Source organism: Colwellia sp. NW0002-52-1, from assembly GCF_057550865.1.
This window is the reverse complement of sequence record NZ_BAAJLU010000014.1, coordinates 1-57,671: the sequence shown is the minus strand read 5'-3', so window position 1 is coordinate 57,671 and position 57,671 is coordinate 1. Positions and strand designations below refer to the sequence as shown.

Below are 57,671 nucleotides of genomic sequence, written 5' to 3'. Positions count from 1 at the left end.
TACAATACTTTTAATGCATTGTGACTCATGTTTTTTCTAGATACAGGATGCTGATCACGAGAAAGGATAATTGGCTGCTCAAATGAAGGTTGAGTAGAGTTGTTTTTTCGTGCTTTTCCAAGTACTTTTTTACACAAGTTGATGACGCTTTTGATAATGGTGGACCCCAGTTATATCATTAAATTTCTCGCGCAATGATATAACAGTGCAAGGTAAAAGAGAATGAAAACAGTGTGAAAAAACGGCTTATAGAATGATTTCTTGTGATTTTGGCACTTGGCTTATCGACCAGTGAGATATTGCCCAGTGTAAAAGCTCATCAACGCTAGCATCAAGCAGTTCATCATTTGGCTGTTGCCCGAGAAACGTTAATGCTGAAAATAATGAAGGTACGGGGTTACTTTTATCAATTTCAGGCGCGTTATTCTGTTTGCTTAATTTAAAGCCTTTTTCGGTTACCGCGAGTGGAAAATGACCATATTGTGGAGGGGGTTTCTGTAATGTTTGGTAAAAACTTAATTGCCGAGCGGTAGGCTCGAGTAGGTCACAACCACGAATTACATGACTAATGTTTTGATAAATATCGTCTACAACAACAGCTAACTGATAAGCAAATAAGCCATCTTTTCTTAGCACGATGAAATCTTCTTTAGCAAGCGCAGCATTACAATTGACTTGGCCTTGAATAAGATCGTTATATTGTGAAACGCCAAAACGGTTGATTACGCGAATGGCACTGTTATTTTGGGGTTGTTCAATATCACGACAATGTCCTAAGTATATGCCACCTATTGCTTTAATTTGTGCACGTGTACAGCGACAATAGTAACTCAGTTCTTGTTGGGCTAGTTCGGCTAATACAGTTTGATAAAGTGCACTCTGCTGGCTTTGATAAAGTACTTCTTCATCCCAGTGCAAACCATAAGCGTCTAATGTTTTAAGGATTTCAGCGCTGGCGCCTGCTTTTTCTCTTGGGGGATCAATATCTTCAATTCTAACTAACCATTGGCCGTTATTATGTTTGGCATCTAAGTAACTTGCTAGGGCAGCAATTAATGAACCAAAGTGTAAAAATCCAGAAGGGGATGGTGCAAAGCGACCTCGATATTGTTGAGCAATACCAGGTCGCAAAGTTTTATTAAATTCCAACAAAGTCGAAGGTATTAACCTGCGAGTTGGCGTTCTTTGATTTCTTGTAACGTTTTACATTCAATACAAAGATCAGCTGTTGGACGAGCTTCTAAACGACGAATGCCGATTTCGATGCCACAAGAGTCACAAAAACCGAAATCATCATCTTCAATTAATTGTAACGTTTTCTCAATTTTTTTAATTAGCTTACGTTCGCGGTCACGGGTGCGTAATTCAAGGCTGAACTCTTCTTCTTGAGCAGCACGGTCAACAGGATCAGGGAAGTTCGCCGCTTCATCCTGCATGTGAGTTACGGTGCGATCTACTTCTTGTCGAAGTTGTACTCGCCAAGCATCTAGAATTTTTTTAAAATGTTCTAGTTGCGCTTCATTCATGTATTCTTCGTTAGGCTTTTCAACGTAAGGGTTAACGCCCGCTAATGCTAAAATACCTAATGTTTTTTGTGTTGGCATGCTAATTCTCCTAATGCTACTAGACCTAAATCGATGGTAAATCGTTACATCGTGTAACGGCATCGCTTGGTTGCAACTGCCAATTTATATAGACCTGAAATATTCCACATATATTGTGTTAGCTAGTATAAAATTCAAGGCTTAATTGAAAATAATCAAGAAAAAATTGAAAAGTATTTATTAATGTTATCTGCTGTCTAAACTTTACCGAAAGTGACAATAATTTTTGAGCATGCTCTTTTAGCAAGTTTATAGCCCCTTCGTCAATCATTATTCTCGGTATTTCGTTGTTGTGGTTAAATAATTACTGGTACTTTATCTGCTAAAAATATATTGAAATTGTGCTGTTCTTTTTTAAATTTTGCTTTGTAGGCAATAATTTCAACACCTTGCTGACTTGCTTCACGAAGTAACTTGGTATAGTTAATGTCAATATGCTCAGCGGGTTTTACGTCATTAATACCTGAATGCAATACAGCAAATAACAGCACTGCGCGGTGCCCTTGTGCTGCAATCGCAATTAATTCTCGTAAATGTTTTTGTCCCCGTAAGGTTACAGCATCAGGGAAGTAGCCTTGATTCGCTGTGAGTAAAGTGACACTTTTCACTTCTATATATGTTTCTCGGCCATTTTGATCGGTTAGATGAAAGTCGATTTTACTATTTTCATCACCGTACTTTACTTCTCGACTTAATGAGGTGAAGTCTTGCAGCTCTGTAATAGTCCCCTTTAAAAGCGCTTGTTCTGTTAGCTGATTAGCGCGAATAGTATTAACACAAATTAAGTGTTTATCTTGAGTTTGTGTTAACTCCCAACTAAATGGGTACTTGCGTTTTCGGTTGTCTGAAGTGCTATACCAAACTAGGTCATTAGGCTCAGCACAGCCAGTCATTGCCCCAGTGTTTGCCACATGAATGGTACACTCACTGTGATCTTCTAATGTAATGTCAGCCAGGAAGCGTTTATAACGCTTAATGAGTTTTGCCTTTTTAAGAGGAATTTCCATTTTTTTAGTGGTAAAAAGTATTTGCTTTAGTTTACGTTATTCAGTATCGAACTGCTAATGCTTGAGCAGGTAAAGCTGGTTATTAATGTCTATAAAGGACTCGTGAGGTTAAGGTTTTTCGACATATATAAATCGTCATACTTTAATCCACCGTTACCATACGGATGTGACTTTGGTCCGGTATTGGTATTCATTAAAAAATAAATAAGTGGCAATTCTCTCGCCATTCTAAATGTAGCATTTGAATAAACTTTTGTTTGATGTGGGAATTCTTCTGAGCCTTGAATGTATACATCATAGGTTTGTCCATTTTCACTTAATAACGCGTTATTTACGACATACCAAATTTGATACCAAACTCCTGGTATTAATGGCTTTGCATCTTGCTGTTTTACAGGGTTAAAAATATTGGCGTAGGCTTTTCCCTTTTTTACCATAAGCGCCCCTGTATTGATTAAACCATTAGATTCAGTTTTATCGGTGACTCTAAGCGTAGGCTCAAAAGCGTTATAGTCGTTAAGTTCAATGTCTTTTGGTTGCATGTTACTTATGCCAAATGCATGATTGTTGGGAAAAGACTCAACATTTATTCGAGTATAAAAAGTGTAAGTTTCTCCGACGGCTACTGGTACGGGCAACTTTTTATAAGTGAGCGCCTTCCGATTGCCTACTATGTTTTCTGCAGCAGGCTTTTTAATTAAATAGTTATTGGTTTTTATTTTTGAACCTTCACTTCGTTGTTCAGTTATTTGTGGGTTGGGTAGCTTAGGTGACGTATCATTTTTAGTGTCTGCTTTCGTCCACCCTTGTAAGGTGTTTTTTTGTTCGAAGTTATCGATTAATAACCAAGTATTATCTTGAGCTTGCGTTTGCGTTGTAATAACCAGGAAACATATTGTTAGAAAATAATTAATTTTATAGTGACTTAAGCTCATTTTTTTGAAAACCTTGTATTATAAAAGCTTAAATATATAAGTTTATTTGAGCTTTGGTGACTGATCTTGCATTTAGCTAAAGCCTAGCAAAAAAGCTTTGTGGGTTAAGCAAGTGCAAGGTTAATTATTTACTTATGTAGTGTAAACTATCAGCATAAAAATTAATGTAAAGGCGATAACATGACAACAGTTAATTCTGCTCCAGTATCAATAACGTTGACCACAACGAATAATGTACAAGGTTGGCAGCAAGATAAAACGCTCCAAATTACCCAAGATAATATTGCTATTTATTTACCAGAAGATGCTGCTTTTCGCTCTCGAAAAATACAAATGGCCGCACGTAAAATTGAAAAATTAGGCATTGAGCATGCAGCTTTACAAGGTGATGCCTGGGATGAAGCAAGCCAATGGGCATTTGCTCTTGGCTTTAGCTGTGTTAATAAATTAGAAAATATCAGCTTTTGTGGCGACCCCGCTTTAATTGAACGTTTGACTAATAAATTAGCAGTATATGCTTGGAGCCGTGATTTAACTAACCAAACACCGGCAGAGCTTTACCCTTTAAAGCTTGCAGAGCTTGCCACAGATTACATTAAAAATATTGCCCCAGCTCATGTTTCATCACGTCTTATTCAAGGTAAAGCCTTAGAAAAAGAACAATGGATGGGTATTTATAATGTTGGTAAAGGTAGTGTTAACGAGCCTTGTTTACTCGAATTAGATTTTAACCCAACGGGTGATGAAAATGCACAAGTAGCAGCATGCTTAGTCGGTAAAGGCATTACGTTTGATAGTGGTGGTTACAGCATTAAAAGTAACGCAGGCATGTTTGACATGAAGTGCGATATGGGTGGTGCTGCGGTTGTTGCAGGCGCCTTAGCCTTAGCAATGAAACAAGGCTTAAATCAACGTGTTAAGTTGTACCTTTGTTGTGCAGAAAACATGATCAGCCGTGATGCTTATAAATTGGGCGACATCATTACTTATAAAAATGGCGTAACCTGTGAGATCGCCAATACCGATGCTGAAGGCAGACTGGTACTTGCAGACGGTTTAATGGCAGCAAGTGCAACAGGCGCGCCGATGATTATTGACGCTGCAACATTAACGGGGGCTGCTGTTAGTGCCACAGGTGGTGATTATACTGCTTTGTTCGCACTAGACCAAAGTGCAGCAAGCAAAGCGCAAGCTTGTGCTAAAGCTACTGGTGAAGCTATTTGGCAATTACCACTAGAGCCATGGCATCAAGATAAATGCCCATCTGTGTTTGCTGATACTGCGAATAGTCGAACCATAAAAGGTGGAGGCCCTGGTGGCGCAAGTAATGCAGCAGGGTTTTTATCTCGTTTTGTTGATAATGATGGCGCTGGTTGGTTACATTTTGATTTAGCAGGTGCTTATAACGGTAATGAGTCTGGCTTATGGGCAGCAGGTGCTACCGGCTTAGGTATTGCTACAATTGCAGATTTGATCTCGAAATAAAAATCAGTAAAAACAAATTAAGCATTAAACATTGAGCATTAAACATTGAGCATTAAACATAGCGGAAGCTAAACCTTTCGCTATTGCCAAATTATCTTCTAAATAACTCTCTTCTAAATAAAGAATTTCTAGATAACTATTTTCGTTTCCTACATATACCAATTAAGTGCTAAGAATGAAGCACTAAATAAGCAGATTAACTTTAATCACTACATGTTTTATGTTTTCTTTGTGCTGATAGCTGATAGCTGATAGCTGATAGCTGATAGCTGATAGCTCTAAACTCTCACTTTTTAGTTGTATTGTAAATATTGCTCTAACCACGACTTTGCACTATCGATATCACTAAAAACATAAAAAGTTATATCACATGCTTGATAAATTCTGCGTAATTGTAATTGCTGAATATCAGCTGTACTGCTATCAATTAACACGCTGGCATTAGCAATTAGCCCTTGTTCTACACGATATTTGTTAACCTTAATTAATGCTTCTTCAGCTTCAGGAGAAAAAACACTATTACCGTAAAAAGCAATTAATAACCCCCAAGGTTGGCCAGAAAACTGATCGCAAGCACTATACATATCATCAATATATTTTTCGGTAACTTGTTCATTAAATGGGCCAAACGCTTCAACTTCTAAAATGTTCGATTGTGATGCTATTGAGTATTTGTCTTCTACTATTGTTTCCATTATTAGCTCCATTAATAACTCCATTTAAAACCGGGTGACAAGTGATAACAGTATTTTATTCTTTTGCCAAGTAAGCATAGTTTTAAAATTTTGCAAATTTAATTTGTATATAAATTGACCGCATTAATTTAAAGCTTCCAAGTTTTTACCGGGAAATATTTAACGCCTGAGTCAGTAGAGTAAGAGTGATATAAGCTAAAGCTTTTGGTGCACATAGCGTGTTTTATTGCTGTATTTTCTATAATGAAGTCGGTATCTATTAATGCGGGCTTAAATTTACGGTATAGGCTCAGATGAGGTTGATAGCGCTTTTGTTCTAAAGTGATATTACTGCTCAGGCTTAACTCAACAAGTGTAGTATTTAAATACATTAACCAATTCGGGCTATGCTCTGGCAAAAGATGTAATACTTGAGCTTTTTTAAAGTATCCAATTTTTGATAACTGTAAAGAATAGGATTGCTCGGGAAGTAACAGTTTTAGGTGTTGTTGAATATCGTTGTGATGTTGATTTATTAGCTCCTGTAAATTGGTTTGTTGATTGTTTGTAAGCAGACCCAGAAAGGCCAATGTCACATGGAAATGATTCGGCTCAATGATCTTAAAAGGTAAGGCTAAATTTTGCGAGCGCCATAAGGCAAGTGTAGCTTTATCAGCACTTGAAACATCTAAGGCAAGAAACATACGTTTGTTCATACTTGCTCTGCTTTTATATTTGCATTCATCAATAATTTGTTACTTAAAAAGTTAATAACGCGCTCGAGACAAAACAAACGCTAATCCGTTGTTATGGTAACATTAGCGCAATAAACGATAAACTGACGAAAATCTTTCATAATTTATGACGTTATCAGCTAAAAAACTGCCGATTGATGATATCAAAAATGATGTTATTACTGCATTAACTCAGCACAACACTATACTGCTGACCGCGCCTCCTGGAGCTGGTAAGTCAACCTGTTTGCCTTTGTGGTTATTAGATTTACCATGTTTGTCAGGTCAGAAAATATACTTGCTGCAACCTCGGCGATTAGCCGCAAAAAATATTGCTTGTTATTTATCTCAGCAATTGGGTGAAAGTGTTGGCAACACCGTAGGTTATCGGCTACGAAATGAAAGTAAAACTTCAAAAAACACTCGTTTAGAAGTGATCACTGAAGGTATTTTAACGCAAATAATTCAAAACGATGCAGAGCTTTTAGGTTGTGGTTTAGTGGTGTTTGACGAGTTTCATGAGCGCTCACTAAACGCCGACTTAGCCTTTGCATTAACACGCGATGTGCAACAAGGGCTGCGTGAAGATTTAAAAATACTTTTAATGTCGGCAACCTTAGCAACGCAAGCGATAAACTTGCAGTTGCCTGATGCTGTAGCGCTAGAAAGTAAAGGCCGTAGCTTCCCTGTTGATATAAGTTATCAAGCGCCCAGTAATACACGCCTTTGGCGTCAACATGCGCTATCGGTGTTAAAGTCTTTGGTGAACTCGCATCAAGGCTCAATTTTAATGTTTCTGCCAGGTACTGGCGATATTCGTTATTTAGCTGAGCAGCTACAGCCTTATATGCCAAATACTATGGCCTTGTGTCCGCTGTATGGTGAATTGTCATTAGCCGAGCAACAAAAAGCCATTGCGCCTGCCGCCGAAAATCTGCATAAGCTAGTGTTGGCCACAAATATTGCCGAAACCAGTTTAACCATAGAAGGGGTCGACCTGGTTATTGATTCTGGCTTGGAAAATGTTGCTATTTATGACGTACAAACACTGAATAACAAACTTAACCAACGCCGTATTGCCAAGTCTTCAGCTATTCAACGTGCCGGTCGCGCTGGGCGGTTAGCGCCTGGGCACTGTATTCGTTTATACAGTAAAGATGACTTTGAGCGCAGAAGTGAACAAAGTCATAGTGAAATTCTGCAAGCAGATTTACTGCCTATGCTGATGGAAGTGGCAAGGTGGGGAGCGACAGCTTGTGATCAGCTACCCATGATAGAAATGCCCAACAAAACAAAAGAGCAATTAGCGTGGCAAGAATTAACCGAGTTAGCCTTAGTTTCTCAGCAACACCAATTAACGGCACAAGGTAAACAAGTTGCTGTTTTTCCTTGTCATCCGCGCTTTGCCAAAATGCTATTGTCGGCTATGCAACTTGAGCAAACACAGCAGGTTGAGCATTTATTGTCGCTTGCTTGTTTATATGCGGCATTATTAGAAGAGCGTGACATTTTAGGCGCTGATCAACGAGTAGATAACTGCGATATATCACAACGTATTATTCAACTTTTGCAACAGGCGAAAAAACCTCAGCATCAACGCATAATTCAACAAGCGCAGCGCTTATATCGCTTGGCGGTTCAGCAACAACGTAAGGCTAGCGACAACAGTTATGTTGAAATAAGCAATGCAAGCCAAAGCTTTTGTACTACAGCTAACCACTTGCCATTGCAGTGCAGCGGTTTGTTACTTTTACTTGCCTACCCAGAGCGTTTGGCTAAGCAAAGAGATCATCAGGGTAATTACTTAACTGCCTATGGCAAAGGCGTAACTATGAGTGCGAGTGATGCACTCGCTGATAAAAAATATCTTGTTGCTGTGCAATTTTTTCAGCGCCAACACACTTTATCTATTGCGCTAGCTGCAGAAATTAATTTGTCGCAAGCGCTTGCTTGGCAGGTTACCCAAGCAGAAAGTAAAACACAGCTGCATTTTGATCCAAAGCAAAACCGTATTCGCAGTGCTAAGCAGCAGGTTATAGGCTCGATTGTTATCAGCGAAGAAAATACCACACAAAAACTTTCGCCAGTGTTGTTGGTTGAATGTTGGTGCCAACATATTCGCAAACGTGGCTTAGCTTGGCTGAACTTCGATGAGCAAGCTCAGCAACTATTACTACGCTGGCGCTGGCTTAATCAAACCCAACAGCATTTAAGCTTCGAGGATGTCAGTGAAGTGCATTTACTTAATACATTAGAGCAATGGCTTGGACCTTATCTCTCAGATGTTACCAGCAAGGCACAACTAGATAAGCTTAATTTAACTGAAGTTTTAATGAGTCAGTTATCTTATCAGCAACAACAAGTGTTTAACCAAGTTGCACCTAGCTATTTCAAAGGGCCAACGGGACGAAACTGTAAAATCCGCTATAGCTTAGAACAAGCACCTATTGTTTCTTTACCTATGCAAGAACTTTACGGTGTCAGTACCACGCCTTCGGTTGGTGACAGCAATCATAATAGCCAAGTTGCTTTGATCATCGAGTTATTATCTCCGGCACAGCGTCCTATTCAAATAACTCAAGATCTTGTCGCATTTTGGCAGGGTAGTTATCGCGAGGTGCAAAAAGATATGAAATCAAAATATCCCAAACATTATTGGCCCGATGACCCAGAAAATGCAGAAGCTACACGTAAAACTAAGCGTCATATTCAACCGAGAGTAAGTTTATAATGGCAAAATAAGGCAATAATAAACGTTAATCAGCGAAGGAAAATAACACCTAATTTATTGTTGATCCGTTAGCGCTTTTTTTGCTTTAATTGATTGCGCAATGTCTTTAAATTCGTAAGTTGGGTAAATATTAGTGTCAAAGATTCCCCATGCTGACTTTTCAATTGCTAAATTCAGAGTACGTAAATCTTTAGGGGCGACTTTCAGGGTAATAACTTGGCCTAATCCCATCATTACATACCATGAGTCTATTTCCATGCCTTTGGGCGGAAATGATTGCCAAAATCGATTTTCATCCATTTTTTTCTGTAACTCAGACAAGCTTTTATCTTGCTGATGCTTAAGTACAACCGTTACCAATATTTTATCAGTATCAATGGTGTAATCTTCAGCAGTTACAGCACTATGGGTGAAGCCAATAAAACATAAAATAGAAATAAAAATAGATGTAATGTATTTTTGCATAATTATATTCTGCACTATGGATAAAAAATCATCTTCGCATGGTTAGATAAAATAAACAGTATTTAAAACGATATAAATATTTGCAGCTACTCGTTTTACTTTTAAGAAAAGGATATTAGGTTCCTTAATTGAACAGTCGACTATTGTGAGTTTTACGTTATACTGCCGCGCTCAAACCTAGTATTTAAATAAAAGTATTTCATTTAGCGGAGTTCATCATGCACGATCTGTATTACAAAGGCCGTATTCACACCAGAGTAAATCATGTAAAAACAGGTTATAACACTAAGCGTGCTGTTAAACTTGGTACAGAAAAACACCCGTTAACTCTGGTAGTTACTAGTGAAGAAAAGAAGTTAGAATTGGCAGCTGTTGTTGAAGATAATGAATTATTTGCCGATATCACGGTAGATAGTAGTGCAGATGAAGATATTCTTGAGCTAACAGGGATACTCAACAAGCCTAAGACTACTACGTTTGAGAAAACACCAAACCGTAATGAACCTTGTTTTTGTGGTAGTGGTAAAAAATATAAAAAGTGTTGCGGTTAACAACAACTTATCTTTAAATATCTTAAATTGATACTGCTCATTATTGCATGAGCAGTGTTACTTAATCTTAGCTGTATTCCTACACTCAATCTTACGCGTTAATCCAAAGCAATAACCTTTTAGCTTTGAGCTGCATATATTAAAGCTCTAAAAACCAAGCTTATAATTTGGGCTGGCTAGCTTAGTTAACTTTTACGTTGCCTTTTCTTGTGTTAATTCTGTTTATTTAATTGCGCTATTACTGCCATTGCTTGAGTTAAAAGGTTTTTATTACCATCTAACCAGTGAATTTTAGTGCCGTTTCTTTCTAATCTTCTTAGCCAAGTATCTTGCTTTTTAGAGAACTGGTGAATAGCAGAGTTTAATTTTTGAAAGCAGTCGTTTCTACTTAATGTACCCTGTAAATGTTGCGCAATATAGCGATATTCTAAGCCATAAAAATATAAGGTTTCCCAACTAACACCTTGTGCATGCAATTGTGCTACTTCTTCAATAAGGCCTTGGTCCATGCGTTGCTTTAAACGCAGTGTAATACGCTCACGAATAACTTCTCGTGGCCATTTAATCGCAAATATAAGCGGTTTAAGCGCAGGGAAATCATTAATTGTATCTTTAGCCGCTAGCTCACCTTGTGCTATTTCAATTGCACGCACTAAGCGATCACGCTCGATAAGATCTGTGGTGTTATGTAAATTAGGTTTTAGTTGCATTAGCTGCTGAGCTAATTGCTCGTGACTAAGCTCAGCTAAGCTTTCTCTAAGCGCTTTATTCTCAGGTACTTCAATTAACCGGTAGCCTTTTAATATTGAATCAACATACAGTGCGGAGCCGCCAGCCATAATAGCGAGCTTGTTTTTATCGCCAATATTTTCATAGGCGTTAATCACATCTTTTTGAAAATCAAAAATGTTATATTCGTAGCCAGGGTCAACAATATCAATCAGGTGATGGTTTATTTCTTGGTATTCATCAAGGTCTTTACCACTGCCAATATCTAAACCACGATAAACTTGCCTAGAGTCAGCAGATATTATTTCGCCGTTTAGCATTCTAGCAAGTTCAACTGCCAATTTTGTTTTTCCCGATGCTGTTGAACCTAAAACCACCAGCATGTTAAATGCAGACATAGTTAACCTATCAATATTAAGCAAAATTAAAGTGCTAATTATATCGTTAATTTTTACTGCTGACGACCTAACTTCTCGCATTACAAATTATCGGTTGGGATATCAACTTAGCTAGATTATTATAAGCAATTAATTGCAGAATCATAAGGCACGTTTAATAACGTATGACAGCCAAAAAAACTTCGAAAACAACCAGTAAAAATCAAAAAAACAACAAATCTAGCACCGAGAAAGTGACAGAGGAAACAACCCCTAGCCGTGTTAAACGCATGTTACGTTGGTCATTTTGGTTGTTTTTAAAAATATCTTTTCTCGCGGTATTTGTACTGTTTCTTTATAGCATTTATCTTGATGGCAAAGTGCGAGATAAATTTGAAGGTCAACGTTGGCAGGTACCTGTACAAGTTTTTGGTGCAATTGAAAAATATACTGTTGGCAGCAAGTTAACACTCACTAACTTGCGGGAATCCTTAAGTGCTAATCGTTATAAAAAAGTCACTCATGTTGAACGCCCCGGCGAGTTTGCTTTGTCGAAGAGTCGCGCCATTATTTATCGTCGTGCTTTTGATTTTGGTGCAGGTGTAGAAGCGCCAGTAAAGCTCACCATTGATGTTACAAACGGAAAAATTAAGGCTTTATACCTTGATGATGAAAAAGTAGCACAACTAAGATTAGAGCCACTATTACTTGATCGAATTTTACCTGAAAGCAAAGAAGACAGAGTATTAGTCTCGTTGCAAGCGGTGCCAACGAAACTATTAGACACTTTACTGCTCATTGAAGATCGTAACTTTTATTTTCATTATGGTGTTTCACCTATTGGTATTTTACGTGCGCTTTATCAAAACTTAATTGCAGGAAGAACCGTACAAGGCGGAAGTACCTTAACCCAGCAATTGGTTAAAAATATGTTTTTAACGCGCGATAAAACCTTATGGCGTAAGGCTAATGAAGCCATTATGGCGCTGATTTTAGAGTACCGATACAGCAAAGATCAATTATTAGAAGCCTATATAAACGAGGTTTATTTAGGCCAACATTATGCCAATGGTATTTATGGTTTTGGGCTTGCTGCTGAGTTTTATTTTGGTAAATCAATCCAATCTCTTAATGCTGAACAAATGGCGATGATAATAGGCCAAGTAAAAGGGCCAAGTTATTATGACCCATGGCGCTTTCCAGAGCGCACAATTAAGCGTAGAGATTTAGTTTTAAGACTGATGTATCAAAAAGAAATTCTTTCTCAGCAAGAGTTTGAGTATGCAGTTGAATCACCTTTATCGATAAGAAAAAAACGTCGTGTAAAACAACAAAAATTTCCGGCTTACTTACAATTAGTTAAAGCTGAATTATCTCGACATTTATCCGAATATCAGCAGCAATCTGGCGTGAGAGTATTTACTGGCTTTTCTATTAATCACCAATTAGCACTGCAAGCAACAATTAACGAAAAGCTTACCACGTTAGCGCAAGAGTCGGCTGAGCAACTGCAGGTGGCAATGGTAGTGTCTGATTTTAAATCTGGAGAAATTCGTGCTCTAGTTGGCGGTAAAGAAGCTGGTTACGCTGGTTTTAATCGTGCACTACACGCGAAGCGACCTATTGGTTCATTGATTAAGCCTGCTGTATTTTTAGCTGCTTTAGAGCGTTACCAACGATTTAATTTGGCGACTTTAATTGAAGATAAAGAAATAACGCTTTCCAGTGAAGATGGCCAAGCGTGGCGTCCTAAAAATTATGATGGCAAATATAGAGGAAATGTACATTTGGTTGATGCCTTAGTGTTGAGCCTCAATATACCGACAGTAAATTTAGGTATGCAATTAGGTTTAGACAATGTTGCCCAAGCTATTCATTTACTTGGTTATCAAGAAGATATAGTTACGCGCCCATCTATGCTTTTAGGTGCTTTGAATATGTCACCAATGGAAATAAACCAACTTTATATTCCCATTGCAAATAACGGTAAAGGCGAAAAGTCGCATGCCATTGACCGTATTGTTAGTGCTCGAGGTGAAACGTTATGGCAATTTGAAGCATTAGATCAGCAAGTTATTTCTACACAAGCGGCTTACTTGCTTGATTTCTCTCTCAATAGAGTTACAACGTCAGGTACTGCGCGTTCATTAACCTGGCGCTTAAAAGATAAAGTGGTCGCTGGTAAAACCGGCACAACCAACGACCTTCGTGATAGCTGGTTTGTTGGTTACGATAATCAGCTGTTAGTCACAACATGGATAGGACGAGACGATAACAAGCCAACTAAACTTACCGGCAGCAGTGGCGCGTTGGTATTGTTCGCTGATTTTATGACTAAAACAGGTGCTATTAGTCGACAAGCTAATATACCTGCAAGTGTAGAGCTAGTGCGCTTTGATAATAAAAATGGCCGTCCAGTCACCCAGGCTTGTGATAACTCGCAATTACTGCCTGCTGTTACCACTGGTTTATTATATGAAGCTGACTGCGAAGAAGCCCCGTTAAAAAGTAAGAAAAAATCATGGTTAGAAAAAATATTTGGCGATTAGTTTTATAGCGAATTCAATTGTTAAGCTTTTAAAGACCAATTTTCGCCAATATGTTGGTTGAATAACCTTGTATAAGCACTATGGTTAAAGGGTGGCGTAGCATGCTTACTTTCAAAGCGAACTAACATAGCTGCGAATATAAGGAGGGGATTTAGCGGTGTTTAAAATAAAACAGCTACCTCAAGATTAACCAGCAGTATTCACTAACATGTAACATCCACTCGTAAAAAAGAGGAGCATAATGAAACATAGATTAAGCTTTGGTTACTTTACCTTGCTCGCTGAAAACATAGTTGAAGTTATTATTGATGAAGGTATTGAATTATCTCTTGAAATGATTGAAGAATGCGATGTGTTTTTTAAAGCACATATATTTGGTCATTTTGGCATGCTTATTAATAGAGTTAATGAATATACTTTTAGTTATGAAGCGAAACTATCTATAGGATCTTATGAAGGCTTAAAAGCTATTGCTTTTGTGTATTACTCAGATGAAAGTAGAATTAATGTTGAAGAGTTAAATGATATTCGTGCAAACGACAAATGGAATAGTCGCACCTTTTCAGGCTTAGAGCTCGAGTGGCAAAAAGCGGTGCAATGGTTAAAGCATGAATTACTTATAGGCGACCAGCAAGTCGCCGGTTATAGATGATACTTTTTAAGTCAGTAATTGTTGAATAAAGTGATGTAAAGGTAAAGGTTCAATAGAAATAAACTTACCTTGAAAAAAAGCAAACCACTAGGTTTGCTTTTTTATTTTAGCTTAATGTAATACGTGAAATGTTAAGCCATTAGTTGGCTTATTTTGCATCAACATATTCGAATATTTTAAACACGCGGTTAACCCCACCAACATTACGGGCAATATCTACTGCGCTAGTTGCTTGTTCTTTAGTGACTAAGCCCATTAAAAATACTTCGCCGTTTTCAGTTACGACTTTAATATTCGTAGCATCGAGTTTGTCTGTACCAAATAAAGAGGTTTTTACTTTAGATGTCAGCCAAACGTCATTAGTTTTTGTCGTAAAAGACGTTGTGTTACTGATGCGAATTTGGTTATGTAGCTGCTTAACGCCATTAACTTCGTTTATCGCTTTAATTGCTTGGTCACGTAAATAGCTATTAGGCGCTTGGCCTACTACTAATACACTACCGTTAACACTGATCACTTGCAGATTAGTGTTATCGCTTAACGCATCACTTTTACTGAGCTTTGCTTGAGCATCTATCTCAATTTTTTGGTCGTCTATTTGATTACCCAAAGAACGATTGTCGGTTGCCACACTTGCACCACCGACAACACCAACCACAGCCGCAGCAACACAACCTTGTAACAATATTGCTATGCTTATTGTGCTGATAATTGATTTCATAGCCATATTAACTCTCAGTTTGTGGAAACAATGTTGTATCTATAATGTCACATAAACAATGAATAACCACTAAGTGAACTTCTTGTATACGTGCTGTTCGACTTGAAGGAACACGAATTTCAACATCGTTTTCACCTAACAAACCAGCAATATCACCGCCGTCACCACCTGTGAGGGCAATAATTGGCATATCACGCGATACGGCTATTTCAATTGCTTTAATTACGTTACGAGAGTTACCACTGGTAGAAATAGCAAGCAACACATCACCGTTGTTACCAAGCGCACGTACTTGCTTAGAAAAAATTTCATCGAAATGGTAGTCATTACCAATAGAGGTAATAGTTGAACTGTCAGTCGTTAGGGCAATGGCTGGTAACGGTGGACGTTCAGTTTCGTAGCGGTTCAATAGTTCTGCTGAGAAATGTTGAGCATCTCCGGCTGAGCCGCCGTTTCCACAGGCTAAAATTTTATTTCCGGCTAATAGACTTTGTACCATCGTCATTCCGGCTTGCTCAATTGGCCCTGCCAATAATTCGCTGGCGGCAATTTTTGTTTGTATGCTTTCAGTAAAATTACTTTTTATCCGTTCTAACATGGTGGACTTAACTCCGTTGTTTATTTCTTAAAAGGCGTTGGTTAAAAAATATTGCTCAAAAGGCATTTTTAAGCCAAGTAATGTCTGGGTTATTCAATTCACCTTGCATCGCGATTACATCGAATCGACAAGGGGTATTATATTCATTTAATCCGGCTTGTTGCAGATAAAATGCAGCACATTGTTTAATTTTTTGTTGTTTTTTAATTGAAACCGCTGCAATAGCGCCACCAAAATGTGAATTCTTACGGTATTTAACTTCAACAAACACCCAAATGTCATTCTCAGTCATGATGAGATCAATTTCGCCGCGGCGATTTTGAAAATTACATGTTTGTAATTTCAGCCCCTGCGTAATTAAATAATTAGCGGCTAATTGCTCACTATTTTTTCCTGTAGTGACTGTATTGGTTTTGTTAGTCCATAGCAAATTCTTGCACCTTGCTGCGACTGTATTTTCCCCAAATTAAACTACGGGTTAAAATGTTGTCTTTGCCCAATTGTAATATCCCAGTTTGACCATAATGTCGCACATAAGTTTTATTTTGCATGGCAGAAATTTTATCGACTAAGGTTAGGCTGTCAAAACCCATGGCAAATATGGTTTGTAAGCTGTCACTTCGGTTCGGCCAAAGTTTCTTAGCTTGTGCAGCTAAAACTTTATTTTGTTGTTTACTGCGCAATTGCCAAGGCATTTCAGTAAAGGCTAAGCCAGATAAGTCACGATTGTCACTTTTATCGATTTTAGTACTGTGGCTACGCGAACTTGCAAATACCGGAATAATGTCTGCAAAAGGGCTAATGTTTACGTCTATGTAGGGTTTTAGTAACTTAGTCTCTAGCGGTAAACCCACCACGTAAATCATGTCGATATCACGACGGTTACGAAATTCACTTTTAATCGAATATTTAATGTGTCGGTTTAAGTCTTTCGTGCGTTGCTGACTTAAATCTACACCTAAGCTGGCTTTAATTTGGTTCTGCATTTTAGCGTCGCTATTAAAAAATACCGTTTCTGGTGTTTTACCAGTTATATGCTGCCACTGTTGGCTAAAGGTTTGAGCAATACGGCGGCTGGCGCTGTCTTGGTGACTTAATATAATGGGTTGTTGATACTGCTGGCGACTCAATGTTGTTGCTGCTTGTATCGCTTCTTCTTCAGGGCGCATTGAAAGTGCGACTTGATGCGGCAATAATTCAACACTTGCTGGCAAGTTAAGTAGCAGGGTAGGTATTGTAATTTCAGTTTGCGCTAAGTAACTGCTGACATTTTGCTTAAGTAGCGGGCCAATAACATAATCTATGTTAAGTTCGAGTAACCTTGCGTTTAACGTACTCATATCTAAAGTAGTTGAGTCAATAAAATGTAAGGTTTTACCGCTTTCAATATTATAAGCGGCAAGTATACCTTGCTGTACAACTTTGCCTGCACGTTCTTGTTTACCTGAAAGCGGAATTATAGCGGCTATATTTTCAATTTCATTATTTAGTACAGGCTCCTGCTGATTCAAATTAGCCACAATGTATTGTGCAGGGTGAGTGCTAAATTCTCGTTGCCATTGGCTTAAATAACGTTTGAATTTAGTATCATCATGACCAAATTTATTAGCAAAAGTGATCAACTTACTCCAACCTTTAATATTAGGCGGAGACATTTTAACTAATTGCTGAAGCTGCCAAGGAGACAATTGGCAAAACTGCTGCCAAATGAGTTCAATATCGTTGTCGGTTGCTTGCGTATTATTTGCAAAAGCTTTTAGGTTTGCATCAAGGGCGGCAATAGGTAAATCTCTGAGTGTTTGCACACTTGCTAAGGTTTGAAAATAGTCAACACGGTAAGCCAGTTTTTCTGTTGCTCTAATTTTTTCGCTGTTTTCAAGTGCTAGGTAGGCCTTGTGGTTTTCTACTAAAGCTAAATAACCTTTAGCTTCAATAATAGCTAAGTGATATTGCTGCGCAGGAGAAGGTGCTAACGCTGCAAGTTGTTTAGCTAACCAAAGTGCTTTGTGAGGCGCTTCTTGAGATAAATATAGCTCGCTTGCACTTAATAACGAAGAAACGGCTTCGTCTTGCTGATTTGAAGAAACTTGCTTCCACGCTTGATCTACTAATTGCTCTGCGGTTAGCTTTTTTTCAATCGCTTGCACCACGTCAGCTTTTTTATTGGCTGACTTTATTGGTTTACTTTGTTTCGTTGTCGAACAACTGGCGAGAATAACCACAGCAGCAAAGGCAAAAAAGCCGCTTTTATAAGACGAAAACCATTTAGTAAGTGTCAAAGTTAATAAATCCATACTTTTTAATAGTGCTTTATAATAAACTTCATCCTCTTCAGTCTCAACACAAGTATTTTATAATGTCGGATTTTCAAATTCAGCCTAGCACTTTATATATTGTTGCTACACCTATTGGCAACCTCGGCGACATTAGCCAACGGGCGCGAGATATACTCGAACAGGTTGATATCATTGCCTGTGAAGACACACGTCACACGCAACGTTTGTTATCTGCATTTTCGATAAAAAATAAAACCATGTCGATGCACGACCATAACGAGCGCCAACGACAAGAACAAATTGCTGCTTTATTAACAGAAGGTAAAAGTATTGCCTTAGTGTCAGACGCCGGAACACCGTTAATTAGCGATCCAGGATTTCATTTAGTTAGGCATTGTCGCCAGCAAGGCTTAAATGTTTCTCCTATTCCGGGCCCTTGTGCTGCTATTGCCGCGCTTTCAGTTGCCGGGTTACCAACCGACCGTTTCACATTTGAAGGTTTTCTGCCGTCAAAATCAGGCGCTAGACAATCAACATTGACCGAATTAGCCAACGAATCACGCACACTAGTTTTTTATGACGCTCCACGCAGGGCTATTGATACTGTTGAAGATATTGTCAAAACCCTTGGCGGTGAGCGCTATGTAGTAATGGCACGTGAATTAACAAAAACCTTCGAAACTATTCACTCAGACACCGCAGATAACCTGTTAACTTTTCTTCAGGCAGATCCAAACCAACTGAAAGGTGAAATGGTGTTAATTATTGAAGGTAAGAAAATTGATCCTAATGACATTCCCGCTCACGTGGTTGCAACCTTAAAGTTACTATTAACTGAAATGAAACCTAAAAGGGCTTGTGCTATCGCCGCTGAAATTCACGGCGTGAAAAAAAATGCCTTGTATGACTACGCGCTTGCCATGAAAGAGTAACCTTTAGCTAATATCTATAAGTTAATATCAATAGGTTTTATGCTGTAATTACTAACGTCTTGACCAAGATCTTTTATTGCCATAAAGCCTTTTCTGCTTTTTAGTCTTTGTAAGTAAGCAAGTGTTTGCGGTTTATATTGTGCTGCTAAACCAAGTAACTCACCTAAATACAACGCATAACCAACACTAATATCGGCAATGGTAAACCTGTTGTCGACTAAAAAGTCATTGTTTTCTAAATGGCTATTCAAGCGTTTTAACCGTGCTAAATACCAAATGGCGTAGTCTTTAACCACTTGAGGTTGCTGGCGCTCAGCTTGTTCAAATTGGCTATATCGTAGTACTAAAGTTTGTGGGAAAGTCAGCGTAGCGTCACTAGAAAATAGCCAGTTGAGATAATTGCCATATTCTGGGTGCGCTACTGTTACACTTAAAGCACTTTTTTTATAACGCTCTGCAAGATATAACAAAATAGCACTAGACTCTGTCAGCGCGGTATCGCCATCTTTTAAAAAAGGCACGGTACCCAAAGGGTTAATCGCTAAATAAGACTTTTCTGAAAGTCGGGGCGGAAACGATAAAGTATGCAGCGTGTAGTCTAATTGCATTTCTTCTAAAGCCCATAAAGCACGCAGTGAACGGGTATTATGACAATGCCAAAGTTCGATCATCAAGAAATCCTAAATTATTTTTTAAAAGACTATAGCAGCAAGCAACCTCTTCACGATATTTAATTTAGACCTAAAGCAAAATATGGGGTAGAATGCGCGCCGAGTTGACGAGACAATCGCTGCTTTATCGTTGTATCACTTATTTTATAAGGGGTAGACAGATAAGGGAGAGGAAAGTCCGGGCTCCAATGAGCAGGGTGCCAGGTAACGCCTGGGGGGCGCGAGCCCACGACAAGTGCAGCAGAGAGAAGACCGCCGATGGTTGTTCTTAGGAACTTCACAGGTAAGGCTGAAAGGGTGCGGTAAGAGCGCACCGGATTGCTGGTAACAGTAATTGCAGGGTAAACTCCACCCGGAGCAAGACCAAATAGGGTTTCATGACTAGGTTAACGCAAGTTAGCATAGTATAAGCGTGGCTCGCGTGGAAACCGGGTAGGTTGCTTGAGCCTTAGAGCGATTTAAGGCCTAGACGAATGATTGTCACTTTTCTTCGGAAGAGATACAAAACCCGGCTTATGCGTCAATCTCACCAATTATAGATACCGCTTGATTATTTAAACGTAATCAAGCGGTTTTTCTATATCTAAGGGCTAGATTTTTATTTTAGCTCTATAGCTTATTATGATCGGCTCTAAAATCAGTTAATGTGTATCTGACCCTACTTAACCTGAACTCTGGATAAGCAGCACTTGCTCAATGCTCCCTTTTAAGCCATTTTCTGCGTTAAAACGTCGATAAATAGCGCGCTATTCATAAACGTTTTGCCTTGGAAATGGCATAAAATGAAGCATTGATGATATCTATTCGTGATGTTCACTTGGCTATAGTATTTACTTTATTACCTAAGCTTTTGGTTCACTTGATTTTCAAGCACTCATTATCCAGAGTTCAGGTTACTTATTTACTTTTTCTAAAAGAATAATTTGAGATTTATCCTCACGTAAAATGTCATAAATAACATACGGGCTTTCTTTCCCGCCTATTTGGGTAACAATGCTGCCAACAGGGAGTTGAGCAAATTGCTCTTTATGACCAGAAGATAAATTATATCTCATTATTTTTGGTCCTTGCCTTGTGTATACAACATAATACAGCCAATCTTTTGTGAGCATTATGCCACCTTGAACTAATGCGGCATTCAAGGTGCTTAGATTTGCAATACTGTATGTTTGTGCTGATGAGTCTTGTCTCATTAAGTGTCCATTAGACATATCTACGTAGGTTATTTCATTTCCTGTTATTGATTCTTCAGCATAGACACCAGCATTTATCACCAGTTTAATTAACTTTCCTTCAGCTAAGCTAAGTTTAGTCAGGGTGTATTGTTCTTGGTCTTTAATGCTTAAATAGATTGAGTTCATTGCTGGAGACCAGTGAAGTATATGTGCATTAGGAGGCACAGTGTAACTTACGTCTACCTGCTGGGATGCAAGATCTAAAATTAGCAGTTGTTTGTCTTTATTGCTGTTATCTAAAAAGGCTAGTTTGTTATTGTCTGGCGACAATAGAGGTCTGCCTAAACTATTCGCTTTTAACTGAGTTAGTTGCTGAGATATTGTTTGTTGATGTTGCCATATTTCAAAAGCACCTGAACGGTTTGATACTGAATAAAATGTTCGTTTTTCAGGCGAGTAAATCGCATTAAAATCTAGCGAATTACTGTTAAGCATTGTTGGGGTCGTATCTATGCCGATATTTTCTATAGCAATGTTTCTATGCCAATTTTTATAAACTATTTTTGATTTATCAGAAGTAACAGCAATATCAGATTGAAATTCGCCTTTAATATTTTCTATTATCTGAGTTTTTTCTCCAGAATCTAAGTTCATCAACCAAATAGAAAACTGCCCATCTTTTTTGCCTGATATCAGTAATTCTTCATTCGAAATAGCGATGCTCATAATACTATGAAAAGTCGAATTAATGGCTTTTACTGATTGCTCCTCAATATTGTAGCTATTAAGTTTAGTGCTACCATCAACTAGTTTTTCGACAAAAAATATAGTTTTACCATCAGGGCTAAACTTAGGCATTCTTTGATTGTTATTAGATATTGCTAAGGGTTTTAGTTCGGCTTGTTCTAATGGCACTAGCGCTAACTCAATTTTTCTACCGTTTCTGTATGCGATAACTGCCTGAGTTTCTGAGGGTGAGATATCAAACGAATATATTCTTGATGGCTGATCTAATAGCGATTTATTCTGACCTGTTAACATGTCATGCTGAATTAACTGACACGCCCCTCTTGTGCATTTTAAAAAATAAAAGGCTTGGCTCTTTTTACTCCAGGTTGGAAACCTGTGTTCTACATGTTGTGCAGAGATTATCGTTTTTTTATTGGTTTTTAAGTCCATCAACGCCAATGTGTTAAATTCAGCATTGTAGGCTGCTGAAGAGACAAATAGCATTTTATCTTCGGTTTGATTTAAAGCGGGCATTTCAGCATAAGAATCAAAATTAGTTAACTGACTTGGCCTATAATTATAATCTCGCCAGTTAGTTTGACTTTCTACAAAATAAAAGTGATTAAACGTTAAGCTTGCTATGATCGTGACTACAATAATTACTAGGACTAACCACTTTATATGCCAACGTTGCTTTGTAGAAGCATCAACGATGAGGGGCTGAATGTCTTGAGTTTTTTTTGTTTTGTTGAGCTTTAGTGGCTCTTCTAATGGATAAATAAAACAATAGCCTTTACGTGCTATTGTTTCGATGAATTTCGGGTGTTGAGCGGAGTCATTTAAAATTTTTCTTAATTCGAAAACGGCGCGAGTAATAACATCATTGCCAACAACAGTTTCTGACCATAATGACTGCGCGATAGTTTCTCGACTAACAACTTGCCCTTGATGCTTCACTAAAAAACATAAAACCTCCATGATCTTAGGTTCTACTTTGTAAACTTTGTCATTTAACTCTAGTTTATTGTGTGCTGGTTGTACCCAAAATTCTGATAGTTTAAAACTATCCATTTAATCATTTTCCTTGTTAATTTACTGTTTTTAAATAACAAATATATTCATCATAACTTCATAATGACAAAATCATTGTTCTGTAGCAACCGATTGTTTACAAAATACGCTGAAAATATGTATCAAGTTATTTTGGAACAAAAAGGAAAGTGGTTATATGAAATTTATAAAAAAAATAATCGGAAGTAGCATTGCTATCGCTGTTTTAAACAGTGCCAGTGCAAGAGCAGATGTTATTGATATTGAAATAATTGGGCAAGGAACCATACGCTCTGTTGAAGCAAGTATTGATTGTACAGAAAGTTGCAGTATAGATAATAAATCGCAAACCAATACCTTAGTTGCACAAGCTGACACTAATTGGAAGTTTAATGGCTGGAGTGGCCAACAATGTGACGCGGGTAATGGCGTTATAGTAAATCCTAGCCAATTGGGGTTAGTTGGCGCATCAGGCGGGGCGAAAACACTTGATAGTGCAGATATTAATGGCGATGGGTTTTCTGATTTAGCGATGATCAGCTTGTTTGATGGCAAGGTATCTACATTAACTAATGATGGAGCAGGTCGGTTTGCTAAAAAAGAAGTTGTTTCTAACTTAAATTATCCTTCAGCTTTAGCATTTTATGACTGGGATAACGATGGTGATCAAGATTTAGTTGTGACTGTTTTTGGCAGCCGAAAATTAAAGTTATACCTCAACGATGGCAACGGTGAGCTTACCTTTAGCGACGATATTGTTATTGGTAATATTAGACCTTACGCAATTGCCGTGCTTGACATTAATGACGATCAAGCGCCAGATTTAGTGGTTTCTTCGTTTTCAGCAGACACCACTGGGGACTTATTTGCGTTAGTAAGCAGTATAGGTGAAGCCAAGACTGAAGTTTATTTAAATAATAATAATACTTTTACACTAGATAAAACCCTTTCTAATAATGCAGCTATAACATTAGATGCATACCTTGATGCCGACTCTTCTTTAGTGGTTGCTGCTGCTGAAATTGTAGAAAAAAATATAGCGGTCTATCAAAACTCAGCTCGAACGGTTCTTGATGCTAGTGCATCGAGTTATGGTGTAGCGTTTGGCGATATTGATAACAATGGCACTATGGACCTATTAGCCGCTAACTACCGTCCTGCAAGCTTAGCTTTGTATATCGATCAAGGAAATCAAAACTATTCACCTGCGCAAATTATTGCTAATCCTGACGACGGAGTTACCGCCACGGCAATTGTAGATATAGATGCCGACGGCTATGCAGATATCGCGACGGGTGAGTTTAATGCTTTGCAGTTCTACTATTTTAAAACGCTTAGTTACTCAGACTGTATTGTCAACCAAGGCAGTAACATTTCTTTAACAGCAGAGTTTATTCAAGCAACTTCTTCTACGCCGGCACCGACACCTGCGCCTACACCTACGCAGCCAGAAGAAACTAAGAGCAGCTCTTCATCAGGGGGAGGTTCAATGTCATGGTTCTTGTTGCTAATTGTGGCGATTTCGTTAAATCAAAGATTAAGATTTACGCCGTAGTTCAATTGGTAAAAAACTGTGGTGCTTAAACGGTAGAAGTTAGAGGCTAGAAGTTAAAAGCGAAAAGTTAGCAGCTATAATGGCTAACTTTTCGCTCTACCACATTAATTTGATTAAGGGCCTCGATAGCTATATCTAGGCCTTTTTGTGTATAAACCTGACAAGTAATAATGAGAACTAATTTTTAATGAAGCACGCGTAATTGTTTGTCCCATTTACTAAATTGCCAATTCAAAATACTGCCATTTGCCTCACAACAGTCGCATTGCCAATGAATTAAGCTAGGAGCTTGGTAATTTGCTTCAATGCTTCCTTCACAATTAAGGTTTTCAGCTCGAGTAGCGCATTTTAAATCTATTTCTACTAATGGTTGTTCTATCTGCTCAGTAACTGCCAACACTATTTTACTAATGAAATTGAATACTGTTCTTGCTTGAGCAGTTAAGGCTAACTCGTTGCCATTTTCGTCAAGAAATTGTTTTAAATCTACTTTTAAGGTCAATTTTTAATGTCACATTCTAAAGTTGCTTTGTAATATAGGTATATTAATGTAAATAACTGATAGAAAGAACTGCATTATTACTGATGTTATATTTTTAAAGCGAAGCTTAAGGTGAAATACTGACATAGTTTAATGATACCGACACCACGGCTCATAAGCACTTAGCTGAAGTAAACTGCGTATAACTATTTTTGGTGATGTATAGAATATATACAGAATAAAACTTAAGTTATACTCCAATGTGCCGATACCGTAGACACGTTTTTGAAAATACGAGGTTATTTTTATGAGCTCTCCTATAAAGCCTAATGATACATACAGCCAAGAGGTTAGACCGTTAGCAAAAACCCCCGATAGTGCTGACAATAAAGCGGTTGATAAATCGCTATCAGAGCCTGCGCAAGATAAAAAAGTTACCGCATCGCCTGACTCAATTTCATTAAGTAGTAAAAAACAGCTCAACGCAGCCATTATAGAATCTTCACTAAAATACAGTACAAGCGTTGGTGATCAGCCGCTGGCATTAACATTAAAAGCAGCGTTACAAGGAATAAATGAAGCACTGCAAGCTTCAGGTATTGAAAACAAAGTTGAAGAGACCTACGAGTCAGGTGCTGATTTCAGCCCTGAAGCAACCGCTGAACGCATTGTTTCATTTAGCACCCAGTTTTTAGGCGCTTTTCGCGAACAAAATCCTGACATGAGTGAAGAAGAGTCACTAACCGCTTTTGTAGATATTATTAGCAGCGGTATTGACCAAGGCTTTGATGAAGCGAAAGAAGTTTTAGGCGGCTTAAAAGTATTAGAAGGTGAAGTGTCTGAAACTATTGATAAAACTTATGAACTCGTGCAATCAGGGATACAGGCTTTTGTTGATGCCTTAAAAGCTAAAGATGAGCAAGAAACTGAAACGAAAACTGAACTAGAAAGCTAAACTTTTAAACTAAACCTTCAAGGCAATGACAAGCTAAAAACAAGTTAAGAACAAGTAAAAAAAGCGATTAAAAGTTATTATATCGCTGCGCTAGCTTAACTAGCGCAGCGATAATCAAAGCGATACTTATTTACATATTGTCGTAGTTACAAAAAAAGCTATGTTGGGTATTCATCAAAGTTTTCTGCTTGTTTGCCATCTTCGAACCAACAAGGTCGCTCTGTCCAAAAAATATTGGCTGCTGGTCGTATGCCAGGGTCGCCATTAACATAACCCGCAGGCACAATTAAAAATGCACCATCTCTACTAATATAGGGCACTTGGGAGCCACATTCACTACAAAAACAATTACTAAATCGTTGCGCGTCAGGTAAATCAAAGCGTTTGATTAACGCTTGCCCTGAGTGCCACTGAATTTTTTCCGGTGTAGTAAACATTAACGCGGCAAATGCTGAGCCTGTTTTTTTCTGACACCTGTCACAGTAACATTGATAAAACTTATTAAAAGGTCCTTCAACTGTACTCGACACTTTTTTGCACAAACAACTTCCACTGATTTTTATTGTCATTATTTAATTTACTCTTTAATGTTAAAAACTTTCTTTACTTATCAACAGCGAGTAGATGCTAAAGCAATGGTTACGTAAGGCATATTCCTTAAGGCGTATAACTTAACTACCTTTGCAATTAATTTGGTAAAAAGCTTCGTATGATAATTTTTTAAAGTTAACCTAAAACATCATCTTAACTGATCTTTTATTCATCGTTATCTGTATGACTAAACAACTGTGTTTTTATCACACTATACCAAGGTGGTGTTTAAGGTAACAGTGAAAAGCATAGATCTTCAAACGAATAGATTTAAGCTTCAAAATATAATGATCAGCTGTTCTTTTGTTGCATGTATTCATAATATGAAACCAACAAATAACTTTTTATATCGTTGTTTAAGTGACAGAATACTGTTTGCAAGTAGCTAATACTCGCAGAGCGGTTATAGCGATTAGAATTAAAATTAACGCTATAGAAATAATATAATCTATAGCAATACAAAAAAAGACGAGAATATTTATGTTAATTAACACCATTACTAAAGCTTTAAAAGCTGTTGTTATTCCTTTGCTGTTGGGCTTTCCAATTGCTGTAATTGCTTATCGAATGGAATTATGGCCAATGGCAACGTCTTTTCAAATTATTAAATATACCGGCTATGCCAGTATTGCCGTATTAGTAATCGCGTTATTGCTTGGTCTATTTACCTTGTTCAAGAAACAATATCCGTTGGCAAAACGCTGTGCTGTTATCGCTATATTATCAGCAATACCGGCTATAGCTTTATCGATGCAGGCGGCGAAAGCAAAATCATTACCTTTTATCCATCAGGTAACTACAGATACGGTTAATTTACCTAAATTTGACGCTATTATTGCGCTTCGTGGTGACAACAGTAACCCATTAACTTATGACCAAGCGAAGCTTGCGCCGATGCAATTGGCTGCTTATCCAAAATTAAAACCGATTATCAGTGAATTAGATAAAGACCAAGCGTTTGCTAAGGCTGAAGACATTGCATTGAGCTTAGGTTGGGATGTTGTCGCGAAAAATGAACAGCGAGGACTTATTGAAGCGGTTGATACCACAGCTCTGTGGGCATTTAAAGACGACATTGCTATTCGTGTTCAAACGGTTGGGGCAACTAGTGTTATCGATTTACGTTCAATCTCGCGTGTTGGTGGTACAGACTTAGGTGCTAACGCCGCTCGTATAGAAAAATTTATTGCCGCCTTCTCTAACCAGTAACCTCATTACTCATCTTAAGTTTAATCAACAAAGTTGAGCAAGCCATTTTCTTGCTCAACTTACATTGTTAATAATGCCCTGATATTGATTACATTAATGTGTATCTGACCCTACTTAAGGAAAGATATAGAAAAAACAGTATCGCTTAAAATTAATTATGCAGATAACAAGTCAAAGCAGTAATTAATGTCGACATTCATCTTAAATGAAAAATTAACAAAAATAATGAGTGTCAACTTATAAACTGTTGCCTATACATTGTTGCCTATATATTAGTAATTAACGAGAAACTTAATTAAAAAAGCCGAGTAAGAAAAACTTCTTACTCGGCTTAATTTACTCTACTTATGGTTTACTTACTTGTTGGTAAATAACCTATCGCGTTAGTCTTCTTCAACTAAAGTCATAAGTGATGTGTTACCACCTGAGGCCGTAGTATCAATACTCACGGTTTTTTCAGTTAACAAACGTTGAATCAAGCTATCAAAGTACTCTGAGCTGATCACCGGCAAAATTGCACCTTCACGTTCAGCAAGTTTTTCACTGATGTAATGTTTACGATCACAGTTACTGTCGACTACCACACCGGCTAAAGCAGGATGCGATAACATGGTTGATAAATGACGCAAGCGCGCTACTTGGAATACACCTTCTTCAACGCCAGTAGAAAGAAACTTATCTCTAAAGGCGATAGCTTCATCGTAGTACAAGTCTGATACAACACTTACTACGGTATTACCCGTAGCTAATGCCGTTACAATTGAAAGTACCCAGAAGTGAAAGCTTACGGTTGCATCGGCAAAACAAATGATATTACCGCGGTTTTCTAAATACAGAATATTAGACTCACCTGTTGGGCCTGGCAAGAACGTTGGCTTTTTCATGCGCTTTTCAATATCAATTAACTGTGAACGTGCTGATGTTAACGTACTATTTAAATCGTCTGCTAAATCATCAACAATGCCAACATGGGCAATTTTTGCCAGTAATTGGCGCACACATGAAATACGGGTGTTTAACTCTGTTAAACGCCAGTTTTTCTCGGCTGCATTCGCTTTGTCCATAAATAGTATTGATTCGGCATCTGACTTGTTGTCGCCGTCTAAGGCTTCTACCTGCGAAGGTAACAAGTTAAATTGTTCAGCGTCAGGCGTTGCTTTTTCGATTACCAAACGGGTTAAGTAATTTGGTCCACCTGCTTTAGGACCTGTACCTGAAAGGCCACGACCACCAAAAGGTTGAACACCAACAATTGCACCAATCATGTTGCGGTTAATATATACGTTACCTGCACGTGATAGTTTAGCTAAATCAAAAGCGCGGTGTTCAATACGAGTATGAATACCCATAGTTAAACCAAAACCAGTACCGTTAACCTTATCAACTACTTGCTCTATTTCGTCACCTTTAAAGCGAACTATGTGCACGCATGGGCCGAAGACTTCTTGTTTTAGAACATTGATGTCGTTGATTTCATATAAGCGAGGAGCGAAGAAGAATTGCTCGTTGCTTGCTACGTCGTCTGCAATTTTGCATTGGTATAATAGCTTGCCATGCTTTTGCATATAGTCGCTATGAGCGTTAAGTGATGCTAAGGCTTTTTCGTCAATTACCGGACCAATATCTGTGCTTAATTGCGCAGGATCGCCAACATGCAATTCAGCTAATGCACCGGTTAGCATGTTAATTACACCGTCAGCAATATCTTCTTGTAAAAACAATACGCGCAGTGCTGAACAACGTTGACCTGCTGATTGAAACCCTGAAGAAATAACATCGTCTACTACTTGCTCAGGTAGAGCAGTTGAGTCAACGATCATACAGTTTTGACCACCTGTTTCCGCAATTAACGGTACCTGGTCACCGCCTCGGGCTGCTAGAGTTTGCGAAATAATGGTGCCGGTTTGTGTAGAGCCAGTAAACATAACGGTTTGTACTCGCTCGTCAGGTATAATTACGCTACCTACTTCACTACCACGAGCGATAACCGCTTGTACAACACCTTCAGGCAAGCCAACTGATTTCATTAACTCTATGGTGCGAAGCGCAATTAAGCTGGTTTGTTCTGCTGGTTTTGCTAAAACCGTATTACCGGTTGCAATAGCAGCAGCAACTTGGCCTAAAAATATAGCTAATGGGAAATTCCATGGGCTGATACATAGTACTACACCACGCGCTTCCAGGCGTTCATCAGCAGCAATCTCAATCGCTTTTTCAGCATAGTAGCGACAAAAATCTACCGCTTCGCGCACTTCGTCAATGCCGTCTTGGGCAATTTTACCGGCTTCTTTAATACACAATGCGATCAGTTCGTCGGTGTGTCGTTCAAGAATATCGGCAACACGGCATAATAAAGCAGCACGTTCAGCAACCGGTGTTTGTGACCACGAAGGAAACGTTGCTTGTGCAGTATCAATCATGGCTAACATGGCATCTTTATCGTGATGCTGATGAAAACCAATTATTTCACTATGATTCGCTGGATTTTTTACTGCAACTGCGCCTGCAGGAATATCGCTAGCGTTAAGTTTATTATTTTCAAACCAGTTGTCTAACGCGGCTTTTAATGGCGTTATAGCACTGATATCAGTTAAGTCTAAACCTTTAGAGTTATCGCGACCTAAGCCTTTAGGGTCATGGTATAACGCTATCGGTTTAATAATTTGTTGGTTGTACTTATCTTTTAAGCGTTGAGTTTTTTCTACTGGGTCTTCAAGTAATGACTCAACCGGCTGAGACTCGTCTACAATGGCATTTACAAACGATGAGTTAGCGCCATTTTCTAATAAACGACGTACTAAATAAGCCAATAAATCTTCATGATGACCTACAGGTGCGTAGATACGACATTGAATACTTTCCAGCGACACAATTTGGTCGTATAACGAGTCGCCCATGCCGTGTAAACATTGAAATTCAAAGCCTTCTTTATCATCGCCAGCCAATTCAACAATGGTTGCTGCACTGTAAGCATTGTGTGTAGCAAATTGCGGGTATATGGTATCTCGGTATTCGAGTAATTTATTGGCACAGGCGTGATATGAAACATCCGTTGATGACTTACGTGTGAATACTGGAAAGTGCTGATGACCATCTTTTTGGGCATTTTTAATTTCAGTGTCCCAGTAAGCGCCTTTTACTAAACGCACCATCATTTTACGGTCAACGCGTACTGTTAAATCGCGTAGCCAATCTACTACAAAAATAGCGCGCTTTTGATAGGCTTGTAGTGCGATACCAAATCCGCCCCAATCACCTAAATCACTGTCGCTAAATACCGCTTCAATAATATCTAGTGAAATGTCTAAACGCTCAGACTCTTCTGCATCAACGGTTAAACCTATATTGTATTGTTTTGCTTGTAAGCATAATGCCTTTAATTTTGGCACTATTTCAGCCATTACACGTGCTTTATGAGTGAACTCGTAACGCGGGTGAATGGCAGAAAGCTTTACTGAAATGCCCGGTACTTTGCGCGGATCGTTTTTACCTGAAGCAACGGCTACTTTACCGATAACGTCGATGGCATCTTGGTAAGCTTTTAAATAACGCTGGGCGTCTTTCATTGATCTGGCGCCTTCGCCAAGCATATCGTATGAATATACGTAACCTTTTTGCTCTTTATCTGCAGCACGCTCTGTTGCTGCAGTAATGGTTTCACCCATGACAAACTGTTTACCCATTACTTTCATGGCGTAATTCATTGATTTACGAATAACAGGTTCGCCTAGGCGGCCAATCGTTTTCTTTAATAACCCAAAACGTGCTTGCTGGCGTTTATCGGCATAATTAACCATAGTGCCGGTAATTAATAGTCCCCACGAAGATGCGTTCACAAATAAAGAGTCACTGCTGCCTAAATGACTGCTCCACTGTCCTTGTGAAATTTTATCGCGAATTAAGGCATCTTGTGTGTGTTTATCAGGCACGCGCAATAATGCTTCGGCCAAACACATTAACACTACACCTTCTTCACTTGATAATGAATACTCATTTAATAAAGCATCTATTGCGCCGTTGCCAGACTGATCATGGCGTATTTTTAATACCATTTTACGTGCACGTTCCCATGCACGACTACGGGCGCTAACATTAACTTCAGCAAGGGGTAAAATATGATCTACCGCTGTATTTTCATCAATTCGATAAAATTCACGAATTTTTTGACGAATAGGGCAATCTGAGATAAATGAACCATTAAAAAGCATATGCTTTTCCTCAAAGTGACTAACGAATAGCCTGGTAATCGTTAGCGATAGTTACAATAGAAATAATTCGTGCATTCTAATGAAAACTTAACCGTATGTGCTAGTTAAATTTTAGTTTTAAACCATTTTAAATAGTGCAAAAATTTCATATCACCAAATAAAATACGTTTAGGCTGTATTCAATGTTATAGCTGTATTTCCCCAGCATAGAAAAACTATTGAACCGTTAGGAACTTAATGGAAATATTTTATATATTTGCATTTAATATTAAGTAAATGATGGAAGTTTAAATATAGGTTAATAACGTTAGAAATAAAGCATAGGTTTAGCTAGGTGTTTGGCTAAAATTTATCGTAAATTTAAGGGAATCGCTTAGGGCAGTTGCAAGGGCCATAAAAAACAAAGTAGCCGCTTGCTTTAAGGGCTTTTTCAATTATGTATCTTTCTTAATTTCCTGAAAACTTAGCTGCAGTGAGCCAAAGCCTTGTATAACCATAAGTTGTAGAGAAATCCCGCTTCATTTTAACGCTACTCTTCATTACTTTTGAAATACTATTATTTTGAATAGTGCCTGATAGGTTAAGTAACCAGAATATGGTCGAAGCCCCGTTTTCATGCACTATAATTGCTTTGTCCACTAATGTTGCATTGTAGGTAAAGAAAAAGGTTAGATATATTTTTGTACGTTATCGTGATGATTAAGTTTTTAAAAAGCAATAACTGTAAAACGAATAACTGTAAAACGAATAGGTGTGAAAATATCATTGCACCAGAAGATAATTGCATTCACGTCAAGACCAGCCTAGTGCTTAATTTGTAATAATTTATAGCATTGAATATTAGTAGCTGTAGGTAACATTACACATAAATTGTGTCATTAGGTATTAGAAGCGTATGTAAGTCAAAACCTGTTTATGACTATCGCTAATGGTTGCACATACACCTCTTGGTAATAACGATTGGTAATAATTTGCAAGGGTGGTGCTGGCGTGTTCATGACGTTGATGCTATGACGTCTTTGCTGCGTCTTAGCTATTTTTCCTTACTTCCTTTTCTCTTTCACTGGTCATTAATTTTTCGCCTTCAGTGTTAATTCAAGCTAACTAAAAATACTAGCGTTTAAATGCTGATATAAAATAGGTAGAGGTGCTTGAAGGTATCGCTAACATCAATACCTGTAATGTAATTATGATTTTTATATTAAGCCGTTTTATTAGTACCTTTACTTAAATATATTTTAAATATTGAGCCTTCAAGTAAAAGTTATACCAGTTTCTTGGGTCCTTCTTATGATTATTGGTAATAACAATTATCTTGTTTTTTTGTTGTCCTGGTTAGCTTGCTTAATTGACATTGTAATGTTAATTGGTTAGATTTGAATCAAGTTGTGGTAAATGGGTTTTACGTTTTAAGCAATAAAACTAAAAAAATAGATAAATGGAACTTGGGGAGAGTGACGTGAAATTGAATAAAATTAGTAACGTGCTAAGAGTAAAAGGGCTTAATGCTAAGGGTAAATCTGCACTATTAAGCTCTGCATTGGTTACTTTATTATCAGCACCTGTTTATGCACAAGAGCAAGAAAGTACTAGTGAAGCGGCGAAAGAAAGTAGCATAGAAGTTATTGAAGTCAGCGGCATGCGTGGAACTATGACACGCTCGCTTAACGAAAAGAAAAATACAACCGCCATTGTTGATGCTATTGCTGCTGCAGACTTTGGTGATTTACCCGGTTTATCTTTAGCAGATATTATCGAAAATATTTCAGGCGCCTCTAGCCATCGATTAAAAGGTAGCCAAAACGAAGTGTCTATACGTGGTTTAGGCTCTTACTGGGGCTATGCAACGTTTAACGGTCGTACTATTACTAATGCGGGTACCGGGCGTGCAGTAAACTTTAAAAAATTCCCTTCAGATTTAGTTGATAAGGTCGTTATTTATAAATCGCAACAAGCCGATTTAGTTGAAGGTGGTACATCAGGCACCATCGAAGTAGCAGCATTACGTGCTATTGATTACGGAAAAAACGAAACTACCGTTGAAGCAACGGGAATATATAATTCATATTACGGTGATGTAGATGGCGCAAATGTTAACCCGTGGGGTAATAAGTTTGTTATTTCTACCGTTAGAAGTTGGGAAACAGAAGACTTCGGTAATATGGGTTTTACGTTAGGCGTTGTTTCATCTGACGACTCAAACCCGGAAGAAAATTACGGTGGTAGTTCTCAAATGCAAGCCTGTGCACTTAAAGATTCTTCTGGCAATACAATTGTGCCAGATGAAAACGAGTGTGATGATGGTAACCAAGCAGTTTCTAGTGGTCGTCAAGGCTCAAGTCCACAACTTGGCAAAGACACTAATCTTTCAGACTTTGATCAAAGCTCAATTTTCTACGTACCTAATGATGCCTACTGGCGTACCGGTGAAGATGAAGACTCGCGCACCAGTGTAGTTGCAACTTTTCAATGGCAGCCTAACGATCAGTGGGATATTAACCTTGATTATCAAAACTCACGATTAGAATATACTGAAGAACGTATGGAATTTGGTATTGATAATCGTCGCAGAAAATTAGCCGACCATATTATTGCTGATGATCATACCTTGCTATATGCAACCGGTGAAGCTAAGCCTCAACTTTTAGGTGAGAGCCGAAACCAAGTAGATGATTATGATGGCGGTGGTATTAACTTTGAATACTACCCTACAGATAACTTAAAACTGGCGGCAGACTTTTCATATTCAAAGTCATACCGATACAGAGTTCGTCATCGTTCAAAGTTTAAATCAGAAAGTCGCTATCAATACGAGTTTGACGCGCGTGACACTAACGTTCCAACACTTACCTGGTTAGATAACAACAGAAATGGTGTTGGTGATGCGGGTTACAATGCATCAGAAGTGTTTGATCCAAACAATGTGCAGTCATTTTTGAGTGCCGATGGTGGAGCATATGCTGAATATCGTCGTGCCAATGATGAGCGAGAAGATAAAATTTTAGCGTTTAAGTTTGATGCTGAATACACGCTTGATCATGACATTTTTGCCAATATTAAAGCTGGTGTTCGTTTTTCAAAAGAAAACTTAATTGATGAACAAACTAACGATGTTTCTCTTCGCTTAAGTGATGGTAGCCAAAAAACGGGCTCAACTGACACTGAAGATGACAACTGGGACGAAAATAATGTTGCCAGTTACTTAGCATTAACTGACGGTATTGTGAGTAATTGTTTTAATAACCACCAAAACGACAACTTATTTGATGAAGAAGGTGGCGGCCCAGGCGATTTTGTTACTTACGACGCCAAGTGTTTTATTGGACAAATGTTAGGTCAAATTCCAGGAAATAACGGCGATACAAGCTTTTATGATATTGGCGAGCGTAACGATAAACGTGACGGCGCTGACCGTATTGTAGAAGAAAAAATTAGCGCTATTTATGCCATGGCTGATATCGATACTCAATGGGGCGATTATCCGGTAACGGGTAATATAGGTGTGCGTGTTGTTAAAACTGAAACACATTCTGACGGCTACGGTGATAAAGTTTTTATTACTACCGCTGAAGACGGCACTTTTGTAACAGAAATAAACACCACAGGCGAAATTGAAGATGTAACGCTAGACTCAAGTTACACCGAAGTGCTGCCAAGCTTAAACTTAACCTTTCAGTTAAACGACGAATGGTATTTGAAAACCGCACTTTATAGAGCTATGTCACGTTTTCAAATGAATGCTATGTCGGCAGGGGTAAGTTATGACATTTGTACTTCGTCAAGCGAAGATGAAAGTTGTAATAATAATTACTTAGAATCTATTACCAGTGGTTCGGCTAACGGTAATCACATGAAACCTTATTTATCTAATAACGTTGAGGTTTCACTTGAATATTACCCAAGTAATGATGCAGCCGTAACCTTAGCTGTTTATAACAAAAGCTTTACGGGTGGTTACGAGACGGTACAAGAAGATAGAGATATAATAGTTTCACTTGACGGGGAAGACACAACATTCCCAGATGTAACACATTCAACGGTACAAACATCGAACGACTCTTCAACTATTCGTGGTGTTGAGTTAACGGCTCAAAAACACTTTACAGAATTACCAGGAATATGGAGTGGTTTAGGTGCGAAAATTGCCTATAACTATGCAGACTCAGACTTTGTAACACCAGAGCCAGGTAGCCCAGGTTTAGTGGCTGATGCTAACTTATTTGGCTTCTCTAAAAATGTAGCCTCTGCTTCTGTTTACTGGGAAGGTGATAAACTTTCAATGCGCTTGCTTTATAAGTATCGTTCAAAGTATTTTCAACCGAATAACTTGCCATTTCCATCACGCTCGCACCGTTATGTGCAAGACAGTGATTACGTAGATTTTAACATTAAATATAAAGTGTCAAAGCAGGTATCAGTATCTTTAAAAGCACTTAATATTTTAGATGAGCCACAAGTGATGACCCGTGGTAACGACTCTACAATATCGGATTACTCTCGCTCAGGACCTAAATTTTATTTAGGTGTTAAAGCTAAGTTTTAATGTGTTGTAAGTTATAAATAGTAAGTTATAAAAAAGCCCTGTTTACATAAGTAAGCAGGGCTTTTTATTATGAATAACGTCCAACTTTATAGTAACCGCACGCTTCATAAGCCATAAAAACTTTATTGTGATCCAGACTTAGCCATTAGTAAAGCCTCAACTTTAATGCTCAAGCTTCATGCTTATAGCCCTTTTTTGATCTCTTCTGTTACTTCGCTCGTATAAAAATTTTTAAGCTTAAGAACTTGAACAATGAAGCGTACTCTGTATTGGATGACAAAAGATCTGCGTATTAGTGACAATGCAGCATTTAATTTGGCTAACCAAGCTGAAACATTACTTTGCGTATTTGTAGTAGATAAACAGTGGTTTGAAGCCAGCAACTTTCAATCAAAACATTTAGGTAACGCTAGATGGAAATTTTTACAAGGATGCCTAGATGACCTTGATCAACAATTAAAAGCACTGGGTCAGCAATTGTATATCGTATATGGCGATAGCTTAACTACCTTATGTCAGCTTTGCGATAAATATCAAATTACAGACTTTATCACCACGCGTTTACCAGGTACCTATGAAAATAGAGTGATTAGCCAGTTCAGAGAAAACCAGCCTCAAATAAGTGTTAATTTGGTAGAGCAATTTACCTTATTCTGCGAAAAATCATTGCCTTTTGAACTTGAAAACCTACCTGAAAGTTATTCGAAGTTTAGAAAGATATTACCTGAGACCAGTTCGATAGATCTGCAACCTGTTATTGAATTTTTACCTAACAAGTTTGAATCATTGCCTGAAATGTCAAACTTTAAGCCTAGCTGGTTACCTGTAATAGCATTTAACAACAAGCAAGGGGCTAAGTTTAATGGTGGCGAGCAATCTGGTCTAAAACACCTTCAACAATATTTCGCATCTACTTTACCGTCAAGTTACAAGCAAGTTCGAAATAGCTTAGCGGGATGGGAGAATAGCAGCAAGTTATCAGCTTGGTTAAGTTATGGCTGTATATCTGCCCGACAAGTAGTTAATTATATTAAACAATACGAGCTACTTAGTGGTAAAAATAGCTCGACAGAATGTCTGTATTTAGAAATATTATGGCGAGAGTACTTTCAATGGCTACATTTTAAAGTGGGGCCGAAAATGTATCAATTTAAAGGCATTTCAGAGCAAAAACCGCTTACTATTTACTATGCTGAACGATTTAATAAATGGTGTTTTTCAAATACTCCTAGCAGTTTAATCAATGCGTGTATGAACGAACTGCGACTCACAGGATATTTAAGTAATAGAGGTCGCCAAATTGTTGCCAGTTACCTTGTAAACGAATTAGGCATTGATTGGCGATATGGTGCTGCCTGGTTTGAAGAACGCTTGATAGACTATGATGCTGCGGTTAATTGGGGTAATTGGCAATATATCGCCGGTGTTGGCGCTGATCCAAGAGGAGGTCGCCATTTTAATATAGAGAAACAAAGCGAAATTTTTGATCCCGACCGAGTCTATCAGGCTGCGTGGACAGAAAATATCGAAACTTCTCGCTGCCAAACACTAGACTCTGTTGATGCCTCAGATTGGCCAATACAAGCCAAGCATAGTCATGGCAACTGAAATGCAGTTAGTTAATGGCGCCCAAACACTACAAGAAAATGTGCACAAAGACAGCGTTAACATTGTTTGGTTAAAGCGTGATTTAAGACTAAGCGATCACGAACCTCTTGCAGAATCTACGCAAGCGGGGTTAACACTTTTATATTACGTATTTGAACCTTTATTAATCGATGATCCTCATTATGAAGAGCGACATTGGCGGTTTATTTGGCAATCAATTCAAGATCTCAATATTCAACTATCGCCATATAACACTAGAGTTTATGTTTATTATGGTGATGCAATAGATGGCTTGAATGCAATTCAGAAAATTTTTAAAGTGGCGAATTTATATAGCCATGAAGAAGTAGGGCTATTATCTACCTTCAACCGAGACAAAGACGTAAAAAATTGGTGTAAAACACAGAATATTACTTGGTTTGAAAGTGCCACAGGTGCAGTAATGCGCGGTATGAAAAATAGAAACCAATGGGATAGTCATTGGCAAACAATAATGAAAGCTGAGTTGAGTCAGGCTGTTTTATCATCAACAGGATTAGTGAGTGCTGAAAAGCTAGCAAGCTTGCCCGAATTTATTTTACCTGTTTCATGGACTCAGTCGAACAAGTTTATGCTAAAGGGCGGTGAAATATGGGCGCGTAAAATGTTGCAATCATTTTTTGCTGAGCGTGGCAAAAACTATCAATATGATATTTCGAAACCACATGAAAGTCGTAAAAGTTGTTCACGTTTATCGCCTTATTTAGCTTGGGGAAATATCAGTGTACGGCAGGTTTACCAAAGCATTTTAGTGAAAAGAACTGAAAAGGGCTGGAAACGCTCTCTTGATGCAGTGGCTTCTCGCTTGCATTGGCATTGTCATTTTATACAAAAATTTGAAAGCGAACATCAAATGCAATGGCGCCCCGTTAACAAAGCTTATAGCGAGTTAACCTATCCTAAAGTTCATCTTGGCCTTACTATTGAAGAGCGACTAATAAAATGGCAACAAGGTGAAACCGGCTATCCGTTAGTCGATGCATGCATGTTATGTCTAGTAAAAACTGGCTATATAAACTTTAGAATGCGAGCAATGTTAGTTAGTTTTCTATGCCACCATTTATTACTTGATTGGCGTTTAGGTGTTACTCATTTAGCCAAGCTATTTCTCGACTTTGAGCCAGGTATTCATTATCCACAATTTCAGATGCAGTCAGGGGTAACGGGTACTAACATTATTCGAGTCTATAACCCCGTAAAGCAGTCATTAGAAAAAGATACACAAGGCACATTTATTAGAACATGGTTGCCGAGTTTATCTGAAATACCAAATGAAATGATCCACACACCTTGGGACTTAACGCCTATGGAACAACAGCTTTATCAGTGCCAATTAGGCGTAGATTATCCGTTGCCTATCATAGATATAAACGAAGCTGGGAAAATTGCTCGCGACTTGTTATGGAGCTTTCAAAAGCGAATAGATACAAGTAAAGAAAGCCAACGTATTTTATCAAAGCATGTGCGTAGAACTAAAAAATCGAGTAAAGCATCGCTATTAACAAAAGGCAAGAAAGACAAAAAAGATAAAAAAGCGATGAGTTAGAGAGAGAAAACATCAATGCATAAAAAATTATTCTTACCCGCTAAATCGTGCCTTACCTGTAAACGAGATTTTATATGGCGTAAAAAATGGCAAGGGTGTTGGGAGCAAGTACTTTATTGTTCTGAACGATGCAGGCGAAACAAACTAAAGCCTGATAGTGCAAAGTAAGTGTACGGCGAAGTTATGATAAGTAGAGCTAAATAGGTTTAGTTAGGCTCCGTAGAAATTGAAACAATAAATTAATATTATAAGGGTGATTTATGAAGGCCAAGCAGCTCAGACTTTTATTGGGTGATCAGTTAAATGCTAAGCATAGTTGGTTTGAGCATGTTGATGCCAATGTTGTCTATGTAATAGCTGAACTCCATCAAGAAGCTAACTACGCTAAACACCATATTCAAAAAATGACGGCTTTTTTTGCCGCGATGGCTGATTTTGCACGTTATCTTGAACATGAAGGGCATCAGGTTTGTTATTTAACATTAGATGACACAGATAAATATCAAGATCTTCCTGCGCTGATTTTGGCCTTAACATCAAACTATGGCTGCGAAAGCTTTACCTTTCAACGACCCGATGAATATCGTTTGCGTGCACAATTAAACGCTATGAAAAATCAGCATTCACTTACCGTTGTTGAGGTCGATAGTGAGCACTTTTTGTTACCATTTGAAGAGTTACCCGAGCATTTTCAAAAATCGACACACGTGCGAATGGAAAACTTTTATCGTTATATGCGAAAGCGTTTTTCAATTCTGATGAATGGCACAAAACCGGAAGGTGATGCGTGGAATTTTGATGCCAATAATAGGAAGTCATTTAAAAAGGCTGACCTTAAAGCTATTCCAAAGCCATTGGTCTTCGATAACGACGCTAGTGAATATTTACAGCGAATAAAAGATCATAAAATTACGACTATTGGTCAGCAAGCTTCTACTGTGCCTTACCCTATCAATCGTGAGCAGTCATTGTCGTTGTTAGACTTTTTTTGTCGGTATCAATTAGCTAATTTTGGTAATTTTCAAGATGCCATGACTATCGCTTCGCCTTACGCTTGGAGTCTATATCATTCACGGCTGAGTTTTTCACTTAACTGTAAAATGATAAGTCCTATAGAGATTATTGAAACTGCTCTTAACGCCTATCAAAAATCAGCAGGCGCTATAACGCTAGCTCAAATTGAAGGCTTTATACGCCAAATTTTAGGTTGGCGAGAATACGTTAGGGGTATGTATTGGTTAAACATGCCCGATTACGCCGAGCAAAATTTTTTAGCTGCTAATCGAGACTTACCTGACTTCTTTTGGCATGGTGAAACTAAAATGTTGTGCTTAAAAAGTGCAATAACACAATCACTAGATCACGCCTATGCACACCATATTCAACGCTTAATGATCACCGGTAACTTTGCTCTGCTAGCAGGAATATCGCCAAACCAAGTCGATGAATGGTATTTAGGCATATACATAGATGCTATTGAATGGGTAGAGCTACCAAATACCCGCAGTATGGCACTTTTTGCTGACGGTGGTTGGATTGCCACAAAGCCATACGCAGCAAGCGGTAACTATGTGAATAAAATGAGTGACTACTGCAAGGGCTGTCAATATAACGTGAAAGAAAAAATTGGCCCAAACGCATGCCCACTGAATAGTTTGTACTGGAACTTTATTGATCATAATTACGACCAGTTCTCGAACAACCAGAGAATGAGTTTTCCCGTTCGTAATTGGGATAAAATGGCACCTGAACAAAAACAAGAAATAAGACAGAAAGCAGCTGAGTTGTTGAATAATTTAAATGAGATATAGCACTAATTTTTCTACGTTTAATTGTGTGCAATTACATCAGAACTGGAAGGCATTATCATCAACGCTGTGACCTAGTAATATTTACTGTGACCACTGAACAACATTAGGTTTATCACCAGTAATAATGATTACAATTTGCACTCAGTTAGCATTAGCTGTTTATTAAGGTTTACGACAGCAGTTAGCCAGAAGCTGAGGTTAAGTCTTTGCAAATTCAGGAGCATATTTAGGGTAATATTAGCCTAAGTTTTCTGCTCACTTGTGGGGCTGGTTTAAGCTCAAAGCAGCCTGTGGCACCTTCATTATAGTTGGCTAAAATGTTGAACGCAGTGAAAACAGCCAACTGTAATTTAATGCATTGTTAGGTAACGCCTGCCACCAGTTTGATTTCTGGTGGTTCTGAACTTACAATTCTTAACCATTTACTCGATGTTGCTACCACATACATTTTAGCTTTATCACAGTGCCAAAAAACCTCAGTGTCACTTTTTAAATGTGACAAAAGTGAAGATTCTTCAATGATACCTACAACACCATTATCATCGCATTTTTCTTTTGACATATCGTAGTCAAACTCTTCACAAACTTGGTGATAGAAAACATGTTCAAAACAGATCCTGTAGCGAGGGCTACTTTCATCAGTAATTATTTCGCGGCAACCATCCAATACCTTTTCGATTCTATCTTCCGTTTCATCACCCGGCTTAGATTTAGCTCGATACACTTCGTCAGCTAGCTTCGCACAGGAAACTTCAATTTCTAATGATTCTTCGTTAACGTCGTAATCAATAGCCTCTAAAAATACGTAGAATGAGCCAACTGTGTCTAAGGGTGATTGCATACTTTTTCTTAGTTACCTAACGAGCCTGTAGAGTTTCTCTTTATGAGAAAACAGCCTCAAAATTTATTAAAAATTTACTTATTAAGCCACCCATAATAACTTGTTCAATACTTATTAAGCCACCCATAATAACTTGTTCATATTTTTCTGAGTAAACTACACTTAGTTCACAATTTTAAATGTGGTGTTTATTATGCCTAAACCTCGTTCTCAACAAATCAGTTTAACCGATACGCCGAATTATCATATTTGCAGTCGCACCGTTCGCAAGGCTTTTTTATGCGGTGTTGATAAAGAAACCGGCGTTAGTTATGAGCACAGGCGTAGCTGGATTGAAAAGCGTATATTTCAATTAGCTCAGGTGTTTGCCATTGATATTTGTGCTCATGCTGTGATGAATAATCACTTACACCTCGTTCTTCATGTTGAAAGTGAACAAGTGGAAAACTGGACAACACGAGAGGTACTTACTCGTTGGCATAAGTTGTTTAAAGGTACCCACCTCACTGTTAAATTTCAGCAAGAACAACCGTTAACGCAGTTCGAATTGGAGATGGTTGAAGACACAGTACAGGTGTATAAACAGCGCCTAATCGATATCAGTTGGTTTATGCGCTCTTTAAACGAGCCTATTGCCAGACAAGCCAATAAAGAAGATAAGTGTACTGGCCACTTCTGGGAAGGACGCTTTAAATCTCAAGCCCTGCTTGATGACGCTGCATTACTGTCTTGTATGGCTTATGTAGATTTAAATCCTGTCCGTGCCGGTATTGCCCCAACGCCTGAGCAGTCAAGCTTTACCAGTATTCAACTGCGTATCAAAGCAGCGATTAACGGAGAGCAACCTAAAGCCTTATTACCTTTCACTGACAATGAACATCAAGACAAAACTGCAGGCATTTCTTTTAGCTTAAAAGATTACTTAACACTAGTTGATGAAACTGGCCGCGTGATGAGAGAAGACAAGCGCGGCGCTATCAATGCTAAAACGGCTGAAATACTATCAAGACTCCACATCAGCGATGAGAGCTGGTTAAAACTCACCACCAACTTTGAAGGTATGTTCACTGGCGCTGTAGGCACTGCTGAGCATTTGTGTGAATTTACAGAGCACGTCGGTTTAAAGCGAGCTCATGGTATCGCCAACGCTCAGGCTTGTTTGAATAGCGCTTAGCAAACTAACTCAGTTCAATAATAAAAAATACGGTTTTCTGAGGATGACATTAAAAGCTTGCCTGAAATTCAGTGGATGCTCAGAAAACTCTGCAAATAGACAACATATCCCTCATTTACTTACTGAATAGGCATATTAAAGCAAAAGTAATCTTCCCTTTCTATGTTCGGTTATTTTATATAGTTATTATGGGTGGCTTAATAAATACCCCGTGGTCAGGTACGGTCTCTTCAAAGACTTCTCTCAAAGCTTCTTCTTTATTAACATTCATTAAGTTTCGACCTGACTCCATAGTTGTACTTCAACATAACGCTTACAATAACGGGAAAAGCTGAGCGACAGCGAGGCTTTTTCCCAATGAGCGAAGCGAATGTGGTTTATTTTTTTGTTAGGAGGCGATTTCATACTCGAATGACTCCCAAATTCTAATTGCATCATCGACATCTTTTTCGTTGTCGAAGTACATAACTGATTGAACATAGCCATTTGGTGAAATCGCATAGCAATAAAAAGCTGCTACTCGCTGATCATTTATATCTTCGTTCAATCTATATGAAAAAAAATTAATCTCGCCATTCTCATTCGAATTTACATCGAACGCTTCCAACGAGATATCTTCTGTGACTGAATTAAATAAACTTTCATGTGAAAGGTTGTTGTCGTTGTTCCACACTGCAATATAGATAGTAAATCCTGGTTTCCATATGACGATGTCTTCATCTTCTATTCGACGATTAAATTGAGTAGGAAGTGACATGCTCCAAGATTTAGTAATTTGGTGTTTACCCTCAATTACAGGAAAATTTGGACTCAACACTAAGCCTCCTAACGCTTCAATAAATTGCGAATTAGTTTGGCAGTTTTCTTGCGCCTTTTGCAAGAGCAAATGACAAATTAATTCGTCAATTTTATTGCTTTGTTCTGTGGCAGACAGGCCTTAGCCGTTTTGGCTGCGAAGAGTTGGAAAAATAGCGCAAATTAGCACTTGAAAGGTCTTCAGATCCTTAAGCTTAACTTGAGGTCTTACTGTAAATCCCGCTGATTTCAGACGCCTCAAGTTAAGCTTAAGGGATTGAATACAGTATAGTCCTGTCAAGTTTCTTTGTTAGATTTTATGGTCATTAAAATGTCAATATATATACTGTATAAATATACATGCATGGTCTTATATGAACTATACTTACTCTCTAGGAGCTTTTCCAACTCCATCAGAACAATTTAATAGGAGGCAACTTGCCTTTTTTACAGCAAAAAAGTTTCCACCTTATTTATTTTCTATATTAATAACAAATCTTTGCAGCCAACACCACTTATTACCTACAGATAAAAACAAAAATTTAGCTAATAGACGAAATGAGGCAAGTTGCCTCATTTCCTGACTTGGGTGGAAACAAGTTACAACAGCATTTTAATACTCAGATATTAAACTAAATTAAGAACAAGAAGATGCAGCATCAATGTCCGCTTCAGGCTCACATTTGCCATAAAGTAAATGAATCATGGCATCTTCTTTTATAAATACTTAAAGTTTTTAGGGTTGCAAACTTAAATATAATTGGCTGGCAAGGCTAGATGCAATTGAGCTGCAATGATGGTCGATATTTTCCATAGTAGATTCGAAGGTCGATTTTAGGTACTCATTTACGAACAGCCCTTTGCAGAAAAGGCATATACAAGTATTCGTAAAAGATAATTAACCTATCTCTTTTTATACTATAGATTGGTCTTTAACTGGGTTCTATTCGTACTGCTAACAATATGCATTTTATCTACAATTAAGACTAGAATTTTTTATGACATTATTTATCAGCGAAGAATCAAGAATTATAGAAATGGCCTGGGAAGATCGCACGCCATTTGAAGCAATAGAACTTGAGTTTAGTTTAAGTGAGCCTGAAGTTATAAAGTTTATGCGTAGCCGATTAAAGCCTAATAGTTTCAAGCTTTGGAGGAAAAGGGTTGCAGGTAGAGTAACAAAACATGCCAGTCTTCGCAGTAAAAGCGTATCCCGAGGTTATTGCCCTACTCAATACAAACAACGGTAAAAAGTACTCAAAATTTGAGTACTTAACTATCGCTGAAAGCTAAAGGCTGCTTTATTTAGTTTACTATTGTTGAATATAAATAGCCGTATTAATTCGATTATTGAAAAGTCTTTAAATAATACTGACTTCTACCGTTTTCTTTTGCTTCATACAGATAATCATCTGCAATTTTAACTAAATTGTCACAAGTGATTTTAGCATTACTAGCTTTTAAAACTGCGCCAACCGATACAGATGTTTTAACACTTTTACCATGATGCTTAATGTTGAAGCTTGCAACAGATAACACTATATCGAAACAGGTTTGTTCAAGGCTTTCGTGAGTTATACCATACAGGATCATGGCATATTCATCTCCACCTATACGAAAGCCGATATCTTCTGAACGGCGACATTTAGCATCAATAACTTCTGCTATTTTAATTAACACATCGTCACCAACGCTGTGACCAAACGAGTCATTGATCGTTTTAAAATTGTCAGCATCAATTAAAATTAAACCCAGTGTTGCATTATCCCTAGTTGCAATAGCATTTAATCGATCTATTTCCTCTTGAAAAGACCTTTTATTGTGAAGTTTAGTTAAACCATCTGTAATAGATTCGTTATATAGTCTATTGATCAGGAGATAGTTTTGATAAAGGGTTTTTTGACCCATAAGGTTAATAGCAAGGCAAATACCAGATACAAAAGCGAGGATTATCAGCACAAATATTAAGTCAGGTAATGCTTGGTGTAGATGCAACTTAACGGCCGTAAACGACGATAGAATAATAAATGTTGCTGCCATTGCTGGCTTTATTGGGATCACTATTAACAAACAGCCAAACATTAATATAAGCACTAATCCTAGTTCTGAAAATGGAAAATCATAAATATTAGAAAGGTAAAAAATCAGGGTGTGATTTAAACCACTTGCTATATAAACCGTTATTAATATGAGTAAATTTGCACGAATTGAACTTGGAGGATAAATCCAATATACAATATTTAAATATATTAATGGTAATATGACTAAGAATAGTCGTGTTGTTAAGGTTAGAGAGTAAACTTCGCTAGGAAATTTTAATACGTCCATTACCGCAAAAGCTAAGTATAAAAGCAGAGATACAAGTAGCGCCCATCGTCTAATACTTAGACATTGAACCATTAAAAAATGTAAAAAATTATCTGAAGATTTTACATTGTCACTCTCATGTTTTATTTCTGTGTTCATATAAATACTTTTTGAGAATTATGAATGCTGTGGCTTGAATATTTTTTATTGAAAAATTAGCAAAGCTAAAATAAGCCACACGGATGATTACTTACTCAAGTATAACTGTTTTTATCAACTTGATTGTAAGTCTGAAGTTTTTGGGCTACTTAATACTTATTTAGCCTATATTGAAAAATTGTGAGTTGCTAACAAAGGCATTAATCACAGTACTTGAATTTAAACAAGAATACTAATTTTCCGCTCACTTTTATAATTTATTATCGCTATATATTGGTAGCGCTTATTAAATAATAGTTATTAGTGTTTGGTAAAATTCGATAGTTCCGGTATGTTTTTTCTAAACATTATTAGTCAATTACTAAAAAGTAATGCACACTAGTGTGTGACTGCTATTTGCTCGAAAGGCTTGCTAACTGCTAAGGCGATATTGACAAACTTTGATTTCAAATAATAAAACAATCGCTTATTAAACAAGTTTTTAACTTATTGGATAGATATTATGAATTTAGACAAATCAACAAAACGCATTGCGAAAAAAGTTAAAAATGGCTTTCAGGGCTATCCGCAAATAACACTGGCTTATTTTGGTGAATCAACAGATTTAGCAACAAAAGTGGTGGTTAGTTTTCTGTTAGAAGAAGGGGCTGATGCTCAAGAAGAGAGCTTCTCTAGTCAAAATGATGTTCGTAAAGATGAAACCATTCAAACGACCATAGTAAAAATTATTGAACGTGCAGAAGCAAAAACAGTTATTGAAATCACAAGCGTTGAGAAAATCAATTAACCCTAGGCTATGAGAATAGCCTAGAACACTCGCCTATAGTAAGTATTCGAATGCGGCTAAGGCTTAATAATTTTTAATGAAATGTGATTTAATTCTCACTTTAGATTGATTCTGGTTGATTTTAGCTCTATATTCGCCGCACTTTTACCCTATAACGTCCTTACATGAATGTATTTAAACAAGCATTAGCCATTAGTGCTGTTATGGTTTTGGCTATTTCAAATAACAGCTTTTCGAATGACATTTCTGTTTTAGAAAATACTGAAGCTCAGCCTGAAATAGTAGCTTGGCAAGAGCCAAAAACTGGTTTTTCTGGTCGTATTCGAGTGGGTTATATCTCTATTGAAAATGAAGTGGATAGCGAGAGCTCAGCTGTTGGGGCTGAGCTTCATTATGCTAGTGAAAGTTGGCAAGGTATAAGTGCTAATGGAAGTTTGTATGCAACAAACAAAATTTTTCAAGATGAAGAAGCTAGCTTTTTTGGCTCTGACGGCAATGGCTATGTAGTTTTAGGACAAGCTTATTTAAAAACAAGTTTTGAAAAAACCGAGGTTAAGCTAGGACGTTTTAGTTTTGACTCTCCTCATGCTGGTATGAATGATGTGCGCATAATTCCCAATACGTTTTCTGGTATTTTAATTGATAATACCGATATTGACGATACCACACTTTATGCCGCTCATTTAACCAAGTGGATTAGTGTTGATAGCACTAAACCAGAAAACTTTACTGACATACTCGGTAGTGACAATGTCAATGTTTTAGGGGTTGTATATCAAGGTATAGATAATATTGATTTACAAACGTGGTATTACAACGCCAAAGATCTAGCTGACTTTTTTTATGCTGATGCTACCTTCAATTTTAATAATTTAACTTTAGGCACTCAGTTAGGTAAACAATCAGACCGTAGCGATGATAATAGCGGCCCAAATGGCGATGTATATGGCATTATGGCAAGTTACACGTTGAATAACTTTACCTTTAAATCTTCCTATAACCATGTGTCAGGTACTGTTATTAATGGTTTTGGCGGCGGCCCTTTTTATACCAGTGCTGCGGATCACACAATATCGGATGAGCTGGACCAAAGTGCTTTTGCAATAGGTATAGACTATGCTGGTTTTAATAACCTGATTTTAGGGGTTCTTAATGTTGACTTTGATAAAGGCGCTAACGAATTAGACTTTTTTGTAAGTTATGATTTTGGCAACAAGGTTATATTTGATTTTATTTATCATCATATACATGAAGATGGCAAAATGATTTTAGCCATGTTTAATGTTGGTTTTTAACTGTTTTATTTGTATTCACTCGTATAGCTTAGCCATATAGCTATGCAGTTACTTCCTGATTAAAACCTAACGCTTATTGAGTAGCTGTTAATTATAGCGCTACTCAATAAATTATAACTATTATGTTATGATCTCGATAACTCGCCTTACACATTATTTCATCATTTATTGCCATGACAACCTTTGCCTCTTGCTTTACACCATTTTCTCAGTTTATTGACAACATAGCGCTGCCAGAGAAATTTACTTTCCCGTTTTACTACCAACCTCACGCCATTGCCGTTGCAGCTGTTCAGCAGTTACAACAACAGCTTGAGCAATTACCGCTTAGCTTGACGGTGACTGACACCCTATCTAAAACACACACTGTTGAAACCGCGGTTGATGAAACCAATTTCGGCAAAATGTTTGGTGTTTTAGTGGTGAAAAATAGCGACGGAAAAATTGGCTTCATCAGTGCCTATTCAGGGCAACTTAATGTTGAGGGCAGCAATACTATGTTTGTACCTGCGGTGTCTGATATGCAACTACAAGACGCAGTATTTTTAACCGAAAACCGCATTATTAATAATATTAATGCGGAAATAGCGACTTTAGAGCAAAGCGAAAAGTTAAGTCAAATTAATAACGAGCTAAAAGAAGCGACTGAAAATTATCAACAAGCATTAACCTCGCAACAGGGTTTAATTGTAGCGAGCCGCTTGCACAGAAAACAACAAAGAGATGATGCAGTTACAAAGCTAAGTAATGACGATTTTGAGCAGTTAAAAACCGTTTTAGCAGGGCAAAGTATACAAGAGAAGAAAAAGCTACAAGCGTTAAAAAATAGTGGTCAGCAACAACTCGACACCTTGCAGCAAGCTTTATCAGAAATTACCACTGAAATTGATAACTTAAAAAAGCTACGTAAAGCTCGCTCTAAAAATTTACAAAAAAAGCTCTTCGCGCAATATAACTTTTTTAATGCTAATGGCGAAACAAAAGACTTAAATGCTATTTTTGCTGAGTTGCCAGAGCACACGCCACCGGCTGGCGCAGGTGATTGTGCTGCGCCAAAATTATTACAATACGCTTATCAATACAGCTTAAAACCTATTGCTATGGCTGAGTTTTGGTGGGGCGCTGCACCTAAATCAGCGATTAGGCAACATAAAAACTACTATCCTTCTTGCTACAGTAAATGCCAACCCATTTTGAATCATATGCTTCAAGGTTTGAAAGTAGAAGACAACCCGTTATTAATAAATCCAGCGCAAGGTAAAGACTTATCTATCGTTTACCAAGATAGCGATATGTTGGTAGTTAACAAGCCTGCAGAGTTTTTATCAGTACCGGGGAAGAATATTGAAGACTCGGTATATTTGCGTATTAAAACCCAGTTTCCACAAGCTTCGGGCCCACTTATTGTTCATCGTTTAGATATGTCGACGTCGGGGTTGTTAATTATTGCGTTAAATAAAAGGGCGCATAAAGCACTGCAAAAACAGTTTATTGAACGCAGTATCGAAAAACGTTATGTTGCCTTAGTTACAGGGAATGTTGTTGAAGACAGTGGCACTATCGAACTACCACTAATACTTGATTTTGATGATAAACCTCGGCAAATGGTGTGTTATGAACATGGTAAACACGCTCTAACGACTTGGCAGGTATTAGAGCGAAAAAATAACACTACGCGATTACATTTGTTTCCTAAAACGGGACGAACGCATCAATTAAGAGTGCATTGCGCACATAAATTGGGCTTGAATATGCCTATTGTTGGTGACGATCATTACGGTACAAAGGCTCAGCGTTTGCATTTACACGCAGAATATTTGTCGTTGTCGCATCCTATTAATCACAGTAAATTGGAGTTTGAAGTCGCGGCTGACTTTTAAAGCAGTATTTATTAATCCTCTATACTTTTGATAGAGGATTAATAAAGGTAATTTATGGTCGGTATTACAGCTTTTTACCTAACCTTTTTTCAATTTGCTTTTTTTCCCAATCTGCGCCAAAAAAACTGTAGACCTCAAAAACACTCATGCCATGAGATACAACGCCTATACCCCAGCCAAAAGCTGCCCACCAAGCCCAATAATAATCAGGGCTGGTAATAAAGTTAACAATGAATAAACCTATTATGACAACAACATAATTTATAAGATGACTGTAAAAGTCTTTGATCTCTTTTACATGTTCAATAACACGGTTTTCTTCTTCACTATATTTTTCTGAGTTCAGCATGTTTTTTTCCTCTTGCAAATCTTCAAGTTCAATTTCGAAAACAGCAGCAAGAGACTTAAGTGATTCTAAGCCAGCTTTTTGACCTCGTTCAATTCGCTGAATGGTTCTAATATTTAAACCACTAAACTGGGCTAACTGCTCCTGAGACCATGCTCTTTTAAGCCTTAATTTTCGAACGATCATATACTTCTCCTTGTTGCTTTTCGTTTTGAATTATTAATTAGTAGCATGCTTTTTTCTACGACTTTTACCTGACTTTATTCTGACAGTTGTTATTAATCAATTACTTGCGGTTATTAATCTTAAGTGATTGAAATACTTGTTAGTAGTCTAGCGGCATCATCAAACTCATAAACTTCAACTTTTGACATTATATTTTTTAATTGCTGATGGTAGCTTTGTTGTTTAGTCATCGCTAATAGTGACTGAAGCGTCTCAATAGCAGCAACATCATAATTATCGACGTCAATTTTTAATTGCTCGATAAGCGCTTTGCACTCTGAAACATTAAAACTGACATCATTTTGCATGGGCTGATTAAGTACAGATAAAGCCGTTTGTATTCGGTTTAATTCATTCTGACACTGGCTTAAAATGAACGGTTTTATATTCTGTTGCGATGCATTACTTTCTAACTCTTGGCAAAGCGTATATAAACTCGTTGCGCCAATGTTGCCAGCTACGCCTTTAAGCGTATGAGCCAACTGTTCGACTTCAGCAAAATTTTTCTGCGCAACTGCGCTTTCTATTGGCACTAATGCATTGCTATAGTTATTTTTAAATTTAAGCAGTATGCGCAAATAAAGGCTTTTATTATTTTGCGCTATTGCTAAGCCAGACTTAACATCTATGCCTTCGAGTGCAGGGAATGTTATTTGCTCATCTTCATTAGCCGAGAACTGAATTGTATCGTCGATTAGCTGATGATCTTTTTTGTGTTGTTTAGAGGTTACCCACTGAGATAATTTTATAAATAGTTCACTGGTATTAATGGGTTTACCAATATGTTCGTTCATACCCGATGCGAGCGCCTTTTCACGATCACCCGCCATAACATTAGCGGTCATTGCGATGATCGGTAAATCAATAAATCGAGCGTCTTGGCGAAGTTCGCGTGTGGTTTCATAGCCATCTTTTATCGGCATTTGGCAATCCATGAGTACGCCATCAAAATGCTCTGTGTTTAACTGCGCTATTGCTTGCTGACCATTATTGCTTATTACCACTTCAATACCATTACTGGTAAGCAGCTCTGTCGCTAATTCTTGATTTATTTCGTTGTCTTCTACAACTAATAACTTGATGCCTTGCAAAGCATTAATTGCTGAAAATGACTCACGCTCAAAAAGGTCATTCTTTTTCTTTCTTAGGTTTTCTTTTCCAAGCGTTACTAGAAGACTATCAAGTAAGTTAGAGGAGGTTATTGGCTTACAAATTATTGAGTAATTTATATCGTTAGCCAAAGCAGGGAGCAACACTTTTTGTTTATTTGGGAGAATATGTAAAATTGGTAGTGCAGCTTGATTTTCTCTAATCAAGTTTAAATCATTACAGTTAAGGTTGTCGCTACAGTTAACTAGATCGACGAGTAAGGCGTCAAAACTTTCATGCGGCTTTGCTAAGTAAGATAAAAACTCATCAGTCGAGTTAAAGTTTTCAACTGCAAAGCCTAAAGAGGTTAATATTCTCAGTATTATAGGTTGATAAATGATGTTGTCGGAAACTAAAGCAATTTTAAATTCTTTAAGAATCGTCAAGTTAGGCTTATTAGTGTTAAGTTCACTGGGCGACTGGCTTTGGTAACTCAGTGTGAAATGGAATGTACTACCTACATGTTCTTCGCTTTCTAGCCATATTTCTCCCCCGAGCAGCTCAACAAGTTGTTTACAAATAGCTAAGCCTAATCCTGTGCCGCCATATTTTCGGGTTGTTGAAGCATCGGCTTGGCTGAATGATTGAAACAGTTTCCCCTGTTGCGCAGGGCTCATGCCGATACCCGTATCTGACACTGAAAACTTTAATCTTACGTTATTGTTATGCTTATTGATGCACGAAACATGAACTTTTATCTCTCCTTGATCGGTAAACTTAGCCGCATTACTACCAAGGTTAGTTAATATTTGTCCAAGGCGTAATGGGTCACCAATAAGGTTAAGTGGCACGTTTTCTTCTACGTCAAATATGAGCTCAGTTTGTGTTTCATTGAGTTTATCAACGAGTAAGTTACTAAGATTTTCAAGAGCGTCATCTAAACTAAATGGGATTGACTCAATTTCAATCTTGTTTGCTTCAATTTTTGAAAAGTCTAAAATATCATTAACAATACCTAAGAGTGATTCGGCCGCTACGTTCACTTTTACGATGTAATTTTGTTGTTCTGGGCTTAAGTCGGTTTTTAGTGCAAGGGCCGACATACCAATTATGGCGTTCATAGGGGTGCGAATTTCATGCGACATATTTGCTAAAAAGTTAGACTTAGCTTTTACTGCATCTTCGGCTAAAGATTTAGCGTCTGCTAGGGTTTCTTCGGCCATTTTTTGTTCGCTTATATCAACAAACGTGCCTAATAAGCCTGCTGAAGAACCATCGGCTTTTACAAAACTTTTTACCCAATACATAGTGGTATGTTCTAACCCGTCACCATAAACCAATGATATTTCTTTTCGTATCATTCCCATTGAAGCGATAACGCCAGTGTCTTCAGCTTGGTAAGCTATACGGTCAGCCATAGGGAGAAATTCAAGATCGAGAACTGTTTTGCCAATAATATCTTCTCTTTTTACGTTAAACGTTTGTTCATAGGCTTTGTTTACGTTGGTAAATGTTAAATCGGGCGCTTTAACAAATATTGGATAAGGAATGGTATCAGCCAACGCTTGTTGAAAAAGTATATGTTCGGCTAACTCGGCATCATGGCGTTTACGTTCGGTAATATCGCGAATAATCGCCACAATAAAACGTTCATTATGAATGTCGAGTGCGCTTACGGTAACCTCTGCGGCAAATTCATTGCCGTTTTTGTGTTTACCGGTCAATTCAAGTAATTGTTTTTCTGGAGTAGGCTCATTTAATATTTTATCAAAAACATGCAGGCTTGCTTCGTCGGGTAGTAAGCACTCTATTTTTTTACCAATAAGCTCAGATTTATCATAACCAAACATGGTTAACACTTGAGAGTTAACCAGATTGTGTTCACGATGTTTATCTAGCATTAAAATGGCGTCAGGCGCTGACTCCATCAGTGCAGCGAATTGAGCTTGCGCTGCGTTTCTTTGGGTAATATCGATTAACGTTAAGCGAATCTCGCTTAATTGTTCGTTTTCATCGTATACCGGTAAGGCTGACATCATAGTATCAATAGTCTTACTGTCATTAATGTTTACCGGTATTTCGCAGGATAAGGGATGAGATTTAGTTTTGAATATTTGGTGAACATAATGCTCTGGCGTTACAAAGTTTTGCCAGTTTAATGTTGTGAATAACTCGCGAGGGCGATCAAACATTAGGGCAAAAGCAAAGTTATGTTTAATAAAAACGCCATCAGCATTTAATGTTGCATAAGCGACTGGAGCATGTTCATATAATTCCCAAAGGGCGCGCTCTCGCTGATGTAATTCAGCGGTACGTTTTACCACTAATTGCTCAAGCTCTACTTTAGAGCGGCGCATATATTTTGTAGAGCGTTGTCCAACTGAAAGCGTAAATATGTTTGACGTTAAAGTTAATAACAATGTGATAAAAGCGATAAGCATTAACTTGTTGCGCAGTATATTTACGCCGATTAACGCCTCATCGGTATCTATTTCGGTTGCGATACCAAAGCCATACTGATTATCCCACAGCCATGCGCCAAATACGCTTACTCCTCGGTAATCGTTATAACCATGCACATTACTCGTTATTTTATTGTTGGTAATTAAGCTGATATTGTCTGAACGTGCGCTATTCATTATGTGATTTGCCATGAATGTAAAGGGCAGTTGCTGCATATCAAAATCAACGTTAGGGTTTTCCATTACATTAATTTGTGGAACTTTAAGTGTGATCAGCTGTTTGTTTTTATAAAATGTTTGTAAGTAATTAATGCTTGAAAACTCTGCTTCAAACCGACTTCTTGATAGCATTTTTCCTTGTTTAGTCACTAAGTAACTTTCGCCTGAATTACCAATACGTCCTTGCTGCATAATATTCGATATTTGCCCACTAGGCTGAATTCGCATCGATAAAGCCGCTATTACTTGGTTATTCTCATTCTTTATTGGCGTAACCATATACATATTATATAAGTCTATTGGTTTGCTCGTATTTTTGATTACCTCGGCATCATTTGACTTAGATGGCGGTACAAAGTGGCTTTCTCCGTTAAAAACAGCTGCGATTATTTCTGGATTTCTTTGAGCAATTAAGCTGATTTTATCTAAATTTTCGTTGCGGTTCGAACCAATATTGATGTGCTCTGAACTAATAATGGAGAAATCTTTTCCCTCAATACTACTTTGACTTATGTATTGTCGTATTTTTTGTGTTGATTCAGACGTTTTTAATGGCTCGTTTAATGCCGAGCGCAGATGTAGTTCTTTGGTAAGTTGAATTATAGTGTTACTTTTAGCGATTTTTTTTAATTGTCTTTCTTGCTCGCTTATCCAATCGTTTAAGCGAGTTTTTGTCGCTTCAACTACAAACTCTAGATTTTTTTGCACGTTTGAACGGGTAATTTTTTCATTATCTTGCAGTGTTAGGTATATCACACTAAAAATAATGGCAATATTTAAGGCCGATATAGAATGTACTATAAAAGGAAATTTCCTCGATGCCATAAATGCCGCGATACGCTGTTGGCTGATCAGTTTTGGCAAAAGTAAGGTCGAAAAAATCAACATCAAAGATATTAAAATCATCATAACAATTAATGTTGTGCTGTCATCTAGGCTATTTTTTTCTGATGAAAAGTTAATAAGTGCATCTTCAAGCAATAAGTTTTCGGGAATAAAAGGCGAATCGGTCATCCCTAATTGGTGATAAATTTCACTAATTTTTTCCATGCGCGTGCGCGCTATTGAGCCTAGTGGAATAAATTTAGCTAAAATAATTTTATTAATTTCATTGGCTTCAAATGTTAAGTGTCGATGAGACTTATTTTGGCTATTGTACTTATCTTCAATGAGCTTAATTATTTCAGCTTGATGGTTAATGGCATATTGCCAGCCTTTAATTGTTGCTTGGCGAATCGCTTGTACTCGCTGGGGATTGTTTTTTACTTCTAACTCACTGGTGAAAAGATTATCACCATAAAAATCAATCCCGTAATCTCTGGGGCTTATGGTGAAAATATCGATGTTGTCTTGTTTGAAGTAAAAGGGTTCGTTAGTGTTATAAATTAAAATTGCATCGGTTTCGCCTCGCGTTAATGTCCCCAAATGGTCACTTTTTTCCTGCCAATTAAACGCAGACATATCCTGTTCTGCTTGCATTAGCATGGCTGTTATTGGGGCAAAGTTTTTCCATTCTTTACCCACCATAATACGTTTACCAATGAGATCAAACGGGCTCGCAATGCCTGAAGATCTTAATGTTGCAATAGTGGTAGGAGAGTGCTGAAAAATTTGCGCTACAATAACGACTGGTTTGCCTTTATTTTTTGCCACAATTAAGCTGGAGTCATTAATACCGTAATCTGCTTCGCCTGCAATAATATGATCTTCAATAGAACCTACTTCATTGCGCTCTCTTAACTCAACATCTAACCCTAACTCGCGATAAAAGCCTTTTTCTTTTGCCGCGTAGTAACCAGCAAATTGATATTGATGAAACCAATTAAGCTGAATAGAAACTTTTTCTAACTCTTGCCCTAAGCTTTGGCGAGAAGTGAATAAAGTAATGATGCAACTTAATAATATTAAAAAACTTTTATTGCTCAGATAATTCAACATATTATGTACGTTCAGCCCATTGTTTTATAATTTTTGCCAAGTGTGCAACACCATCGGTAAGTGCAGCTGGGCCTGGTTGTAAAATATCGGTTGAGTTTATCTCAAAGATATCACCATTTTTTATTGCTGGAATGTCTTGCCAACCCACTCTTGAAGTGACTTTTTCTTCATCAAACTTACGACCACACCATGAAGCAATGTAAATATCAGGCTGCTTAGCTATTACCTCGCTGGCATCGGCCACAATACGGTTTTTTGCTAAAGATTGCGTCGAAAACTCTTGATAACAATCTATACCACCGGCTATTTCTATTAATTCGCTCACCCAACCAATGCCGGTAATAATTGGGTCAAACCATTCTTCAAAATACACTTTTGGACGTTTAGGCAGTTGATCAGCTTGTTGTTTAATTTTTCGTAAACTTTCTTGCATGTCAGCGACCAGTTTTTCACCTTTAGCGGGTTGCCCAATTAAAGACGATACGGTGCGAATCATCTGTAAAATTTCACTGATACTACGATGGTTAAAACAGTGGACTTGAATACCTTCTTTGATCAAGTCGGCAACGATATCAGCCTGCATATCTGAAAATGCCAAGACTAAATCAGGCTTAAGCGATAATATTTTTTCAGTTCTAGCGGTAATGTAAGCACTTACTTTGGTTTTTTCTTTTCGCGCGCGTTCAGGGCGCATGGTGTAAGCTGAAATGCCGACAATACGATGATCTTCTTCCATAAGATATAGTGCTTCGGTGGTTTCTTCGGTTAAGCAAATAATGCGTTCTGGCCATTTAGGTTCAGGAACTAAAGTCATGCATTTTCCTTGTTACTTACGGTAGTGTTTTGTTTTATTAGTATTATATTGACATGCAATCGTCGCCATTGCATTTGATGAGTTTTACTTTATCAAAAACTACGCAGTAATGATTGGTTTTTTAGTGCTTGTAACACCGAGTGTTTAAG

The 57,671-nt window shown here is 37.8% G+C and carries 43 protein-coding genes and 1 other RNA gene (1 of these 44 running past the window's edge); 20 read left to right on the top strand and 24 right to left on the bottom strand.

Going from position 1 to position 57,671, the window contains the following annotated elements; genetic code table 11:
• From pcnB to AC27H3_RS13570, 5 genes are all read right to left on the bottom strand, one after another.
• A protein-coding gene (gene pcnB / locus AC27H3_RS13590; RefSeq protein WP_487107061.1) for a polynucleotide adenylyltransferase PcnB crosses the window boundary here: on the bottom strand, nt 1-170 show its 5' end (the start). Its footprint begins 1,267 nt before the window's first position; only the first 170 of its 1,437 coding nucleotides appear in the window; it begins with the start codon at nt 168-170; its stop codon lies off the left edge, out of view.
• 76 nt (nt 171-246) lie between these two features.
• Complete coding sequence (gene gluQRS, locus AC27H3_RS13585; RefSeq protein ID WP_487106980.1) at nt 247-1,149, bottom strand: tRNA glutamyl-Q(34) synthetase GluQRS; 903 nt, start codon at nt 1,147-1,149, stop codon at nt 247-249.
• Between the two features lie 14 nt (nt 1,150-1,163).
• Complete coding sequence (gene dksA / locus AC27H3_RS13580; RefSeq protein ID WP_487106978.1) at nt 1,164-1,604, bottom strand: RNA polymerase-binding protein DksA; 441 nt, start codon at nt 1,602-1,604, stop codon at nt 1,164-1,166.
• A gap of 296 nt (nt 1,605-1,900) precedes the next feature.
• Nucleotides 1,901-2,611 carry a DNA/RNA nuclease SfsA gene (gene sfsA, locus AC27H3_RS13575; RefSeq protein WP_487106976.1) on the bottom strand — a complete coding sequence of 237 codons (711 nt, stop codon included), beginning with the start codon at nt 2,609-2,611 and terminating at the stop codon, nt 1,901-1,903.
• 89 nt (nt 2,612-2,700) lie between these two features.
• Nucleotides 2,701-3,546 (bottom strand): hypothetical protein, encoded by an 846-nt coding sequence (locus tag AC27H3_RS13570; protein ID WP_487106974.1) that lies wholly within the window; start codon nt 3,544-3,546, stop codon nt 2,701-2,703.
• Nucleotides 3,547-3,726: 180 nt separating this feature from the next.
• Here AC27H3_RS13570 and pepB point away from each other — a divergent pair, with 180 nt between their 5' ends.
• Nucleotides 3,727-5,031: an aminopeptidase PepB gene (gene pepB / locus AC27H3_RS13565; protein WP_487106972.1), complete on the top strand. Its 1,305-nt coding sequence runs from the start codon at nt 3,727-3,729 to the stop codon at nt 5,029-5,031.
• Between the two features lie 293 nt (nt 5,032-5,324).
• Here the strand turns inward: pepB and AC27H3_RS13560 are convergent, their stop codons facing one another.
• Nucleotides 5,325-5,726, bottom strand: coding sequence for a hypothetical protein (locus AC27H3_RS13560; RefSeq protein WP_487106970.1), 402 nt, complete (start codon nt 5,724-5,726; stop codon nt 5,325-5,327).
• 128 nt (nt 5,727-5,854) lie between these two features.
• The gene (gene thpR / locus AC27H3_RS13555; protein WP_487106968.1) at nt 5,855-6,421 is read right to left on the bottom strand and encodes an RNA 2',3'-cyclic phosphodiesterase; all 567 of its coding nucleotides are present in this window, start codon (nt 6,419-6,421) and stop codon (nt 5,855-5,857) included.
• Between the two features lie 145 nt (nt 6,422-6,566).
• Between thpR and hrpB the strand changes: the two genes are divergently transcribed.
• Nucleotides 6,567-9,170, top strand: a complete 2,604-nt coding sequence (gene hrpB / locus AC27H3_RS13550; RefSeq protein ID WP_487106966.1) for an ATP-dependent helicase HrpB — start codon at nt 6,567-6,569, stop codon at nt 9,168-9,170.
• A gap of 54 nt (nt 9,171-9,224) precedes the next feature.
• Here hrpB and AC27H3_RS13545 read toward each other — a convergent pair whose 3' ends face one another.
• A complete protein-coding gene (locus tag AC27H3_RS13545) occupies nt 9,225-9,635 on the bottom strand; it encodes a hypothetical protein (protein WP_487106964.1) in 411 nt (136 codons plus the stop codon).
• A 218-nt stretch (nt 9,636-9,853) separates the two neighbouring features.
• Here AC27H3_RS13545 and AC27H3_RS13540 point away from each other — a divergent pair, with 218 nt between their 5' ends.
• A complete protein-coding gene (locus AC27H3_RS13540) occupies nt 9,854-10,186 on the top strand; it encodes a PBPRA1643 family SWIM/SEC-C metal-binding motif protein (RefSeq protein ID WP_487106962.1) in 333 nt (110 codons plus the stop codon).
• A 212-nt stretch (nt 10,187-10,398) separates the two neighbouring features.
• On the opposite strand, the gene miaA is transcribed toward AC27H3_RS13540, so the two are convergent.
• Nucleotides 10,399-11,313 carry a tRNA (adenosine(37)-N6)-dimethylallyltransferase MiaA gene (gene miaA, locus AC27H3_RS13535; protein ID WP_487106960.1) on the bottom strand — a complete coding sequence of 305 codons (915 nt, stop codon included), beginning with the start codon at nt 11,311-11,313 and terminating at the stop codon, nt 10,399-10,401.
• A gap of 164 nt (nt 11,314-11,477) precedes the next feature.
• On the opposite strand from miaA, the gene mrcB reads away from it, so the two are divergent.
• Both mrcB and AC27H3_RS13525 read left to right on the top strand, forming a co-directional pair.
• Nucleotides 11,478-13,841 carry a penicillin-binding protein 1B gene (gene mrcB, locus AC27H3_RS13530; RefSeq protein ID WP_487106959.1) on the top strand — a complete coding sequence of 788 codons (2,364 nt, stop codon included), beginning with the start codon at nt 11,478-11,480 and terminating at the stop codon, nt 13,839-13,841.
• A 241-nt stretch (nt 13,842-14,082) separates the two neighbouring features.
• Nucleotides 14,083-14,493: a hypothetical protein gene (locus tag AC27H3_RS13525; RefSeq protein WP_085305952.1), complete on the top strand. Its 411-nt coding sequence runs from the start codon at nt 14,083-14,085 to the stop codon at nt 14,491-14,493.
• 148 nt (nt 14,494-14,641) lie between these two features.
• Here AC27H3_RS13525 and dolP read toward each other — a convergent pair whose 3' ends face one another.
• Genes dolP through AC27H3_RS13505 form a run of 4 tightly spaced genes read right to left on the bottom strand, consistent with a single transcriptional unit; the run spans nt 14,642 to nt 18,091 of the window.
• Entirely contained in the window at nt 14,642-15,220 is a 579-nt protein-coding gene (gene dolP / locus AC27H3_RS13520) for a division/outer membrane stress-associated lipid-binding lipoprotein (protein WP_233131448.1), read from the bottom strand.
• A gap of 1 nt (nt 15,221) precedes the next feature.
• On the bottom strand, nt 15,222-15,812 hold the full coding sequence (locus AC27H3_RS13515; protein WP_085305953.1) for a phosphoheptose isomerase: 591 nt from the start codon (nt 15,810-15,812) through the stop codon (nt 15,222-15,224).
• A gap of 55 nt (nt 15,813-15,867) precedes the next feature.
• A complete protein-coding gene (locus AC27H3_RS13510) occupies nt 15,868-16,242 on the bottom strand; it encodes a YraN family protein (RefSeq protein WP_487106958.1) in 375 nt (124 codons plus the stop codon).
• Nucleotides 16,229-18,091 carry a penicillin-binding protein activator gene (locus tag AC27H3_RS13505; protein ID WP_487106957.1) on the bottom strand — a complete coding sequence of 621 codons (1,863 nt, stop codon included), beginning with the start codon at nt 18,089-18,091 and terminating at the stop codon, nt 16,229-16,231. Before AC27H3_RS13505 ends, AC27H3_RS13510 begins: the two co-directional genes overlap by 14 nt.
• A 77-nt stretch (nt 18,092-18,168) precedes the next feature.
• On the opposite strand from AC27H3_RS13505, the gene rsmI reads away from it, so the two are divergent.
• The gene (gene rsmI / locus AC27H3_RS13500) at nt 18,169-19,020 is read left to right on the top strand and encodes a 16S rRNA (cytidine(1402)-2'-O)-methyltransferase (protein ID WP_487106956.1); all 852 of its coding nucleotides are present in this window, start codon (nt 18,169-18,171) and stop codon (nt 19,018-19,020) included.
• A 14-nt stretch (nt 19,021-19,034) separates the two neighbouring features.
• Here rsmI and AC27H3_RS13495 read toward each other — a convergent pair whose 3' ends face one another.
• Nucleotides 19,035-19,691: a glutathione S-transferase family protein gene (locus AC27H3_RS13495; protein WP_487106955.1), complete on the bottom strand. Its 657-nt coding sequence runs from the start codon at nt 19,689-19,691 to the stop codon at nt 19,035-19,037.
• 100 nt (nt 19,692-19,791) lie between these two features.
• On the opposite strand from AC27H3_RS13495, the gene rnpB reads away from it, so the two are divergent.
• Nucleotides 19,792-20,224, top strand: an RNA gene (gene rnpB / locus AC27H3_RS13490) — RNase P RNA component class A.
• A 360-nt stretch (nt 20,225-20,584) separates the two neighbouring features.
• Here rnpB and AC27H3_RS13485 read toward each other — a convergent pair.
• Nucleotides 20,585-22,666 (bottom strand): winged helix-turn-helix domain-containing protein, encoded by a 2,082-nt coding sequence (locus AC27H3_RS13485; RefSeq protein WP_487106953.1) that lies wholly within the window; start codon nt 22,664-22,666, stop codon nt 20,585-20,587.
• A gap of 157 nt (nt 22,667-22,823) precedes the next feature.
• Here AC27H3_RS13485 and AC27H3_RS13480 point away from each other — a divergent pair, with 157 nt between their 5' ends.
• Nucleotides 22,824-24,200 carry an FG-GAP repeat domain-containing protein gene (locus tag AC27H3_RS13480; protein WP_487106951.1) on the top strand — a complete coding sequence of 459 codons (1,377 nt, stop codon included), beginning with the start codon at nt 22,824-22,826 and terminating at the stop codon, nt 24,198-24,200.
• Between the two features lie 184 nt (nt 24,201-24,384).
• Here the strand turns inward: AC27H3_RS13480 and AC27H3_RS13475 are convergent, their stop codons facing one another.
• On the bottom strand, nt 24,385-24,702 hold the full coding sequence (locus AC27H3_RS13475) for a hypothetical protein (RefSeq protein ID WP_487106949.1): 318 nt from the start codon (nt 24,700-24,702) through the stop codon (nt 24,385-24,387).
• Between the two features lie 286 nt (nt 24,703-24,988).
• Here AC27H3_RS13475 and AC27H3_RS13470 point away from each other — a divergent pair, with 286 nt between their 5' ends.
• Nucleotides 24,989-25,636, top strand: a complete 648-nt coding sequence (locus AC27H3_RS13470; RefSeq protein ID WP_487106947.1) for a DUF5610 domain-containing protein — start codon at nt 24,989-24,991, stop codon at nt 25,634-25,636.
• Nucleotides 25,637-25,794: 158 nt separating this feature from the next.
• On the opposite strand, the gene AC27H3_RS13465 is transcribed toward AC27H3_RS13470, so the two are convergent.
• On the bottom strand, nt 25,795-26,205 hold the full coding sequence (locus AC27H3_RS13465) for a GFA family protein (RefSeq protein WP_487106946.1): 411 nt from the start codon (nt 26,203-26,205) through the stop codon (nt 25,795-25,797).
• A gap of 502 nt (nt 26,206-26,707) precedes the next feature.
• Here AC27H3_RS13465 and AC27H3_RS13460 point away from each other — a divergent pair.
• Entirely contained in the window at nt 26,708-27,436 is a 729-nt protein-coding gene (locus AC27H3_RS13460; RefSeq protein WP_487106944.1) for a DUF1499 domain-containing protein, read from the top strand.
• A gap of 383 nt (nt 27,437-27,819) precedes the next feature.
• On the opposite strand, the gene putA is transcribed toward AC27H3_RS13460, so the two are convergent.
• The gene (putA, locus tag AC27H3_RS13455; RefSeq protein WP_487106942.1) at nt 27,820-31,644 is read right to left on the bottom strand and encodes a bifunctional proline dehydrogenase/L-glutamate gamma-semialdehyde dehydrogenase PutA; all 3,825 of its coding nucleotides are present in this window, start codon (nt 31,642-31,644) and stop codon (nt 27,820-27,822) included.
• A 1,459-nt stretch (nt 31,645-33,103) separates the two neighbouring features.
• On the opposite strand from putA, the gene AC27H3_RS13450 reads away from it, so the two are divergent.
• The 5 genes from AC27H3_RS13450 to AC27H3_RS13430 all read left to right on the top strand — a co-directional run bounded on the left by AC27H3_RS13450 (nt 33,104) and on the right by AC27H3_RS13430 (nt 41,191).
• On the top strand, nt 33,104-36,187 hold the full coding sequence (locus tag AC27H3_RS13450) for a TonB-dependent receptor (RefSeq protein ID WP_487106940.1): 3,084 nt from the start codon (nt 33,104-33,106) through the stop codon (nt 36,185-36,187).
• Nucleotides 36,188-36,439: 252 nt separating this feature from the next.
• A complete protein-coding gene (locus tag AC27H3_RS13445; protein WP_487106939.1) occupies nt 36,440-37,795 on the top strand; it encodes a DASH family cryptochrome in 1,356 nt (451 codons plus the stop codon).
• Nucleotides 37,785-39,380: a cryptochrome/deoxyribodipyrimidine photo-lyase family protein gene (locus AC27H3_RS13440; protein ID WP_487106937.1), complete on the top strand. Its 1,596-nt coding sequence runs from the start codon at nt 37,785-37,787 to the stop codon at nt 39,378-39,380. Before AC27H3_RS13445 ends, AC27H3_RS13440 begins: the two co-directional genes overlap by 11 nt.
• 15 nt (nt 39,381-39,395) lie before the next feature.
• A complete protein-coding gene (locus tag AC27H3_RS13435) occupies nt 39,396-39,548 on the top strand; it encodes a DUF2256 domain-containing protein (RefSeq protein ID WP_081180096.1) in 153 nt (50 codons plus the stop codon).
• Between the two features lie 92 nt (nt 39,549-39,640).
• Nucleotides 39,641-41,191 (top strand): cryptochrome/photolyase family protein, encoded by a 1,551-nt coding sequence (locus AC27H3_RS13430; RefSeq protein WP_487106935.1) that lies wholly within the window; start codon nt 39,641-39,643, stop codon nt 41,189-41,191.
• Between the two features lie 361 nt (nt 41,192-41,552).
• Here AC27H3_RS13430 and AC27H3_RS13425 read toward each other — a convergent pair whose 3' ends face one another.
• Nucleotides 41,553-42,032 carry a hypothetical protein gene (locus tag AC27H3_RS13425; protein WP_487106933.1) on the bottom strand — a complete coding sequence of 160 codons (480 nt, stop codon included), beginning with the start codon at nt 42,030-42,032 and terminating at the stop codon, nt 41,553-41,555.
• Nucleotides 42,033-42,225: 193 nt separating this feature from the next.
• Between AC27H3_RS13425 and AC27H3_RS13420 the strand changes: the two genes are divergently transcribed.
• The gene (locus tag AC27H3_RS13420; RefSeq protein WP_487106931.1) at nt 42,226-43,206 is read left to right on the top strand and encodes a transposase; all 981 of its coding nucleotides are present in this window, start codon (nt 42,226-42,228) and stop codon (nt 43,204-43,206) included.
• A 388-nt stretch (nt 43,207-43,594) separates the two neighbouring features.
• On the opposite strand, the gene AC27H3_RS13415 is transcribed toward AC27H3_RS13420, so the two are convergent.
• Nucleotides 43,595-44,023, bottom strand: coding sequence for a hypothetical protein (locus AC27H3_RS13415; protein WP_487106930.1), 429 nt, complete (start codon nt 44,021-44,023; stop codon nt 43,595-43,597).
• Nucleotides 44,024-44,999: 976 nt separating this feature from the next.
• Between AC27H3_RS13415 and AC27H3_RS13410 the strand changes: the two genes are divergently transcribed.
• The gene (locus AC27H3_RS13410) at nt 45,000-45,251 is read left to right on the top strand and encodes a TIGR03643 family protein (protein ID WP_487106928.1); all 252 of its coding nucleotides are present in this window, start codon (nt 45,000-45,002) and stop codon (nt 45,249-45,251) included.
• Between the two features lie 97 nt (nt 45,252-45,348).
• On the opposite strand, the gene AC27H3_RS13405 is transcribed toward AC27H3_RS13410, so the two are convergent.
• A complete protein-coding gene (locus AC27H3_RS13405) occupies nt 45,349-46,467 on the bottom strand; it encodes a GGDEF domain-containing protein (RefSeq protein WP_487106926.1) in 1,119 nt (372 codons plus the stop codon).
• Between the two features lie 502 nt (nt 46,468-46,969).
• On the opposite strand from AC27H3_RS13405, the gene AC27H3_RS13400 reads away from it, so the two are divergent.
• From AC27H3_RS13400 to AC27H3_RS13390, 3 genes are all read left to right on the top strand, one after another.
• Nucleotides 46,970-47,254 carry a hypothetical protein gene (locus tag AC27H3_RS13400; protein ID WP_487106924.1) on the top strand — a complete coding sequence of 95 codons (285 nt, stop codon included), beginning with the start codon at nt 46,970-46,972 and terminating at the stop codon, nt 47,252-47,254.
• A gap of 164 nt (nt 47,255-47,418) precedes the next feature.
• The gene (locus tag AC27H3_RS13395) at nt 47,419-48,549 is read left to right on the top strand and encodes an OprD family outer membrane porin (protein WP_487106923.1); all 1,131 of its coding nucleotides are present in this window, start codon (nt 47,419-47,421) and stop codon (nt 48,547-48,549) included.
• 173 nt (nt 48,550-48,722) lie between these two features.
• Nucleotides 48,723-50,429, top strand: coding sequence for an RluA family pseudouridine synthase (locus AC27H3_RS13390; protein ID WP_487106921.1), 1,707 nt, complete (start codon nt 48,723-48,725; stop codon nt 50,427-50,429).
• A 64-nt stretch (nt 50,430-50,493) separates the two neighbouring features.
• Here the strand turns inward: AC27H3_RS13390 and AC27H3_RS13385 are convergent, their stop codons facing one another.
• From AC27H3_RS13385 to AC27H3_RS13375, 3 genes are all read right to left on the bottom strand, one after another.
• A complete protein-coding gene (locus AC27H3_RS13385) occupies nt 50,494-50,961 on the bottom strand; it encodes a 2TM domain-containing protein (protein ID WP_085301561.1) in 468 nt (155 codons plus the stop codon).
• Nucleotides 50,962-51,080: 119 nt separating this feature from the next.
• The gene (locus AC27H3_RS13380) at nt 51,081-56,708 is read right to left on the bottom strand and encodes an ABC transporter substrate-binding protein (protein WP_487106919.1); all 5,628 of its coding nucleotides are present in this window, start codon (nt 56,706-56,708) and stop codon (nt 51,081-51,083) included.
• Nucleotide 56,709: 1 nt separating this feature from the next.
• On the bottom strand, nt 56,710-57,522 hold the full coding sequence (locus AC27H3_RS13375; protein WP_487106917.1) for a cobalamin-binding protein: 813 nt from the start codon (nt 57,520-57,522) through the stop codon (nt 56,710-56,712).
• Nucleotides 57,523-57,671: the final 149 nt, after the last annotated feature.

Coding starts and splice junctions, on each gene's coding strand:
- dksA (WP_487106978.1), bottom strand. CDS start 1,604: ATGCCAACACAAAAAACATTAGGTATTTTAGCATTAGCGGGCGTTAAC.
- sfsA (WP_487106976.1), bottom strand. CDS start 2,611: ATGGAAATTCCTCTTAAAAAGGCAAAACTCATTAAGCGTTATAAACGC.
- AC27H3_RS13570 (WP_487106974.1), bottom strand. CDS start 3,546: ATGAGCTTAAGTCACTATAAAATTAATTATTTTCTAACAATATGTTTC.
- pepB (WP_487106972.1), top strand. CDS start 3,727: ATGACAACAGTTAATTCTGCTCCAGTATCAATAACGTTGACCACAACG.
- AC27H3_RS13560 (WP_487106970.1), bottom strand. CDS start 5,726: ATGGAAACAATAGTAGAAGACAAATACTCAATAGCATCACAATCGAAC.
- thpR (WP_487106968.1), bottom strand. CDS start 6,421: ATGAACAAACGTATGTTTCTTGCCTTAGATGTTTCAAGTGCTGATAAA.
- hrpB (WP_487106966.1), top strand. CDS start 6,567: ATGACGTTATCAGCTAAAAAACTGCCGATTGATGATATCAAAAATGAT.
- AC27H3_RS13545 (WP_487106964.1), bottom strand. CDS start 9,635: ATGCAAAAATACATTACATCTATTTTTATTTCTATTTTATGTTTTATT.
- AC27H3_RS13540 (WP_487106962.1), top strand. CDS start 9,854: ATGCACGATCTGTATTACAAAGGCCGTATTCACACCAGAGTAAATCAT.
- miaA (WP_487106960.1), bottom strand. CDS start 11,313: ATGTCTGCATTTAACATGCTGGTGGTTTTAGGTTCAACAGCATCGGGA.
- mrcB (WP_487106959.1), top strand. CDS start 11,478: ATGACAGCCAAAAAAACTTCGAAAACAACCAGTAAAAATCAAAAAAAC.
- AC27H3_RS13525 (WP_085305952.1), top strand. CDS start 14,083: ATGAAACATAGATTAAGCTTTGGTTACTTTACCTTGCTCGCTGAAAAC.
- dolP (WP_233131448.1), bottom strand. CDS start 15,220: ATGGCTATGAAATCAATTATCAGCACAATAAGCATAGCAATATTGTTA.
- AC27H3_RS13515 (WP_085305953.1), bottom strand. CDS start 15,812: ATGTTAGAACGGATAAAAAGTAATTTTACTGAAAGCATACAAACAAAA.
- rsmI (WP_487106956.1), top strand. CDS start 18,169: ATGTCGGATTTTCAAATTCAGCCTAGCACTTTATATATTGTTGCTACA.
- AC27H3_RS13495 (WP_487106955.1), bottom strand. CDS start 19,691: ATGATCGAACTTTGGCATTGTCATAATACCCGTTCACTGCGTGCTTTA.
- AC27H3_RS13485 (WP_487106953.1), bottom strand. CDS start 22,666: ATGGATAGTTTTAAACTATCAGAATTTTGGGTACAACCAGCACACAAT.
- AC27H3_RS13480 (WP_487106951.1), top strand. CDS start 22,824: ATGAAATTTATAAAAAAAATAATCGGAAGTAGCATTGCTATCGCTGTT.
- AC27H3_RS13470 (WP_487106947.1), top strand. CDS start 24,989: ATGAGCTCTCCTATAAAGCCTAATGATACATACAGCCAAGAGGTTAGA.
- AC27H3_RS13465 (WP_487106946.1), bottom strand. CDS start 26,205: ATGACAATAAAAATCAGTGGAAGTTGTTTGTGCAAAAAAGTGTCGAGT.
- AC27H3_RS13460 (WP_487106944.1), top strand. CDS start 26,708: ATGTTAATTAACACCATTACTAAAGCTTTAAAAGCTGTTGTTATTCCT.
- putA (WP_487106942.1), bottom strand. CDS start 31,644: ATGCTTTTTAATGGTTCATTTATCTCAGATTGCCCTATTCGTCAAAAA.
- AC27H3_RS13445 (WP_487106939.1), top strand. CDS start 36,440: ATGAAGCGTACTCTGTATTGGATGACAAAAGATCTGCGTATTAGTGAC.
- AC27H3_RS13440 (WP_487106937.1), top strand. CDS start 37,785: ATGGCAACTGAAATGCAGTTAGTTAATGGCGCCCAAACACTACAAGAA.
- AC27H3_RS13435 (WP_081180096.1), top strand. CDS start 39,396: ATGCATAAAAAATTATTCTTACCCGCTAAATCGTGCCTTACCTGTAAA.
- AC27H3_RS13430 (WP_487106935.1), top strand. CDS start 39,641: ATGAAGGCCAAGCAGCTCAGACTTTTATTGGGTGATCAGTTAAATGCT.
- AC27H3_RS13425 (WP_487106933.1), bottom strand. CDS start 42,032: ATGCAATCACCCTTAGACACAGTTGGCTCATTCTACGTATTTTTAGAG.
- AC27H3_RS13420 (WP_487106931.1), top strand. CDS start 42,226: ATGCCTAAACCTCGTTCTCAACAAATCAGTTTAACCGATACGCCGAAT.
- AC27H3_RS13410 (WP_487106928.1), top strand. CDS start 45,000: ATGACATTATTTATCAGCGAAGAATCAAGAATTATAGAAATGGCCTGG.
- AC27H3_RS13405 (WP_487106926.1), bottom strand. CDS start 46,467: ATGAACACAGAAATAAAACATGAGAGTGACAATGTAAAATCTTCAGAT.
- AC27H3_RS13400 (WP_487106924.1), top strand. CDS start 46,970: ATGAATTTAGACAAATCAACAAAACGCATTGCGAAAAAAGTTAAAAAT.
- AC27H3_RS13395 (WP_487106923.1), top strand. CDS start 47,419: ATGAATGTATTTAAACAAGCATTAGCCATTAGTGCTGTTATGGTTTTG.
- AC27H3_RS13390 (WP_487106921.1), top strand. CDS start 48,723: ATGACAACCTTTGCCTCTTGCTTTACACCATTTTCTCAGTTTATTGAC.
- AC27H3_RS13385 (WP_085301561.1), bottom strand. CDS start 50,961: ATGATCGTTCGAAAATTAAGGCTTAAAAGAGCATGGTCTCAGGAGCAG.
- AC27H3_RS13380 (WP_487106919.1), bottom strand. CDS start 56,708: ATGTTGAATTATCTGAGCAATAAAAGTTTTTTAATATTATTAAGTTGC.
- AC27H3_RS13375 (WP_487106917.1), bottom strand. CDS start 57,522: ATGACTTTAGTTCCTGAACCTAAATGGCCAGAACGCATTATTTGCTTA.